Source organism: Micromonospora globosa (assembly GCF_000717585.1).
Classification (GTDB): domain Bacteria; phylum Actinomycetota; class Actinomycetes; order Mycobacteriales; family Micromonosporaceae; genus Micromonospora; species Micromonospora aurantiaca.
In genome coordinates this window covers 111,550-167,524 of record NZ_JNZR01000008.1, presented here as the reverse complement: position 1 = coordinate 167,524, position 55,975 = coordinate 111,550, and the positions used below count along the sequence as shown (strand labels likewise).

Annotated in this window: 53 protein-coding genes (1 of these 53 cut by a window edge); 23 read left to right on the top strand and 30 right to left on the bottom strand. The window is 72.2% G+C overall.

Annotated elements, in window-relative coordinates; all coding sequences use genetic code 11:
• Positions 1-71 precede the first annotated feature (71 nt).
• The 3 genes from IF06_RS0111110 to mfd form a co-directional block, all read right to left on the bottom strand.
• A complete protein-coding gene (locus IF06_RS0111110) occupies positions 72-1,061 on the bottom strand; it encodes a nucleoside triphosphate pyrophosphohydrolase (RefSeq protein WP_030270760.1) in 990 nt (329 codons plus the stop codon).
• Positions 1,058-1,828 carry a hypothetical protein gene (locus IF06_RS0111105; RefSeq protein WP_013284088.1) on the bottom strand — a complete coding sequence of 257 codons (771 nt, stop codon included), beginning with the start codon at positions 1,826-1,828 and terminating at the stop codon, positions 1,058-1,060. The genes IF06_RS0111110 and IF06_RS0111105 overlap by 4 nt, the downstream gene beginning before the upstream one ends.
• A gap of 104 nt (positions 1,829-1,932) precedes the next feature.
• Positions 1,933-5,589, bottom strand: coding sequence for a transcription-repair coupling factor (mfd, locus tag IF06_RS0111100; protein WP_030270758.1), 3,657 nt, complete (start codon positions 5,587-5,589; stop codon positions 1,933-1,935).
• A gap of 155 nt (positions 5,590-5,744) precedes the next feature.
• Between mfd and IF06_RS0111095 the strand changes: the two genes are divergently transcribed.
• The gene (locus IF06_RS0111095; RefSeq protein WP_030270756.1) at positions 5,745-6,656 is read left to right on the top strand and encodes a cyclase family protein; all 912 of its coding nucleotides are present in this window, start codon (positions 5,745-5,747) and stop codon (positions 6,654-6,656) included.
• Positions 6,657-6,683: 27 nt separating this feature from the next.
• On the opposite strand, the gene IF06_RS0111090 is transcribed toward IF06_RS0111095, so the two are convergent.
• Positions 6,684-7,724, bottom strand: a complete 1,041-nt coding sequence (locus tag IF06_RS0111090; protein WP_030270753.1) for a S66 family peptidase — start codon at positions 7,722-7,724, stop codon at positions 6,684-6,686.
• Positions 7,725-7,808: 84 nt separating this feature from the next.
• On the opposite strand from IF06_RS0111090, the gene IF06_RS0111085 reads away from it, so the two are divergent.
• Together IF06_RS0111085 and ppc are read left to right on the top strand one after the other, a co-directional pair.
• Entirely contained in the window at positions 7,809-8,837 is a 1,029-nt protein-coding gene (locus tag IF06_RS0111085; protein WP_030270751.1) for a membrane protein, read from the top strand.
• A gap of 123 nt (positions 8,838-8,960) precedes the next feature.
• Positions 8,961-11,747 carry a phosphoenolpyruvate carboxylase gene (ppc, locus tag IF06_RS0111080; protein ID WP_013284083.1) on the top strand — a complete coding sequence of 929 codons (2,787 nt, stop codon included), beginning with the start codon at positions 8,961-8,963 and terminating at the stop codon, positions 11,745-11,747.
• 134 nt (positions 11,748-11,881) lie between these two features.
• Here ppc and IF06_RS0111075 read toward each other — a convergent pair whose 3' ends face one another.
• Positions 11,882-12,691, bottom strand: a complete 810-nt coding sequence (locus IF06_RS0111075; RefSeq protein ID WP_030270749.1) for a hypothetical protein — start codon at positions 12,689-12,691, stop codon at positions 11,882-11,884.
• 54 nt (positions 12,692-12,745) lie between these two features.
• On the opposite strand from IF06_RS0111075, the gene IF06_RS0111070 reads away from it, so the two are divergent.
• Positions 12,746-13,924 (top strand): DNA recombination protein RmuC, encoded by a 1,179-nt coding sequence (locus IF06_RS0111070; protein ID WP_013284081.1) that lies wholly within the window; start codon positions 12,746-12,748, stop codon positions 13,922-13,924.
• Positions 13,925-14,072: 148 nt separating this feature from the next.
• A complete protein-coding gene (locus IF06_RS0111065; protein WP_030270747.1) occupies positions 14,073-17,363 on the top strand; it encodes a S8 family serine peptidase in 3,291 nt (1,096 codons plus the stop codon).
• Between the two features lie 58 nt (positions 17,364-17,421).
• Here the strand turns inward: IF06_RS0111065 and IF06_RS0111060 are convergent, their stop codons facing one another.
• Together IF06_RS0111060 and IF06_RS0111055 are read right to left on the bottom strand one after the other, a co-directional pair.
• On the bottom strand, positions 17,422-17,832 hold the full coding sequence (locus IF06_RS0111060; RefSeq protein WP_030270744.1) for a hypothetical protein: 411 nt from the start codon (positions 17,830-17,832) through the stop codon (positions 17,422-17,424).
• A gap of 38 nt (positions 17,833-17,870) precedes the next feature.
• Positions 17,871-18,860: a 4-hydroxy-3-methylbut-2-enyl diphosphate reductase gene (locus tag IF06_RS0111055; RefSeq protein ID WP_030270742.1), complete on the bottom strand. Its 990-nt coding sequence runs from the start codon at positions 18,858-18,860 to the stop codon at positions 17,871-17,873.
• An 87-nt stretch (positions 18,861-18,947) separates the two neighbouring features.
• On the opposite strand from IF06_RS0111055, the gene xseA reads away from it, so the two are divergent.
• Positions 18,948-20,204 (top strand): exodeoxyribonuclease VII large subunit, encoded by a 1,257-nt coding sequence (xseA, locus tag IF06_RS0111050; RefSeq protein ID WP_084588805.1) that lies wholly within the window; start codon positions 18,948-18,950, stop codon positions 20,202-20,204.
• Positions 20,205-20,217: 13 nt separating this feature from the next.
• The gene (locus tag IF06_RS0111045) at positions 20,218-20,430 is read left to right on the top strand and encodes an exodeoxyribonuclease VII small subunit (RefSeq protein ID WP_013284076.1); all 213 of its coding nucleotides are present in this window, start codon (positions 20,218-20,220) and stop codon (positions 20,428-20,430) included.
• 40 nt (positions 20,431-20,470) lie between these two features.
• Here the strand turns inward: IF06_RS0111045 and IF06_RS0111040 are convergent, their stop codons facing one another.
• Together IF06_RS0111040 and IF06_RS0111035 are read right to left on the bottom strand one after the other, a co-directional pair.
• A complete protein-coding gene (locus IF06_RS0111040; protein ID WP_013284075.1) occupies positions 20,471-21,310 on the bottom strand; it encodes a hypothetical protein in 840 nt (279 codons plus the stop codon).
• 92 nt (positions 21,311-21,402) lie between these two features.
• Entirely contained in the window at positions 21,403-22,092 is a 690-nt protein-coding gene (locus IF06_RS0111035) for a DUF4245 domain-containing protein (RefSeq protein WP_030270737.1), read from the bottom strand.
• A 147-nt stretch (positions 22,093-22,239) separates the two neighbouring features.
• On the opposite strand from IF06_RS0111035, the gene glpX reads away from it, so the two are divergent.
• Both glpX and IF06_RS0111025 read left to right on the top strand, forming a co-directional pair.
• A complete protein-coding gene (glpX, locus tag IF06_RS0111030) occupies positions 22,240-23,271 on the top strand; it encodes a class II fructose-bisphosphatase (protein WP_030270735.1) in 1,032 nt (343 codons plus the stop codon).
• On the top strand, positions 23,268-24,248 hold the full coding sequence (locus tag IF06_RS0111025) for a DMT family transporter (protein WP_052166157.1): 981 nt from the start codon (positions 23,268-23,270) through the stop codon (positions 24,246-24,248). Before glpX ends, IF06_RS0111025 begins: the two co-directional genes overlap by 4 nt.
• On the opposite strand, the gene IF06_RS0111020 is transcribed toward IF06_RS0111025, so the two are convergent.
• The gene (locus IF06_RS0111020) at positions 24,245-25,183 is read right to left on the bottom strand and encodes an NAD-dependent epimerase/dehydratase family protein (RefSeq protein ID WP_030270731.1); all 939 of its coding nucleotides are present in this window, start codon (positions 25,181-25,183) and stop codon (positions 24,245-24,247) included. The genes IF06_RS0111025 and IF06_RS0111020 overlap by 4 nt on opposite strands.
• 139 nt (positions 25,184-25,322) lie before the next feature.
• Here IF06_RS0111020 and IF06_RS0111015 point away from each other — a divergent pair, with 139 nt between their 5' ends.
• On the top strand, positions 25,323-26,009 hold the full coding sequence (locus tag IF06_RS0111015; RefSeq protein ID WP_013474022.1) for a TetR/AcrR family transcriptional regulator: 687 nt from the start codon (positions 25,323-25,325) through the stop codon (positions 26,007-26,009).
• A gap of 12 nt (positions 26,010-26,021) precedes the next feature.
• On the opposite strand, the gene IF06_RS0111010 is transcribed toward IF06_RS0111015, so the two are convergent.
• From IF06_RS0111010 to IF06_RS0110985, 6 genes are all read right to left on the bottom strand, one after another.
• Positions 26,022-26,990 carry an NAD(P)/FAD-dependent oxidoreductase gene (locus IF06_RS0111010; RefSeq protein WP_013284069.1) on the bottom strand — a complete coding sequence of 323 codons (969 nt, stop codon included), beginning with the start codon at positions 26,988-26,990 and terminating at the stop codon, positions 26,022-26,024.
• Between the two features lie 106 nt (positions 26,991-27,096).
• A complete protein-coding gene (locus tag IF06_RS0111005; protein ID WP_013284068.1) occupies positions 27,097-27,753 on the bottom strand; it encodes a rhomboid family intramembrane serine protease in 657 nt (218 codons plus the stop codon).
• Positions 27,754-27,856: 103 nt separating this feature from the next.
• A complete protein-coding gene (locus IF06_RS0111000) occupies positions 27,857-28,546 on the bottom strand; it encodes a transglycosylase SLT domain-containing protein (RefSeq protein WP_030270729.1) in 690 nt (229 codons plus the stop codon).
• Positions 28,547-28,779: 233 nt separating this feature from the next.
• Positions 28,780-30,189 (bottom strand): PhoH family protein, encoded by a 1,410-nt coding sequence (locus IF06_RS0110995; protein ID WP_013284066.1) that lies wholly within the window; start codon positions 30,187-30,189, stop codon positions 28,780-28,782.
• Between the two features lie 317 nt (positions 30,190-30,506).
• Positions 30,507-30,932, bottom strand: coding sequence for a hypothetical protein (locus tag IF06_RS0110990; protein ID WP_013474019.1), 426 nt, complete (start codon positions 30,930-30,932; stop codon positions 30,507-30,509).
• A complete protein-coding gene (locus tag IF06_RS0110985) occupies positions 30,929-31,270 on the bottom strand; it encodes a hypothetical protein (protein WP_013284064.1) in 342 nt (113 codons plus the stop codon). Before IF06_RS0110985 ends, IF06_RS0110990 begins: the two co-directional genes overlap by 4 nt.
• Positions 31,271-31,534: 264 nt before the next feature.
• On the opposite strand from IF06_RS0110985, the gene IF06_RS0110980 reads away from it, so the two are divergent.
• The 3 genes from IF06_RS0110980 (at position 31,535) to otsB (ending at position 33,386) form a co-directional block, all read left to right on the top strand.
• Entirely contained in the window at positions 31,535-31,975 is a 441-nt protein-coding gene (locus tag IF06_RS0110980) for an XRE family transcriptional regulator (protein ID WP_030270727.1), read from the top strand.
• A gap of 163 nt (positions 31,976-32,138) precedes the next feature.
• Positions 32,139-32,492 carry a hypothetical protein gene (locus tag IF06_RS0110975; RefSeq protein ID WP_013284062.1) on the top strand — a complete coding sequence of 118 codons (354 nt, stop codon included), beginning with the start codon at positions 32,139-32,141 and terminating at the stop codon, positions 32,490-32,492.
• Between the two features lie 69 nt (positions 32,493-32,561).
• Entirely contained in the window at positions 32,562-33,386 is an 825-nt protein-coding gene (otsB, locus tag IF06_RS0110970) for a trehalose-phosphatase (RefSeq protein WP_013284061.1), read from the top strand.
• A 145-nt stretch (positions 33,387-33,531) separates the two neighbouring features.
• On the opposite strand, the gene IF06_RS0110965 is transcribed toward otsB, so the two are convergent.
• The 4 genes from IF06_RS0110965 to IF06_RS0110950 form a co-directional block, all read right to left on the bottom strand.
• Complete coding sequence (locus IF06_RS0110965) at positions 33,532-34,302, bottom strand: isoprenyl transferase (RefSeq protein ID WP_013284060.1); 771 nt, start codon at positions 34,300-34,302, stop codon at positions 33,532-33,534.
• Between the two features lie 31 nt (positions 34,303-34,333).
• Positions 34,334-35,494 (bottom strand): geranylgeranyl reductase family protein, encoded by a 1,161-nt coding sequence (locus IF06_RS0110960; protein WP_030270724.1) that lies wholly within the window; start codon positions 35,492-35,494, stop codon positions 34,334-34,336.
• A gap of 91 nt (positions 35,495-35,585) precedes the next feature.
• Positions 35,586-36,443 (bottom strand): hypothetical protein, encoded by an 858-nt coding sequence (locus IF06_RS0110955; RefSeq protein WP_013474016.1) that lies wholly within the window; start codon positions 36,441-36,443, stop codon positions 35,586-35,588.
• A 40-nt stretch (positions 36,444-36,483) separates the two neighbouring features.
• Positions 36,484-38,325 (bottom strand): phosphoenolpyruvate carboxykinase (GTP), encoded by a 1,842-nt coding sequence (locus IF06_RS0110950; protein ID WP_013284057.1) that lies wholly within the window; start codon positions 38,323-38,325, stop codon positions 36,484-36,486.
• A gap of 490 nt (positions 38,326-38,815) precedes the next feature.
• Here IF06_RS0110950 and IF06_RS0110945 point away from each other — a divergent pair, with 490 nt between their 5' ends.
• Together IF06_RS0110945 and IF06_RS0110940 are read left to right on the top strand one after the other, a co-directional pair.
• A complete protein-coding gene (locus tag IF06_RS0110945) occupies positions 38,816-39,352 on the top strand; it encodes a GtrA family protein (protein ID WP_013284056.1) in 537 nt (178 codons plus the stop codon).
• A 62-nt stretch (positions 39,353-39,414) separates the two neighbouring features.
• Positions 39,415-40,110 carry a GtrA family protein gene (locus IF06_RS0110940; protein WP_030270720.1) on the top strand — a complete coding sequence of 232 codons (696 nt, stop codon included), beginning with the start codon at positions 39,415-39,417 and terminating at the stop codon, positions 40,108-40,110.
• Between the two features lie 56 nt (positions 40,111-40,166).
• Here IF06_RS0110940 and IF06_RS0110935 read toward each other — a convergent pair whose 3' ends face one another.
• Both IF06_RS0110935 and IF06_RS0110930 read right to left on the bottom strand, forming a co-directional pair.
• Positions 40,167-40,736, bottom strand: coding sequence for a PH domain-containing protein (locus IF06_RS0110935; protein ID WP_013284054.1), 570 nt, complete (start codon positions 40,734-40,736; stop codon positions 40,167-40,169).
• Between the two features lie 142 nt (positions 40,737-40,878).
• Complete coding sequence (locus IF06_RS0110930; protein ID WP_030270718.1) at positions 40,879-41,751, bottom strand: biotin--[acetyl-CoA-carboxylase] ligase; 873 nt, start codon at positions 41,749-41,751, stop codon at positions 40,879-40,881.
• A gap of 96 nt (positions 41,752-41,847) precedes the next feature.
• On the opposite strand from IF06_RS0110930, the gene IF06_RS0110925 reads away from it, so the two are divergent.
• Positions 41,848-43,431 carry an acyl-CoA carboxylase subunit beta gene (locus tag IF06_RS0110925; RefSeq protein WP_030270716.1) on the top strand — a complete coding sequence of 528 codons (1,584 nt, stop codon included), beginning with the start codon at positions 41,848-41,850 and terminating at the stop codon, positions 43,429-43,431.
• 43 nt (positions 43,432-43,474) lie between these two features.
• Here IF06_RS0110925 and IF06_RS0110920 read toward each other — a convergent pair whose 3' ends face one another.
• From IF06_RS0110920 to IF06_RS0110905, 4 genes are all read right to left on the bottom strand, one after another.
• Positions 43,475-44,359: a hypothetical protein gene (locus IF06_RS0110920; RefSeq protein ID WP_030270714.1), complete on the bottom strand. Its 885-nt coding sequence runs from the start codon at positions 44,357-44,359 to the stop codon at positions 43,475-43,477.
• Positions 44,352-44,855, bottom strand: coding sequence for a SigE family RNA polymerase sigma factor (locus tag IF06_RS0110915; protein ID WP_030270712.1), 504 nt, complete (start codon positions 44,853-44,855; stop codon positions 44,352-44,354). Before IF06_RS0110915 ends, IF06_RS0110920 begins: the two co-directional genes overlap by 8 nt.
• Before the next feature lie 59 nt (positions 44,856-44,914).
• Complete coding sequence (locus IF06_RS0110910; protein WP_030270710.1) at positions 44,915-45,898, bottom strand: ketopantoate reductase family protein; 984 nt, start codon at positions 45,896-45,898, stop codon at positions 44,915-44,917.
• Between the two features lie 102 nt (positions 45,899-46,000).
• On the bottom strand, positions 46,001-46,744 hold the full coding sequence (locus IF06_RS0110905; protein WP_013284048.1) for a M50 family metallopeptidase: 744 nt from the start codon (positions 46,742-46,744) through the stop codon (positions 46,001-46,003).
• Between the two features lie 100 nt (positions 46,745-46,844).
• Between IF06_RS0110905 and IF06_RS0110900 the strand changes: the two genes are divergently transcribed.
• On the top strand, positions 46,845-47,393 hold the full coding sequence (locus IF06_RS0110900; protein WP_013474008.1) for a Uma2 family endonuclease: 549 nt from the start codon (positions 46,845-46,847) through the stop codon (positions 47,391-47,393).
• A gap of 128 nt (positions 47,394-47,521) precedes the next feature.
• Entirely contained in the window at positions 47,522-48,274 is a 753-nt protein-coding gene (locus IF06_RS0110895; protein WP_013284046.1) for a GH25 family lysozyme, read from the top strand.
• Between the two features lie 64 nt (positions 48,275-48,338).
• On the opposite strand, the gene IF06_RS0110890 is transcribed toward IF06_RS0110895, so the two are convergent.
• Together IF06_RS0110890 and IF06_RS0110885 are read right to left on the bottom strand one after the other, a co-directional pair.
• Positions 48,339-48,551 (bottom strand): hypothetical protein, encoded by a 213-nt coding sequence (locus IF06_RS0110890; protein WP_013284045.1) that lies wholly within the window; start codon positions 48,549-48,551, stop codon positions 48,339-48,341.
• Between the two features lie 87 nt (positions 48,552-48,638).
• On the bottom strand, positions 48,639-50,618 hold the full coding sequence (locus tag IF06_RS0110885) for a serine/threonine-protein kinase (RefSeq protein ID WP_013284044.1): 1,980 nt from the start codon (positions 50,616-50,618) through the stop codon (positions 48,639-48,641).
• Positions 50,619-50,709: 91 nt separating this feature from the next.
• Between IF06_RS0110885 and IF06_RS0110880 the strand changes: the two genes are divergently transcribed.
• A complete protein-coding gene (locus IF06_RS0110880; protein WP_030270707.1) occupies positions 50,710-50,922 on the top strand; it encodes an acyl-CoA carboxylase subunit epsilon in 213 nt (70 codons plus the stop codon).
• A 101-nt stretch (positions 50,923-51,023) separates the two neighbouring features.
• Complete coding sequence (locus IF06_RS0110875; protein ID WP_013284042.1) at positions 51,024-51,476, top strand: hypothetical protein; 453 nt, start codon at positions 51,024-51,026, stop codon at positions 51,474-51,476.
• 292 nt (positions 51,477-51,768) lie between these two features.
• Here the strand turns inward: IF06_RS0110875 and IF06_RS34840 are convergent, their stop codons facing one another.
• On the bottom strand, positions 51,769-52,023 hold the full coding sequence (locus IF06_RS34840) for a hypothetical protein (protein ID WP_030270705.1): 255 nt from the start codon (positions 52,021-52,023) through the stop codon (positions 51,769-51,771).
• 813 nt (positions 52,024-52,836) lie between these two features.
• Here IF06_RS34840 and mycP point away from each other — a divergent pair.
• The 3 genes from mycP to IF06_RS0110855 are packed head-to-tail and all read left to right on the top strand — an operon-like array spanning position 52,837 to position 55,282.
• On the top strand, positions 52,837-53,952 hold the full coding sequence (mycP, locus tag IF06_RS0110865) for a type VII secretion-associated serine protease mycosin (RefSeq protein WP_052166156.1): 1,116 nt from the start codon (positions 52,837-52,839) through the stop codon (positions 53,950-53,952).
• Positions 53,953-53,962: 10 nt separating this feature from the next.
• Positions 53,963-54,619, top strand: a complete 657-nt coding sequence (locus IF06_RS0110860) for a Maf family protein (protein WP_013284039.1) — start codon at positions 53,963-53,965, stop codon at positions 54,617-54,619.
• A gap of 9 nt (positions 54,620-54,628) precedes the next feature.
• Entirely contained in the window at positions 54,629-55,282 is a 654-nt protein-coding gene (locus IF06_RS0110855) for an O-methyltransferase (RefSeq protein ID WP_013284038.1), read from the top strand.
• Positions 55,283-55,519: 237 nt separating this feature from the next.
• Here IF06_RS0110855 and IF06_RS0110850 read toward each other — a convergent pair whose 3' ends face one another.
• A protein-coding gene (locus tag IF06_RS0110850; protein WP_030270700.1) for an MFS transporter crosses the window boundary here: on the bottom strand, positions 55,520-55,975 show its 3' portion. The gene runs 1,065 nt beyond the window's last position; only the last 456 of its 1,521 coding nucleotides appear in the window; its start codon lies off the right edge, out of view; its stop codon occupies positions 55,520-55,522.

Below are 55,975 nucleotides of genomic sequence, written 5' to 3'. Positions count from 1 at the left end.
CTGCCCCCGCGGGGCCAAAAGGGGAAATAGGGGGGGGAGAGGGCGGGGCAGGGTGAGGCGCGGGGGGGGGGTTAGGCGGGGTTGGTGGGGGTGGGGCGTTCGGCGGCTCGGATCGCCTCGGCGTACGCCAAGGTGGCCCGGCGCAGCGCGGCCTCCGGGTCGATGCCGGCCTGCCGGGCGGCGGCGACAGTGGCCAGCAGGCTCGCGCCGAGCCGGGCCTCCGGATCCACCTGCGACTCGGCCAGTGGCGGCGGTACGGCGAGGCCCACCCGGCCGGCCCGGTCCAGGATCTTCGCGGCCAGAGAGAGCGCGGGCTGGCTCAGCGCGATGCCGTCCAGCACCGAGTCGCGGGTCTTCTCGGCCCGCTTGATCCGTTCCCAGCTCGCCTCGATCTCCTCGATCGAACCGGCCGGCTCACCGGAGAACACGTGCGGGTTGCGCCGCACCATCTTGTCGACCAGGGTGCCCGCGACGTCGTCGACGGTCCAGCTCTTGCCCTCCGGCAGGTTCTCCGCCAGCCGGGCGTGCAGCAGCACCTGGAGCAGCACGTCGCCCAGTTCCTCGCGGAGCGCGTCGGTGTCGTCGGCGCTGATCGCGTCGTACGCCTCGTAGCACTCCTCCAGCAGGAAACCGGCCAGGCTGCGGTGGGTCTGCGCCCGCTTCCACGGATCGCCGCCCGGGGAGGCCAGCCGGTCCATCACCTCGACCGCGTCGAGCAGCCGGGCGCCGGGCGGATCCCACGAGCCGTACATCAGCTCCAGCTCGGCCAGGCCGGGCTCGCGCGCCAGCCGCAGCCCCAGCTCACGGGCCAGCGTCTCGTCGCCGGCCGGACCGGCCAGCCACACCGCCCCGCCGTGCGCGGCGGCGGCGTCGAGCAGCGCCTGGGTCGCACCCTCGGTCACCACGCTCACGTGGGCGCCGGCCATTCGGACCGCACGGGTCAGCTCGCTCTCCGCACCGGCGAGGACCGGGGCGGAGCGTACGGCGTCCCAGGCGGCCGAAGTCAGCAGGCCGGCGGGCAGCCGGGGTGAGGTGACGAGCAGGACGATCCGCGCGGTCATGCGGCTCCGGGAGCCGGGGAGCCGGAGGCCGGCGCCTCCGGAGTCGAGATGTCGGTGACCGGGCCGTCCTGGTCGACGTACGGCAGGGAGTAGAAGACGAACGACTGGCCGGTGTTGACCAGCGACGGCACGCCCGTCACGCCGAACCGGGGGTTGACGCGGACGTCCGACTTCTCGGCCTGCTCCTGCAGCGCGCTGCTGAGCGCGGTGGCGGTGCGGACGAACCCGGCCTCGCCGAACGCCTGCCGCACCTGGTCGATGCTCAGGCCCGGCTGGATCGCCCCGGTCTTCTCGAGGGCGTGGTAGACGGCCATCAGGGACTCGTCGCTGAGGTCGGCCGGGGGCAGGCTCTGCTGGAGCGTGCCGGAGAGGTCGACCCACTCGCCCCACAGCTTCGTGTACTCGGTGGTCGCCGGCATGCGGAGCGCCTGCTGGATCTGCTCCGGGGAGATCTGGTCGGTGACCTGGAGGCCCTTGTCGGCCGCCACACGCTTGCCCAGGTCGATCGCCACCAGCAGGTTCAGCACGTCCTGCCGGGTCACCGAGGACCGCAGCTCCGCCGGCGACGGCGTCTGCGGGGACTGGCTACGGACGGCCTCCGCGTACTGCCGCTGCGCGTCCTCGTAGATCGCGTCGACCCGGTCGACGGAGTACCGGCTGTCGCCGACGTAGGCGGCGACGTCCGGGGCGGAGCGGCCACAGGCGGCGAGAGAGAGCGCGGCAAGGGCCGCGACGCTGACGGCGACGAGGGAACGGCGAGCACGCATGAGGGTCACTCTCTCACGCCGAGTGCCGGCCTGTGACTCCGCCCACCTCATCGCGCACCCGCCCCGGACCGGGCGGCACCGGCCAGCTCCTCGGGCTTGCTGTGTCATCGTCCGCTCGCCACTGCGGGGCTGGCAACACCGGCCAGCTCCTCGGGCTTGCCGAGGACGTCGGCCAGGAGCTGCCCGCACCACTCCAGCAGCGCCTGGTCGCGCAGCGGCTCGCCGCCGATCCGCCGGGTGCTCGGCCGGGGCACGCTGACCTGGTCGAGCGCCTGCTTGTAGACCGAGTCCGGGTGGTAGCGCTTGAGCCGCATCTGCTTCGAGTCGGGCAGCGGCAGCGGACCGAACCGGATGTGCTTGCCCTGCATCGACACGTCGGTCAGCCCGTAGCGGCGGGCGAGCAGCCGGAACCGCGCCACCGCGACCAGGTTCTGCACCGGCGCGGGCGGCTCGCCGTACCGGTCGGTCATCTCGGCGACCACCTCGCGCAGACGCTCGGAGTCGCGGGCCTCGGCGAGCTTGCGGTACATCTCCAGGCGCAGCCGCTCCACCGCCACGTAGTCGTGCGGCAGGTGCGCGTCGATCGGCAGGTCGACCTTGACCTCCGCCTCCTCCTCCTGCTGCTCGCCCTTGAAGGCGGACACCGCCTCGCCGACCATCCGGACGTACAGGTCGAAGCCGACGCCCTCGATGTGGCCGGACTGCTCGCCGCCGAGCAGGTTGCCGGCGCCGCGGATCTCCAGGTCCTTCATCGCCACGTACATGCCGGCGCCGAGTTCGGTGTGCTGGGCGATGGTCGCCAGCCGCTCGTGCGCGTTCTCGGTGAGCGGCTTCTCCGGCGGGTAGAGGAAGTACGCGTACGCCCGTTCCCGGCCACGGCCGACCCGGCCGCGGATCTGGTGCAGCTGGGCCAGGCCGAGCAGGTCGGCGCGCTCGACGATGAGGGTGTTGGCGTTCGGGATGTCGATGCCTGATTCGACGATCGTGGTGCAGACCAGGACGTCGAACTCCTTCTCCCAGAAGCCGACCATCACCTTCTCCAGCGCCTCCTCGCCCATCTGGCCGTGCGCCACCGCCACCCGCGCCTCGGGGACCAGCTCCCGCAGCCTGCGGGCCGTCTTCTCGATCGACTCGACCCGGTTATGCAGGTAGAAGACCTGACCGTCGCGCAGCAGCTCACGGTGGATGGAGGCGGCCACCTGACGGTCGTCGTACGCCCCGACGAACGTGAGCACCGGGTGCCGCTCCTCCGGCGGGGTGGCGATCGTGGACATCTCCCGGATGCCGGTGATCGCCATCTCCAGCGTGCGCGGGATCGGGGTGGCCGACATGGCGAGCACGTCGACCGAGGCGCGCAGCGTCTTCAGGTGCTCCTTGTGCTCGACGCCGAACCGCTGCTCCTCGTCGATGATGACCAGCCCGAGAGACTTGAACCGGGTGGCCGCCTGGAGCAGCCGGTGGGTGCCGATGACGATGTCGACGGTGCCGGCGGCGACCATCTCCAGCGTCTGCTCGGACTCCTTCGGCGTCTGGAACCGGGACAGCTGCCGGATCGACACCGGGAACTGGCTCATCCGCTCGGCGAACGTGTTGTAGTGCTGCTGCACCAGCAGCGTGGTCGGCACCAGCACGGCCACCTGCTTGCCGTCCTGCACCGCCTTGAACGCCGCCCGTACCGCGATCTCGGTCTTGCCGTAGCCGACGTCGCCGCAGATCAGCCGGTCCATCGGGACGGTCTGCTCCATGTCCCGCTTGACCTCCTCGATGGCGGCCAGCTGGTCGGGCGTCTCCTGCCAGGGGAAGGCGTCCTCCAGCTCCCGCTGCCACGGGGTGTCGGGGCCGAAGTTGTGCCCCTTGGACGCCTTGCGCGCGGCGTAGAGCTGGATGAGCTGCGCGGCGATCTCGCGTACCGCCTTGCGGGCCCGGGCCTTGGACTTCTGCCAGTCCGAGCCGCCCATCTTGTGCAGCGTGGGCTGCTCACCGCCGACGTAACGGGAGAGCTGGTCGAGCTGGTCGGTGGGGACGAACAGGCGGTCGCCGGGCTGGCCGCGCTTGCTCGGCGCGTACTCGATGACCAGGTATTCGCGGCTGGCGCCGTTCACCGTGCGCTGCACCAGCTCGACGTACCGGCCGATGCCGTGCTGCTCGTGCACCACGAAGTCGCCGGCCTTCAGCTCCAGCGGATCGATGGTGTTGCGCCGCCGGCTGGGCATCTTGCGCATGTCGCGGGTCGAGGTGCCCCGGCCACCGGTGACGTCGTTGCCGGTGAGCAACACGAACTTCGACGCCTCGTCGACGAAGCCGGCGGTCAGACAGCCGCAGGACACGAGCAGTTCGCCCGGTGCCGGCGCGGCGGGCACCTCCTCGGTGAGCCGGGCGCCGAGACCGGCGTCGCGGAGCACCTCGACGGCCCGCTGGGCGGGGCCGTGCCCCTCGAACACGAGCGCGATCGACCAGCCCTCACCGGCCCAGCGCTTCAGGTCGTCGACCACCCGGGCGGTCTCGCCGTGGTAGAGCGGGGCCGGCTGGGCGGCCAGGCTCACCGCGATGGCGTCGTCGGGGGTGACGTCGACAGCGGCCGGCTCGTCCTCCCAGGGCTGCCGGGCCGGCGCCGCGTCCGCCTCGACCAGGCCGAACGGCGCGAGCGTCCACCAGGGCTGGCGCAGGGCGCGGGCTGCCGTGCGTACCTCGGCCAGGGTCTTGAAGGCGGCGGCGCCGAGGTCGACCGGGGCCTGGCCGCCGACGGCGGCCGCGGCCCAGCTGGCCTGGAGGAACTCCTCCGAGGTACGGACCAGGTCGTGTGCGCGGGTGCGGATGCGCTCGGGGTCGCAGAGGAGTACGTGGGTGCCGGCCGGCATGCAGTCGACGAGCAGTTCCAGCGCGTCGGCGCCGATCAGGGCCGGAGCGAGCGACTCCATGCCCTCGACCGGGATGCCCTCGGCCAGCTTGTCCAGGATCTCGGCCAGCTCGGGGTGCTCGGCGGCGAGCGCGGCGGCCCGCTCCCGCACCGCCGGGGTCAGCAGCAGCTCCCGGCACGGCGGCGCCCACATCTGCGCCACGCCCTCGATGGTGCGCTGGTCGGCCACCGCGAAGGTGCGGATCTCCTCCACCTCGTCGCCCCAGAACTCGACCCGGGACGGGTGCTCGTCGGTGGGCGGGAAGACGTCCAGGATGCCGCCGCGTACGGCGAACTCGCCGCGCTTGGTGACCAGGTCGACCCGGGCGTACGCCATGTCGGTGAGCCGGCGGGCGACCTCCTCCAGGTCGGCCTCGTCCCCGGCGGCGAGCTGCACCGGCTCCAGGTCGCCGAGGCCCTTGAGCTGCGGCTGGAGCAGCGAGCGCACCGGCGCGACGACGACCCGCAGCGGCCCGGTGCGGCCGTGCGCGTCGGCGGCGTCCGGGTGGGCCAGCCGGCGCAGCACGGCGAGGCGCCGCCCGACCGTGTCGGATCGGGGCGACAGGCGCTCGTGCGGCAGCGTCTCCCAGGACGGGAAGACCGCCACCTGCTCCGGCGGCAGCAGGCTGCCCAGCCCGGAGGCCAGGTCGTCGGCCTCGCGGGTGGTGGCGGTGACCGCGAGCACCGGGCGGCCCGCGCCTCCGGCGGGCTCGTCGGCGGCGACCGCCGCGACCGCGAACGGGCGCAGCGCGGCCGGGGCGGTGAGGTCGAGCCCGTCGACCTGGGCGGCACCGGAGCGCGCCAGGTCACGCGCCCGGGCCAGCCCCGGGTCGGCCAGGGCGGCGGAGAAGAGTCCGGTGAGCATCAGTGATCACTTCCAGCGGATCGACACACGACGACGACCCCGCGTCCAGCCGGACGGGGGGTGCACCGTTCGAGCCTATCCCCCTCCACCGACGAACCGGGCCCGCCCGATGTTGGATCTTGACCGGCTGCGACCGGGCGTGGTGCGGTGGGCGGATGGTCGAGTATCGGACGGTCTTCGACGCCGAGGTGGTTTTCTCCAACGGTGGGGGTCTGCGCACCGACGGGTTCCGGCTGGACGTGCCGCACCCCGACGTCACCGACGACGAGGTGGCCGCGCTGCTGGTCCGGCACCTGGGGCTGCTCATGGTCGGCGAGGTACGGATCACCAACCGGACCGTCGTCGAGGAGCCGCACAAGGGCGGGCGCGGGGTAACCGCCCCGGCCACGGGCGGCGGGCGGAAACTCGTCGAGCTGAGTCACGTGATCACCGACGGCCTGGTCACGCTGCCCGGCTGGCCCGCACCGGCGATCACCGAGTGGCTGACCCGGGAGGCGTCCCGGAGCCGGTACGCGCCCGGTGTCGAGTTCCAGGTCGGGCGGATCGACATGATCGCCAACACCGGCACGTACGTGGACACGCCGTCGCACCGCTTCGCCGACGGCCCGGACCTGACCGGGGTGCCGCTGGACCGCCTCGCCGACCTGCCCGGCCTGGTGGTACGCGTGCCGGCCGGTACGCGGGCGGTGGACCGGCTGATGCTCGCCCCGTACGACGTGGCCGGGTGCGCGGTGCTGCTGCACACCGGGTGGGACGCGCACTTCGGCACCGACGCGTACGCCGCACCGGACGCGCCCTACCTGACCGGTGACGGCGCCCAGTGGCTGGCCGAGTCGGGCGCGGCGCTCGTCGGCATCGACTCGATCAACATCGACGACATGACGGCGGCGGCAGCAGGTCAGCGCCCGGCGCACACCGGTCTGCTGGCCGCCGGGGTGCCGATCGTGGAACACCTGACCGGCCTGGACGCGCTGCCGCCGACCGGCTTCCGGTTCACCGCCGCTCCGCCGCGGGTCGCCGGCATGGGCACGTTCCCGGTCCGCGCCTTCGCCGTCGTCGACGCCTGACCCCGCGCCGTCGGCCCGACGCCGCCGTCAGTAGCGCACGGCGATGCGGCGCTCGGCCGCGTCCACGCGGATCTCGCCGCCGTACGGGATGATCACCTGCGGGTCGGTGTGGCCCAGGTCGACGTCGAAGACCACCACCGGGTCGCCGGCGTAGGGGGCGAGCGCCGACAGGATCGCCGCCCGCTGGTCGGCGGCCCAGGCCAGCCGCTCCGCGACCGAGTGCGGCCGGTCGAAGTCCCACGCCTTGGGGCGGCCCACCACGATCGCCGGGACGGCGGCGAGCAGACCCCGCTCGCCCATGTTGCGCACGATCCGGAAGACCTCCTGCGCGGTGGGCATCTCCTCCGACGTCTCCAGCACCAGTACCGAGCCGGCCAGGTCGGCCGCGCGCGGAACACGGTCGGCCGCCATCAGCCAGTGCAGGATCTCCAGGTTGCCGCCCCACGTCCGGCCCTGCACCACCCGGGCCGGGCCGTGCCAGCGCCAGCCCTCGGACGGGTACATCGGCGGCTCCTCTGCGAGCGTGGCCGGGTCGCGCCAGTCGCGCGGCTCGTCGCCCCACTCGGGCGCGGCGGTCAGCTCGTACCAGCCGGTGGTGAACAGCGCGGCGCGCAGCGAGTCGAGCGTGAGCGGGTGCGGCTTCCCGGAGCGCCCGAGGTGCACGAGCACGGAGCCGCCGTGGTAGCCGACGACGCCCAGCCGGTACAGGTGGTTGAGCACGTTCGTGTTGTCCGAGTAGCCGAAGTACGGCTTCGGGTTGGCCCGCAACACGTCGTCGTCCAGGTACGGGGTGACGGTGATCAGGTCGTCCCCGCCGACCGTCGCCAGCACGGCGGTGATCGTCGGGTCGGCGAACGCGGCGGTCAGGTCACGCGCCCGGTCGCGCGGGTCGGCGCCCATGACCCGGGTGGTCGGATACTCCACCGGTTCCAGCCCCAGCTCGTCGCGGAGCCGGCGCAGGCCCAGCTCGTACACGTGGGGGAAGAGACCCGGCAGGCCGGCGGAGGGTGAGACGACCGCGACCCGGTCGCCCGGCTGCGGTTTGGCGGGATAGACAGGCACCGTCATGGCCCGACGCTATCGGCAGGGACCAGCGGTTTTCGCCCGACGAAACCTCATGAGCCGGGCATATGCCCGCAATAGGCTGAGGCCGTGGACGACGAGCCGGAGCTGCGTACCCGGGACTGGCTGCCCCGCACGGCGGCGCTGATCCTCGGCACCCTGGCGCTGGCCAGCGCGTTCATCGCCGCCTACGTCGGCGCGCTGCACAAGCCGGACCCGCGCGACGTGCCGGTCGCCGTCGTCACGAGCGACCAGCAGGCCCGGGCCGTGATGTCCGCCGTCCGCGCCCGCACCGACACGATCAAACCCGTCGGGTACGACAGCCGCGACGCCGCCTCCGACGGTCTCACCGACAGATCGGTGTACGCGGTGCTCAGCTCCGCCCCCGACGGCGGCCTGACGCTCGCCACCGCCAGCGCGGGCGCGCCCGCCGCCACCGAACTCGTCACCGGCGTGTTCACCGAGGCGGCCCGGCAGGCCGGGGTGCCACTGGAGGTCACCGACGACGTGCCGGTCTCCGCCGACGACCCGCGCGGCCTGGTCCCGTTCTACCTGGCCGTCGGCGTGGTGCTCGGCGGCTACCTGGCGTCCACGGCGCTCGGCATCTCGCTCGGCACCAGCCCACGCGACCTGCGCCGGGCCGGGCTGCGGATCGCCACGCTCGCGGTGCACGCGATCCTGCTCGGCGTCATCGGGGCGATCCTGGTCGGGCCGGTGCTCGGCGTGTTCCCCGATCAGGTGGCGACGGTGGCGGTGGTCGGCGCGCTCGCCGCGTTCGCGGCCGGGATGGTCGCCGCCGCCGTGCAGGGCTGGCTCGGGCTGCTCGGTACCGGCATCGTGATCCTGCTGCTCGTCGTGCTCGGCAACCCCGGTTCCGGCGGCATCTACGCGCCCGAGTTCCTGCCGCCGTTCCTGCGCGGGATGCACCGCTGGAACGTGCCGGGCCTCGCCACCGACCTGTTCAAGTCGGCCATCTACTTCGACTGGCGCGGCGGCGGCTGGGCACTGACCGGGCTGCTGGTCTGGGTGGTCGCCGGCCTGGCCGGCCTGCTCACCGCGACCATGTTCCGGGCACGCCGCCGGCCGAAGGCGGGACGGCACGCCGTCGAGCGGGACTGACCGGCGGACCGTCCCAGAGTGCAGATCATCACGCCGTCCCCCTCCTGTCCGCCGGGGCCGCGCGGATACCATCCAGAGGAGTCGGACAGCGCTGTCCTTCGTCCTCGCGTAAGGAGCGCAACCGTGACCGACCAGCACGACCACGACGGCCCCGACGCCGCTCTCCGGGCCGACATCCGCCGCCTCGGCACGCTGCTCGGGCAGACCCTCGCCCGGCAGGAGGGCCGCCCGCTGCTCGACCTGGTCGAGGAGATCCGCGCCCAGGTCCGCTCCGACGTACCGGCCGCGGCCCAGCGCCTCGCCGGGCTCGACGTCACCACCGGCACGAAGCTGGCCCGCGCCTTCTCCACCTACTTCCACCTGGCGAACATCACCGAGCAGGTGCACCGCGCCCGGGACCTGCGCCGCCGCCGCGCCACACACGGCGGCTGGCTGGACCAGGCGGCCAAGATGATCGCCGAGCGCGGCGTACCGGCCGAGGAGATCGCCGCCGCGGCCCGCCGGCTGGCCGTACGACCGGTCTTCACCGCCCACCCCACCGAGGCGGCCCGCCGGTCCATCCTGTCCAAGCTGCGCGCCGTCGCCGACGAGCTGGACACCGAGACCGCGAACGCGATCCTGTACGGCGCCAGCGACGAGGGCCCGGCGAACCGGCGCCTGGCCGAACTGCTCGATCTCATGTGGCAGACCGACGAGCTGCGGCTGGACCGGCCGGACCCGACCGACGAGGCGCGCAACGCGATCTACTACCTGCGCGACCTGTACGCCGAGGCCGCGCCCCAGGTCCTCGACGACCTCGCCGACACGCTGCGCACGCTCGGCGTGGAGACGTCGCCGACGTCCCGCCCGCTGAGCTTCGGCACCTGGATCGGCGGTGACCGCGACGGCAACCCGTTCGTCACGCCGGTGGTCACCCGCGAGGTGCTGCGCATCCAGCACGAGCACGGCATCGCCGCCACCGAGAAGGCGATGGACGAGCTGATCACCGAGGTCAGCGTGTCCCGGCGGCTGCGTGCGGTGTCGCTCGACCTGTCCGCCAGCCTCGCCAAGGACCTGGACGCGCTGCCCGAGGTGGCGCCCCGGTTCCGCCGGGTCAACGCGGAGGAGCCGTACCGGCTCAAGGCGCGGTGCGTGAAGGCGAAGCTCGCCAACACCCGGGAGCGGCTGCGTGCCGACACCCCGCACGTGCCGGGGCGGGACTACCGGGGCTCGTCCGAGCTGATCGCCGACCTGGAACTGCTGCGCGCGTCGCTGGCCCGCAACTCCGGCCAGCTCACCGCCGTCGGGCGGCTGGCCTCGGCCATCCGTACGGTGTCCGCGTTCGGCCTGCACCTGGCCACCATGGACATCCGGGAGCACGCGGAGAAGCACCACGAGGTGCTGGCCCAGCTCTACGAGGCGGTCGGCGAGGTCTCCGACTACCCGGCGCTGTCCCGGCTGGAGCGCACCAAGCTGCTCGCCGACGAGCTGACCGGCCGGCGGCCGCTCTCCACCCAGGACAGCCCGCTCACCGAGTCGGCCCGCAAGACGTTCGACGTGTTCGCGGCGATCCGCGAGGCGCAGGACCGGTTCGGCCCCGAGGTCATCGAGTCGTACATCATCTCGATGACGCTCGGCGTCGACGACGTGCTGGCCGCCGTGGTGCTGGCCCGCGAGGCCGGCCTGGTGGACGTGCACTCCGGGCGGGCCCGCATCGGCATCGTGCCGCTGCTGGAGACCCCGGCCGAGCTGAACGCCGGTGGTGAGCTGCTGGACGAGCTGCTGTCGCTGCCCGCGTACCGGGCGCTCGTGGCGGCCCGGGGCGACGTGCAGGAGGTGATGCTCGGCTACTCCGACTCCAACAAGGAGGCGGGCATCACCACCAGCCAGTGGTCCATCCACCGGGCGCAGCGCTCGCTGCGGGACGTGGCCGCGCGGCACGGCGTACACCTGCGGTTGTTCCACGGCCGCGGCGGCACCGTCGGCCGTGGTGGCGGCCCCACCCACGACGCGATCCTGGCTCAGCCGTACGGCACGCTCGACGGCGCGATCAAGGTGACCGAGCAGGGCGAGGTCATCTCCGACAAGTACACGCTGCCGGCGCTGGCCCGGGAGAACCTCGAACTGACGGTGGCGGCGGTGCTCCAGGCCACGCTGCTGCACACCGCGCCCCGGCAGCCGGCCGAGATGCTGGAGCGCTGGGACGCGGCGATGGACGTGGTGTCCGAGTCCGCGTTCCGGTCGTACCGGTCGCTGGTCGAGGACCCGGACCTGCCCGCGTACTTCTGGGCCTCCACCCCGACCGAGCTGCTGGGCGCGCTGAACATCGGCTCCCGGCCGGCGAAGCGCCCGAACACCGGCGCCGGCCTGTCCGGCCTGCGCGCCATCCCGTGGGTGTTCGGCTGGACGCAGACCCGGCAGATCGTGCCGGGCTGGTTCGGCGTGGGTTCCGGTCTGGCCGCCGCGCGGGCGGCCGGGCTGGCCGACGTGCTCGCCGAGATGAACCGGAACTGGCACTTCTTCCGCACGTTCCTGTCGAACGTCGAGATGATGCTGACCAAGACCGACCTGACCATCGCCCGGCGCTACGTCGAGACGCTGGTGCCGAAGAAGCTGCACCCGATCTTCGACAAGATCGAGCAGGAGTACGAGCTGACCAAGCAGGAGGTGCTCGCGGTCACCGCCGCACCGGCGCTGCTGGACAACTCGCCGGTGCTCCAGCGCACGCTCGCCGTGCGGGACACCTACCTGGAGCCGCTGCACCACCTCCAGGTGGCGTTGCTGCGGCAGTACCGCGAATCCGGCGCCGCCGGGCGTGCGGTGGTGACCGCGCCGGGTGGGCGGCGGGCCCCGAACGACGGTACGGCGCTGGAGCGGGCGCTGCTGACCACCGTCAACGGCATCGCCGCCGGCATGCGCAACACCGGCTGAGATGTAAGGAAGGGCCCCCTCTTAACGCCTCGTGCATAAGAGGGGGCCCTTCTTAACGCCTGCGCCCGGCGCGCCGCGAGCGGTGCCCGACGCGAGCGGCGCCCGACGCGCGGCGCCTGGGGCGGCGGCGTCGACTAGAAGTCGCCGCCGCCGAAGTCACCACCGAAGTCCCCGCCGCCGAAGCCACCGAAGTCGCCGCCGCCGTAGTCGCCGCCGCCGAAGTCGCCACCGGCGTAGTCACCACCGCCGCCCGTGTCGCCGCCGCCCATGTCGCCGCCCTGGTCGCCGAAGTCCTGGCCGTCGCCGAAGCCCTCCTGGTAGCCGGCGTCGTACCCGGGGTCGGCGAACGCGGGTGAGAACAGCGCGTCCGCGATCAGGAGACCGCCGACCACACCGACGCCTGCGCCGAGCGCGGTCTTCCACCACGGCGTGGAGTACCAGCCGGCCGGCACCGGCCGCCCCTGGAACCGGCCACCCGGGTAGTAGTAGGGCGTCGCGTTTCCCGGCTGCGGGCCGGCCCGGAACGTCTGCCCCTGCACGTCGACCTGGCGCTCCTTGGTGATCGCGCCGGCGCCCTGGGCAGCGGCGAGCGGCGGCAGCTCCGGGCCCGGGTCGATGCCCATCGCGGTCCGCGCCGCCCGGATGTACGCCAGCCCTTCCAGCGCGGTCTCCCGGGCCAGCCCGAACTGGCGCGGCGTGGTCGCCTGCTCCAGCTGCGAACCGGCCGCGTTGTACCGCTCACCGGCGTCGGCGAGCGCCTGCCGGACCGCGGGAGCGTCGCCGTGCAGGTTCATCAGCTGGCCGCCGAGCCGCTCGTACCAGCGCTGCGCCTCGGCGCGGGCGTCGGCCAGCTCGTTCGCCCGGCGCGATCTGCTCCCCCTCCGCCAGAACACGAACGCACCTCCGAGCAGCAGGATCAGGACCAGCCACAACGCGAACTCCATGACTCGAACGTACCCACCGGGCGCTCGTCGTACCCGTTTGGCAAGCTCTTGGCCATGAGCTTTGCGACGCTGGCCGTGGTGGTGCTCTGCCTCGCCGCGGGCGGCGCGGTGGGCTGGCTGGCCGCGCGGGCGCGCGCCGCGGCCGACATCGCCCGCCTGGAGGCGACACTCGCCGCCACCCAGGCCGGCGAGGGCCGGCTGGAGCAGTCCATGCGGGCGCTCAGCTACGAGGCGACGGCGCAGTCCCAGGAGGCGGTGGCCCGCGCGGTCGCGCCGCTGCACGACACGCTGCGCCGCTACGAGCAGCGGGTGGCGGAGCTGGAGCGGGACCGCGTCGACGCGTACGCCGAACTGCGCGAGCAGGTGCGGTCCATGAGCGCCGTCTCCGGCGAGCTGCGCACCGAGACCAAGCAGCTGGTCGCCGCGCTGCGCGCGCCGCAGGTGCGGGGCCGCTGGGGCGAGCACCAGCTCCGCCGGATCGTCGAGGCCGCCGGCATGCTCGAACACTGCGACTTCAGCGAGCAGGTCACCGCCGCGACCGACCACCAGGGGGTACGCCCCGACCTGGTGGTGCGGCTGCACGGCGGCCGGACGGTGGTGGTGGACGCGAAGGCGCCGTTCGACGCGTACCTGACCGCGATGGAGGCGCGCGACGAGCGGGGGCGCGACACCCACCTGGACGCGCACGCCCGGCACCTGCGCGCGCACGTGGACGGCCTGGCGGCCAAGTCCTACTGGTCGGCGTTCGACCAGACGCCCGAGTTCGTGGTGCTGTTCGTGCCGGCGGACCCGTTCCTCGACGTGGCACTGCAACGCGACCCGTCCCTGCTGGAGCACGCGTTCGCCCGCAACGTGGTGCTCGCCACGCCGGCCACGCTGGTGGCGCTGCTGCGCACTGTGGCCTACTCGTGGCGGCAGGAGGCGCTGGCGCGTAACGCCGCCACCGTCCACTCGCTGGCCCGCGAGCTGTACGGGCGGCTGTCCACACTGGGCGACCACGTGGGCAAGCTCGGCAGTTCGCTGAGCGGTGCGGTGACGGCGTACAACCGGGCGGTGGGGTCGCTGGAGGCGCGGGTGCTCGTCAGCGCCCGCAAGCTGGCCGAGCTGGGCGTCTCCGACGACGAGCTGGCCGCGCCGGCGCAGGTCGAGCTGGCGCCGAGGCAGCCGCAGGCACCCGAGTTGCTGGGCACGCCGTCCACATCGGCCGAAAGGTCGACGGACGTCGACGCCTAACACGGCACGCGCGGTGACGTAGACCGATCCGTGTCACGGACTGATCACAAACCGAGGCCGGGTAGTGACACATGTCGTCGTGACACGCAGGATCACCGTCACACGTGCCCTGCCCCTCGAGGGCCCTGTTCTCTGGAGGAAGAGAACGTTGAGTAAACCCCGCACGCGCAGCCGGCGACCGTCCGCCGCGCTTCTGGCCTCGGTCCTCGCGGCCAGCGCCCTGACCGTGGGAGGTGGCGCCGGTACCGCGAGCGCCGCCCCCGCCGCCGACCCCTCGCTGCCGGCCGCCGCGAAGGCACTGGGCGCACACGACGCCAAGCTGCTCGACGAGGCCGAGGCGAAGAACGCGCCGACCGTCACGATGATCATCGCGGCGAAGAAGGGCTCGGCCGAGAAGGTCGTCGACGGCCTGACCGGCCTCGGCGCCACTGTCAGCCAGCGGTACGACCAGATCGGCTACGTGCTGGCGAAGGTCCCCACCGCGAAGGCGCTCAAGGCCGCCACGCTGCCCGGTGTCGCCGCCGTCGACCTGGACGAGACCATCAAGCTCCCCGACCCGGCGCCCGAGGCGGCACCGAAGGGCGCCAAGTCCGCCACCCAGGCTCAGGCGCTGGCCGGGCCGGGCGGTGACACCGGTGCGGTGAACCCGTACATGCCGACCAACGAGACCGGCGCGGAGGCCTTCAAGGCCGCGCACCCGGAGTGGGACGGCCGCGGCGTCACCATCGGCATCATGGACTCCGGTGTGGACCTCGACCAGCCGGCACTCCAGACGACCACCACCGGCGAGCGCAAGATCGTCGACTGGGTCACCGCCACCGACCCGCTGGAGGACGCCTCCTGGCGGCCGATGCTGACCGAGGTCAGTGGCCCGGCGTTCACCACCTCGCTCGGCACGTGGACCGCACCGGCCGGCAACTACCGGTTCAACGTCTTCCGCGAAAACATCACCGCGAACAGCGACGCGCGCGGTGACCTCAACCGCGACGGCGACACCACCGACTTCTGGGGCGTGCTCTACAACCCCGCCAACGGTGACGTGCGCGTCGACGCGAACCAGAACAACGACTTCACCGACGACGAGGTGATGCGGCCGTACAAGGAGCGGTTCCAGGTCGGCCGCTTCGGCACCGACAACCCCGCCACCGCGGTACGCGAGCAGATCCCGTTCGTCGTCGAGTACCGGCGCAACGTGAACACCGCCCCGGTCGGCGGCCCCGGTCTGGTCGACTACGTCAACATCGGCATCATCGAGAGCACCCACGGCACCCACGTCGCCGGCATCACCGCCGCCAACGACATGCTGGGTAACAGCGCCTTCGACGGCGCCGCCCCGGGCGCCAAGCTGGTCTCCGCCCGCGCCTGCTCGTGGGGTGGCGGCTGCACCGCGGCGGCACTCACCACCGGCATGGCCGACCTGGTGATCAACCGCAAGGTCGACGTGGTGAACATGTCGATCGGCGGTCTGCCCGCGCTCAACGACGGCTCGAACGCCCGCGCGGTCCTCTACAACGACCTGATCAACACCTACGGTGTGCAGCTGTTCATCTCGGCCGGCAACTCCGGTCCGGGCGTGAACACGGTCGGTGACCCGTCGGTCGCCACCGACGTGGTGAGCGTCGCGGCGAGCGTCAGCAAGGACACCTGGCTGGCCAACTACGGTTCGGTGGTCCGCAAGGACAACGCGCTGTTCAACTTCTCCTCGCGCGGCCCGCGTGAGGACGGCGGCTTCAAGCCGAACATCACCGCCCCCGGCTCGGCCATCTCCACCGCGCCGACCTGGCAGGCGGGCAACCCGGTGCCGGAGGCGGGCTACCCGCTGCCCCCGGGCTACCAGATGCTCAACGGCACCTCGATGGCCGCCCCGCAGGCCACCGGCGCCGCCGCGCTGCTGCTGTCGGCCGCCAAGGCGACCGGCAAGGGCGTCACCCCGGCCGCGCTGCGCCGGGCCGTCTACACCTCGGGCCAGCCGATCACCGGCGTCCCGACGTACGCGCAGGGCTACGGCATGTTCAACGTGCCGGGCGCGTGGAGCCTGCTCGCCAAGGGCGTGCAGACCCGCACCTACACCTCCGAGGCGCCGGTCTGCACCGAGCTGTCGCCGAACCTGACCCGCTACGACCGGGCCTCCGGCACGTTCGTGCCGAACCCGAACGTCGGCACCGGCCTCTACAACCGCTGCGCCGCCGACCGTGGTGGCCAGAAGGTCAAGGAGAGCCGCCACTACGAGGTGAAGCTGACCCGTACCAGCGGCCCGAACAAGGGCGTCAAGCACGAGGTCGCCTTCCGCGGCAACGACGGCACCTACAGCGCCCCCAAGGTGGTCTGGCTGCCGCTGAACAAGACCGTCACCGTCAAGGTGAAGGCCAAGCCGATGACCGCCGGCGCGCACGGCGCCATCATGACCGTCGACGACCCGGCCACCTCCGTCGTCGACTTCGAGGTCGCCACCATCGTGATCGCCTCGAACCCGGTCGCCGCTCCGGCGTTCTCGTTCTCGGCCGACGGCTCGGTCGAGCGCAACGGCTTCCGGTCGTACTTCGTGACCGTCCCGCCGGGTGCGGGCGCGCTCCAGGTCAACCTGTCCGGCATCGCGACCGGCTCGCAGACCCGGTTCATCGCCATCAACCCGTACGGCGTGCCGGTCGAGAGCACCGCCAGCACCGCCTGCTACACCAACTTCTCCGACGCCGCGGTCTGCAAGCCGCAGGAGCGGGACTACCAGAACCCGCTGCCGGGCGTGTGGGAGATCGAGGTGGAGGCGCGTCGCACCTCGCCGGCGCTGGACAACCCGTTCCGGCTCCAGGCCCGCGTGCAGGGCGTCAAGGTGGAGCCGGCCGTCGTCCAGCTCCCGTCGGTCACCGCCGGCACCCCGTCCCCGGTGAGCTGGAGCCTGACCAACACCTTCGGCCCGGTCCAGGTGACCGGCGTCGGCGGCCCGCTGGCCAGCGTCCGGACCGAGCGGCCGAGCATCACCGAGGGCGCCAGCCAGGAGTACGTGGTGGAGGTGCCCGCGGGCGCCACCTCGTTCACCGCCCGGATCGGCAACCCGTCCGACCTGAGCGCCGACCTGGACCTGACGGTGTTCCGCGGCACCACTCAGGTGGGGCAGGCAGCCGACGGTGACTCGGAGGAGGCCGTCACGCTGACCAACCCGGCGCCCGGCACCTACCGGGTCGTGGTCGACGGTTACTCGATGAGCGACCCGAGCACCGCGTACGACTACCGGGACTCGTTCGCGTCCCCGGCGCTGGGCACGCTCTCCGCCCCGTCCACGCCGCTGTCCCTGGCCAACGGCGCCACCGCCACCCTCACCGGTGCGGTGACCGCCCTGTCCACCCCGGCCGCCGGCCGGGAGCTGTACGGCGACATGGCCGTCACCACCACCGAGGGCGCGGTCGTCGGCCGCGGTTCGGTGGAGGTCGTCTCGGTCGGCTGATCCGCTGACACGAAGGAGCCCCGTCCCCTCTCGCAGGGGGCGGGGCTCCTTCGTGTCGTCAGGCGGGGCGGGCGGACTCGACCACGAACGGGGTGCCCTGCTGGCAGGTGGTCATCATGCCCGGCTCGGGGCGGCCGGTGACCTCGACCTTGGCGCCGGCCTTGAGCACGTCGCGCGGGCCACCGACGAGCAGGTGGCCGTCGAGCAGCAGACAGTTCGGCTCGACGCCGGCCTGCACCGTGCCGCTGATGACGGTGCCGCCGACACCCGGCGGGGTCGACGGCCCGCCCTTCCAGGAGGGGTCCGGACGGCTCGGGCTGGTGCCGGGGTCGGGCTGGCTGGTCACCGGGGCGGCTCCCGTCGTACTCGGGCTCGGGTCGGAATCGGCGGACCCGTCGCCGGGTGCGGCGCAGGCGGTCAGCGCGAGACCGGCGAGCAGTGCGACGAGCACCGTACGAGGAGTCTTCATGGTTGGTTGGACGCGGCCGACGGCCGATCCGTTCCCGGTCAGCCGCGGGCCGCGGCGGCGGCCTTCATGTCGCGCTTGAGCTCCTGCGGCAGCGAGAACGTCAGCCGCTCGTCGGCGGTGGTGATCTCCTCGACGTCGCCGAAGCCGCGCTCGGCGAGGTGCGCGAGCACCTGCTGGACCAGTTCGTCCGGCACGCTCGCGCCGGAGGTCACGCCCACGGTCCGGGCGCCGGTCAGCCAGGCGTCCTCGATCTCGTGCGCGAAGTCGACCAGGTAGCCGGCGCGGGCCCCGGCGTCGAGCGCCACCTCGACCAGCCGGACCGAGTTCGAGGAGTTGCGCGAACCGACCACGATCACCACGTCGCACTCGGGGGCGATCTCCTTGACCACGTGCTGGCGGTTGGAGGTCGCGTAGCAGATGTCGTCGCTGGGCGGCGACTGGAGCAGCGGCAGCCGCTTCTTGAGCCGGGCCACGGTCTCCAGCGTCTCGTCCACCGACAGCGTGGTCTGGGAGAGCCAGACCACCTTCTCCGGGTCGCGCACGGTGACCTTGTCGACCCCGTCCGGGCCGTCGACGAGCTGGATGTGGGCGGGCGCCTCACCGGCGGTGCCGATGACCTCCTCGTGCCCCTCGTGCCCGATGAGCAGGATGTCGTAGTCCTGCGCGGCGAACCGGCGGGCCTCGTGGTGGACCTTCGTGACCAGCGGGCAGGTGGCATCGATCGCCCGCAGCGAGCGCTGCTTGGCCTGCTCGTAGACCTCGGGGGCGACGCCGTGGGCGGAGAAGATGACTGTGGCGCCCTCCGGCACCTCCTCGTTCTCCTCCACGAAGATCGCGCCCTGGGCCTCCAGCGTGCGCACCACGTGCTTGTTGTGCACGATCTGCTTGCGCACGTAGATCGGCGCGCCGTAGAGCTTCAGCGCCTCCTCGACGGTCTGCACCGCCCGGTCCACACCCGCGCAGTAGCCGCGGGGGTTGGCCAGGAGCACGCGCTTGCCGGTCCGGGGAGTCGTCTCAGCGTCAGTCACCCGCCCATCGTACGTGCCGCCCTCCCGCGCGGCAGCGGCCGCGAGGCGCACGCGGGTGCTGTCGGTCCCGGGCCGTAGGGTGGGCGGGTGAGCGCGGGCGAGGAGGGGCGGAGCACGTCTGACGGGCGGAGCACGTCGGACGGGCGCAGCACGGCCGAGGAGCCGTGGCCGGTCCGGGTGGTCAGCCAGAAGGTGGGCGCCTGGATCGCCCGCCTGGGCTGGGTCTGGGTCGACGGCCAGGTGGCGCAGATCAGCCGCCGCCCCGGCGCGAGCACCGTCTTCCTCACGCTGCGCGACCCGTCGGCCGATCTCAGCCTGACCGTCACCACCAACCGCGACGTGCTGGACGCGGGCGCGCCGGAGCTGCGCGAGGGCGCCCGGGTGGTGCTGCACGCCAAACCCGAGTTCTACGCCGCGCGGGGCACGCTCAGCCTGCGGGCCGACGAGATCCGCCAGGTCGGCCTCGGTGAGCTGCTGGCCCGGCTGGAGAAGCTCAAGAAGCTGCTCGCCGCCGAGGGCCTGTTCGACCGGTCCCGCAAGCGGCGGCTGCCGTTCCTGCCGGGCCGGGTGGGCCTGATCACCGGCCGAGCCTCGGCGGCCGAGCGGGACGTGCTGACCAACGCCCGCCGCCGCTGGCCCGCCGTCGACTTCCGCACGATCAACGTGGCGGTGCAGGGGCCGAGCGCGGTGCCGGACATCGTCGGGGCGCTCAAGGTGCTCGACGCCGACCCGGCCGTCGACGTGATCGTCATCGCCCGGGGCGGCGGGGGCATCGAGGATCTGCTTCCCTTCTCCGACGAGGCGCTGTGCCGGGCGGTCTTCGCCTGCCGCACGCCGGTGGTCAGCGCGATCGGCCACGAGACGGACGCGCCGCTGCTCGACTACGTGGCCGACGTCCGCGCCTCCACCCCGACCGACGCGGCGAAGCGCGTCGTGCCGGATCTGACCGAGGAGACCCGGCTGATCGGCCAGGCCCGGTCCCGGCTGGAACGGGCCGTTCGTCACCTGGTCGACCGGGAGCAGCACCGGATCGACCTGCTGCGCTCCCGCCCGGTGCTGGCCCGGCCGCAGGTGATGGTCGAGCAGCGGGCGGTGGACGTGTCCGCGCTGCGCGACCGCGCCGGCCGGTCCCTGGAGCATCGGCTGCGGGGTGCCACCGACGACCTGCGGCACACGCTGGCTCGGCTGCGCGCGCTGTCCCCGGCCGCGACGCTGGAGCGCGGCTACGCGATCGTGCAGCGCGTCGACGGCCACGTCGTCCGCGCGGCCTCCGAGGTGGCCAAGGGCGATCCACTGCGGGTACGCCTCGCCGAGGGCGAGCTGACCGCCACCGTCGACGGCTGAGGGAAGAGAGACGATGACCGGGACGAAGCAGGACGAACAGCTCAGCTACGAGCAGGCCCGCGCCGAGCTGGCCTCGGTGGTGGAGAAGCTGGAGGCGGGCGGCACCTCGCTGGAGGAGTCCCTCGCCCTCTGGGAGCGCGGCGAGCAGCTCGCCGGGGTGTGCCAGCGCTGGCTGGACGGCGCCCGCGCCCGCATCGACGCCGCCCGCCAGCGCGCCGAGGAGTGACGGTGGGATTCGGCGCGATCGCCGAACCCCACCGCAGACCTCAGTTGAACAGGTTGTACAGCTCGGCGGGGGCCTCGACGACCTGGTCGGCCGAGGGCTTCTGGGCCGGCGCCGCGTTGCCGTAGTCGGTGTAGGTGATCTTCAGGTCCTGCGCGGCGCTCTGCCCGGCAGCCGGGATCTTGAGCACCATCTCGCTGAGCCGGCCCTGGGTGTCGACCTTGGCGGTGAACGGCACCGACTGGGCCTGCGCCCCGAGCGCGGTGATCACGGCCGGGTCGAGCGAGCCCGCCTCGGCGGCCTTCGACACGTCGACGGTGCCCTCGTACGCGCCCTCGCCGGTCTGCCGTACCTCGGTGATGCCCTGGGTGAGCACGGCGCTGCCGGCCGGGTCGAGCTTCTCGAAGTCGAAGCCCAGCGCCCGGTTGCCCTTGACCCGGTTCTGGTCGAGGTGGTGGTACTTGCCGGTGTTGAGGTTCTTCACGCCGGGGATCTGCGCCGCAGCGGTGCCGCCGAGTTCCAGCTTGACCCAGCTGTCCGGCTTGGCGTGGATCAGGTCCAGCTTCATCATCAGGTCCGACGACGGGTCGCCGATGGTCATCCGCATGTCGGCGCTCTGGCTCGGCTCGTGCACCTGCCCTTCGGCGGTGGAGCCCGCGCCGGTCATGGAGAACTTGAAGTTCCCCTCACGGATCGCGTTCGTGGAGTCGAGCAGAGCCTGCTTGGCCGCGCTGCTGGACGCCGTGGCGCTCGGTGCGACGCTGCCGGAGGCGCTCGGGGTCGCGGAGGCGTCGGACGTCGTCCCGTTGCCGTTGCAGGCCGCCAGGCCGGGAATGAGCAGCGCCGCGGCGAACGCGGTGGCGCTGAAGCGTCGAATCTTCACGTCAACCTCTCCAGGTGGGTCGTCCGGGCTCGATGTCCCTTCTGTTCCCGGAAGCGGGGTTCCGCAATCCCGCGTCACCCGGAGGGAGGACGTCAGCGCAGCGACGTGGCGAGCTTGCGCAGCTCCGTCTCCCCCGCGTCACCGACAACGATCACCGTACGGTTCGGCTCCAGCAGGACGAGCGCCTGCTCGTTGCCGCGTGCCGTGTAGCGCTGCCAGCTCAGCCCGCCGGGCAGGTCGGCCGCGCCCTGCGGCTGCCCCTCGGTCAGCTCGGCCGGCAGCAGCTTCTCCGCCGGGACGTTGCTCTCCACGAGCTGCGCGCCCCGGCCCTCCGGGGTCACGTACCCGATCCGCAGCGTCGAGCCGTCCGCCTCGGTCCGGAAGCGGGCGTTGACCGTACGCCAGTCGTCGCCCAGCCCGGTCGGCTCGCTGACCGGGAAGGCGTTCGCGGAGCGGGCCTGCTCCAGCGCGGGCGCCGGGTCGACTGTGACCGGCGAGTCGCCGCCGAGGAAGCCCCGGTAGAAGGCGAGCAGCAGCGCGATCGGGACCAGCAGGATCAGCAGGGACAGCGCCATGTCCTTCGGCGACCGCTCGGAGCGGGCCTTCTCCTTGCCCGCCGGCGGCGCGGGGGTGTCCACCGCGGGGGCCGGCTCGCCCCGGTCCGCGACGAGCGCGGGCTGACCCTCGGACGGGGCCGGGGCGCCATCCGGTCGGACCGGCGGCTGGCCCTCCGGCGGGGTGGCGTCGGTCGGTGTGCGGTCGGCAGGCTGTGCGGCTTCCACCCGGCCATTGTCGCAGCCCACCGGGTGACGTGATCCTGGCCTCCTCCGCCCCGCCGGGACGGCGAACCTGAGATCGTGTGAGGATCAGCGACAAAACCGGCGGCGGTGGCCGCCGGTCCCACCCCGCAACGTCGCGAGGAGGCCGCCATGACAACCACCAGGACGCGGACGCCCCAGAATCTCGACCGCAACCTCGCCCTCGATCTGGTCCGGGTCACCGAGGCCGCGGCGATGGCCGCCGGCCGCTGGGTCGGCCGGGGCGACAAGGAAGGCGGCGACGGCGCAGCAGTCGACGCCATGCGAAAGCTGATCAACTCGATCCCGATGCGCGGCGTCGTGGTGATCGGCGAGGGCGAGAAGGACAACGCCCCCATGCTGTTCAACGGCGAGGAGGTCGGCGACGGGACCGGCCCCGAGGTGGACGTGGCGGTCGACCCGATCGACGGCACCACGCTGATGAGCAAGGGCATGCCGAACGCGCTGGCGGTGCTCGCGGTCGCCGAGCGCGGCGCGATGTTCGACCCGAGCGCCGTCTTCTACATGGAGAAGCTGGCGGTCGGCCCGACGTACGCCGACGTGGTGGACATCAACGCCGGGGTGGCCGAGAACATCAACCGGATCGCCAAGGTCAAGGGCACCGACGCCGCCGAGGTGACCGTGTGCGTGCTGGACCGGTCGCGCCACGACGACCTGATCAAGCAGATCCGGCGTACCGGTGCCGGGATCCGGCTCATCTCCGACGGGGACATCGCGGGCGCCATCGCGGCGGCCCGCGGCGAGTCGGACGTGGACGTGCTGATGGGCATCGGCGGCACCCCGGAGGGCATCACCGCCGCGTGCGCGCTCAAGTGCATGGGCGGCATGATGCAGGCCAAGCTCTGGCCGAAGGACTCCGACGAGCGTCGCAAGGCGCTGGACGCCGGGCACGACCTGGACCGGGTGCTGTTCACCGACGACCTGGTCACCGGCGACAACTGCTTCTTCGTGGCCACCGGTGTCACCTCCGGCGACCTGCTGCGCGGTGTGCGCTACCGCTCCGGCGGCGCGTACACGCAGTCGATCGTGATGCGCTCCAAGAGCGGCACCATCCGGGTGATCGACTCGTACCACCGCCTGGAGAAGCTCGCCCTCTACTCGGCTGTCGACTTCGACGGACGCCCGCTGGCCGAGCAGGAGTGAGCAGAGCCGGGACGGTGGCACCACCGGCACCGCCGACGCTGTCGACCGGGCGACGTGTCGCCGGTGTCGGGTTGGCCACCGCCTCGGGCGTGATGGTCGCCGTGCAGTCCCGGATCAACGGTGAGCTGGGCGTACGCCTGGCCGACGGGATCGACGCCGCGGTGGTCTCGTTCGGTGTGGGCCTGCTGATCCTGCTGGTGCTGGTCCCCGCCACCCCCGGTGGCCGGCGGGGACTGGCCGCCCTGCGCGGCGCGCTGCGCTCCGGCGCGCTGCGGCCCTGGCAGTGCCTGGGCGGCGTCTGCGGCGCGTTCCTGGTGGCGACGCAGGGGCTGACCATCGGCGCGCTCGGCGTCGCGGTCTTCACCGTCGCGGTGGTGGCCGGGCAGTCCGGCAGCAGCCTGCTCGTCGACCGGGCCGGCATCGGCCCGGCCGGCCGGCAGCCGGTCACCCCGAATCGGCTGATCGGCGCGGTGCTCACAGTGCTCGCCGTCCTGCTGGCGGTGGGCGACCGGCTCGGCGACCCGCACGCGCTGGCGCTGGCGCTGCTGCCGCTGGCGGCGGGGGTGGGCATCGCCTGGCAGCAGGCGGTCAACGGTCGGGTCCGGGCGGCGGCGGGCAGTGCCATGACCGCCACGCTCGTGAACTTCACAGTCGGTACGGCGGCGCTGCTCGTCACCTTCGCGGTGGACCTGGCGGTACGCGGACGGCCGGCAGGCGCGTTCCCGGACGAGCCGTGGCTCTATCTCGGCGGCCCGCTCGGGATCGTGTTCATCGCGCTGGCCGCCGCCCTCGTCCGGTTCACCGGGGTGCTGCTGCTCGGCCTGGCCACGATCGCCGGGCAGATCGTCGGTGCGGTGCTGCTGGACCTGCTGCTGCCCACCGCCGCCTCGCACCCCGGGCTGGACACGCTGCTCGGCGCGGCGCTGACCATGGTCGCCGTGCTCGTCGCCGCCTTCGGCCCGACCCGCCGCCCTTAGCGGGCGGCGGCGGGCGCGGCGGCGCGCAGGCCGGTCACCATCTCGTCGACGACCCGGTCCAGCGGCGTCCCCTCGATCCCGAACGTCTCGCTGGCCGCGGTGGAGTCCATCACGAACGGCCCGGCGAACTGGTGCGCGGTCTCCCGCATCTCCCGGGCGAACGGGTCGGCCAGACCACCGAGCCAGAGCACCGGGTAGGGCATCCGGGTCAGCCGGGGCGCCGGCGCCCCGGCCCGCTTCGCCGCCCGGTCGGCGAGCGCCCGCATGGACATCGGGGGCGCGCTGGGCACGTGCCAGGCCCGTCCCCAGGCGCGCGGGTCGGTGGCGGCGGCGACGAGGGTACGGGCCACGTCCCCCACGTACGTCCAGGTGTGCGGCGCGTCCCAGGCGACCGGCAGGAACACCCGCTGCCCGGCGAGCACCTTGGGCAGCACCATCATGGGCAGCGAGGTGCCGCCGAGGCCGATGTAGTCGGAGCCGCGTACCTCGGTGACCCGGGCCCGGCCGGCGCGGTGGGCGGCCAGCGCGTCGGCCCACATCCGGTTGCGGACGCGGCCCTTGACGCCGGTGGCGGCGAGCGGGGTCGCCTCGGTCATCGGGGCGTCGACCGGGCCGTACCCGTAGAGGTTGCCGACTGTGGCGAGCACGGCGCCGCTGCGCTCGGCGGCGGTGAGCAGGGCGGCGGCCAGCGGCGGCCAGTCCGTCGGCCACGTGTGGTACTGCGGGTTGGCGCAGTTGTGGAGCGCGTCCGCGCCCTCGGTCAGCGCGGCGAGCCGGTCCGCGTCGGCGGCGTCGGCGGCCACCCGCTCGATCGCCGGATGCTCGGGGCCGGTACCGCGCCGGGTGACCACCCGCACCCGCTCGCCGCGCTCGGCGAGGAGGCGGGCGGTGGCGGTGCCGACGGGGCCGGCGCCGACGATCACGTGCAGTGCCATGACAGGTCCACCTTCACTGAAGCAGTAATTCGAATCGAGAGCACCGCTCTCGGAACAGAGCATGACTCACGGAAGCGGCGCAAGTCAAGAGCAGTGCTCTCTCTTTTGATTGCTGCTCTCGTCGTGACAGAGTGGGGGCATGGTCGCTCCCTCGCTCCGCGCCCGGGTCCGCGCCGGGATGATCGAAGAGATCAAGACGGTCGCCCGCCGCCACCTGGACACCGACGGCGCGAACCTCTCCCTGCGCGCGGTCGCCCGCGACCTCGGCATGGTCTCCTCGGCGATCTACCGCTACTTCCCCAGCCGCGACGACCTGCTCACCGCGCTGATCCTGGAGGCGTACGACGCGCTCGGCGACGCGGTGGAGGCGGCCGACGCCGCCGCCGACCAGGCCGACCTGCGCGGACGCTGGCTCGCCGCCTGCCGGGCCGCCCGCGCGTGGGCGCTCGACCACCCCGCCGAGTACGCGCTGCTCTACGGCAGCCCGGTGCCCGGGTACGCGGCCCCGGACGACACCGTCGTGCCGGCCCAGCGCCCTCCGGTGACCCTGGTCGGCATCCTGCGCGACGGCCTGGCCTCCGGCCGGCTCGCCCCGCCCGACGAGGATCTGCCCGAGCCGCTGCGCGGCGACGTGGCCGAACTGGTCGAGCTGATCGGGATGGACGTGCCGCCCGCGCTGCTGGCCCGCGGCATGGCCGGCTGGACCCAGTTGTTCGGGCTGATCAGCTTCGAGCTGTTCGGCCGGATCAACCGGGCGCTGCCGCACCGCGACGAGTACTTCGACCACCAGATCGGCCTGATGGCCGACCTGGTCGGCCTGCCCTGACGCCGGTCGGCGTCAGGTGCCGTCGGAGGAGTGACCCGGGAACAGGTGCGCGGTCGGGTCGATGACGACAGCCGCGTTGTTGACGGCGGTGGCGGCCTCACCGAAGCCGGTGGCGATCAGGCGGACCTTGCCCGGGTACTCGGTGATGTCCCCGGCCGCGAACACACGGGGCAGGTTGGTGGCCATCGCGCTGTCCACCACGATGTGCCGGCGGTCGAGGTTCAGCCCCCACTCGGCGAGCGGACCGAGGTCGGCGGTGAAGCCGAGCGCGGCCACCACGGTGTCCACCGGCAGCGTCTCCACCTCGCCGCCGCGTACGGTCAGCTCGGCGCCGGTGACCGTCTCCTCGCCGTAGAGCCGGCTCACCTCGGCGTTGACCACGATCCGCACCGGCAGCGCGCGGACACGCTCGATGGTGGCCGCGTGCGCCCGGAAGCGGTCCCGCCGGTGCACAAGCGTCACCGACCGGGCCAGCGGCGCGAGCGTGGCCGCCCAGTCGAACGCCGAGTCGCCGCCGCCGACGATGAGCACGTGCCGGTCGGTCAACTCGGTGGGCTGCGGCACGAAGTAGACGATCCCACCGCCGGTGAAGCTCTCCGCGACCGGCAGCGGCCGGGGCGTGAAGCTGCCGAGCCCGCCGGTGACCAGCACCGCGCCGCAGCTGAGCTGCTCGCCGCCGGCCAGGCCGAGCACCGGCCGGCCGTCCAGGTAGGACAGCTTCTCCGCGCGTACGCCGAGCCGGTAGTCGGGACGGAACGGCGCGGCCTGGGCGACCAGGTTCGTGACCAGCTCGCGGCCCTTGATCGCGGGGAAGCCGGCGACGTCGAGGATCAGCTTCTCCGGGTACATCGCGGTGACCTGACCGCCCGGCTCGGGCAGCGCGTCGATCACCGACACGGAGAGTCCACGGAAACCGGCGTAGTAGGCGGCGAAGAGTCCGGCGGGACCGGCCCCGATCACGGCGACATCGACCTCGCGCATGGCGTACCGTCACTTTCCGCTTCGGGATCACCCCGTGCTGATGCGGAAACGGTAGGCGGGCAGGTGGCCGCGGGCAAGGACGTCCCGCGGTTCGATCAACGCGCCGTCAGGGCAGCGTCATCCTCGGTGAGCCGAGGCGGTCGGACTCGCCGGTGTCGTTGCGGCGGCGGAACAGGATCGCCGCGACCACGCCGCCGAGCAGCCCGAACAGGTGGCCCTGCCAGGAGATGCGCTCGTCGGTCGGCAGGATGCCGAGCAGTTGCCAGCCGTAGAGCAACCCGACCAGCAGGCCGACGGCGAAGTTCCACCAGCTCCGCTCCACCACGCCCCGGGTGAGCAGGATGCCGAGGTAGCCGAAGATCACGCCGCTGGCACCGACCACCACCGAGTTGGGTGAGCCGGTGAACCAGACGCCCAGACCGCTGACCAGGATGATGACGGCGGTGGACCAGAGGAACCGGCGGGTGCCCGCGGCGAGCACGAACGTGCCGAGCAGGATCAGCGGGATGCTGTTGCTGTAGAGGTGGTTCCAGCCGGCGTGCAGGAACGGCGAGAAGAAGACGCCGTCCAGGCCCTGGAGCCGCTGCGGGATGATGCCGGCGGTGTAGTCCAGGCCGAGTCGCAGGCCGACGTCGAGCGCCTCGATGAGGAACAGCACCGGGACGACCGCGCACATGGCGACGAAGGCCCGGCCGAGCGCCGCATAGAACGCGTCGGTGCCGAACCGGTAGGGGTCGCCACTGGGGCCGCCGTGCCAGGTCACCTACCAAGAGCTATCAGCAAATGCGGCAGGCCGCCAGTCGGACGGCGGTACGACGACGGCGGGACACCCGGGTCTGTCCGCGTGTCCCGCCGTCGTGGTGATGTCAGTACCAGCCCGAACTCTGCGACTTCTGCCAGGCGCCGCAGGGGGTGTCGTACCGGCCCTTGATGTAGCCGAGACCCCAGGTGATCTGGGTCGCCGGGTTGGTCTTCCAGTCGTCGGCGACCGAGGCCATCTTGCTGCCCGGCACCGCCTGCGGGATCCCGTACGCCCCGGAGGAGCTGTTGGAGGCCTTCGGGTTCCAGCCGCTCTCCTTGGTCCAGAGCTTGTCCAGACAGGGGAACTGGTCGATGCCGAAGCCCTTGTCGAGCATGATGGCGCAACCGATCTTCCGGTTGCCGCTGTACTCCGCGCACGAGGACGGGATCGGGCCGTCGTACGGCTTGGCCTTCGCCTCCGCCTCCTCCTCGGCCGCGGCCCGCTCCTTCTTGCGGGTGGCGGCGGCCGCCTCGGCCTTTCTGGCCCGCTCGGCGGCCTCCTTCGCCGCCGCGGCGGCACGCAGCTTCGCCTGGTACTCGGCGGCACGCTGCCGGGACGAGTCCACGCGGTGGTCGGACAGCCGGTCGCGCTGGTACGCGTACTCCGTCTGGTCGACCTTCAGGCCGACCTGCGCGGTCAGGCCCTGCTGCTGGGTCTGTCGATCCTCGCCCAGATAGAAGCCGCCGGCGACGCCCACGGAGAGCAGCGCGACAGCGGCCGTACGGGCGCCGAACCGGCTCCACAGCCGACTCACGAAGTTTCCCTTCGTCGGGGGCAGGGACACGGCACGCGCATGGCCGGGTCGGGTCACGCCGGGTGCCGTGAGCGCACCGGTACCGGTGTGACTCCGGGCCGTGTCCGGCTCCCGAGTGGTAGGTGACGCTCGATGGACACCATTGCGCACAGTGAGGCCAGTGGGAAATGGCCGGGCTTAAAAGTGATCTGCGTCACCCTAAAAATGCGGACAAAGTAGGGCAAAAGCGGCGCTCAGCCGGGGATGTCCTCCAGCAGGTCGGTGACCATGGCGGCGATCGGAGAACGCTCCGATCGGCTGAGCGTGACGTGCGCGAAGAGGGGATGCCCCTTCAGCGCCTCGATCACCGCCGTCACCCCGTCGTGCCGGCCGACCCGCAGATTGTCCCGCTGGGCCACGTCGTGGGTGAGCACCACCCGCGACCCCTGGCCGATGCGCGACAGCACGGTGAGCAGTACGCCCCGCTCCAGCGACTGCGCCTCGTCCACGATGACGAACGCGTCGTGCAGGCTCCGGCCGCGGATGTGGGTCAGCGGCAGCACCTCCAGCAGCCCGCGCGAGGTGACCTCCTCCAGCACGTTCTCGTGCACCACCGAGCCGAGCGTGTCGAAGACCGCCTGCGCCCAGGGCGACATCTTCTCCGACTCCGACCCGGGCAGGTAACCGAGTTCCTGGCCGCCGACCGCGTACAGGGGGCGGAACACGATCACCTTCTTGTGCCGGCGCCGCTCCATCACCGCCTCCAGGCCGGCGCAGAGCGCCAGCGCGGACTTGCCGGTGCCGGCCCGTCCACCGAGCGACACGATGCCGATGGACTCGTCCAGCAGCAGGTCGAGCGCGACCCGCTGCTCCGCCGAGCGCCCGTGCACACCGAACGCCTCCCGGTCGCCCCGGACCAGCCGGATCGTCTTGTCCGGCAGCACCCGGCCCAGTGCCGAGCCCCGCCCGGAGTGCAGCACCAGGCCGGTGTGGCAGGGCAGGCCCGCGGCAGCGTCGACGTCGAGCGTCTCGCCCGCGTACAGCCGGCCGATCTCCTCCTCGGCCAGGTCCAGCTCGGCCATCCCGGTCCAGGTCGGGTCGCTGGCCTGACCGTGCCGGTACTCGTCGGCGCGCAGGCCCACCGAGGCTGCCTTCACCCGCAGCGGCATGTCCTTGCTGACGAGCGTGACCTCACGCCCCTCGGCGGCCAGGTTGAGCGCCACGGACAGGATGCGCGCGTCGTTCGACTCGTTGCGGAAGCCGGGCGGCAGCACCCCGTCGTCGGTGTGGTTCAGCTCCACCCGCAGCGTGCCGCCCTGGTCGTTGGCGGGCACCGGGCGGTCCAGCCGGCCGTGCCGCACCCGCAGCTCGTCCAGCATGCGCAGCGACTGGCGGGCGAACCAGCCCAGCTCGGGGTGGTGTCGCTTGCCCTCCAGCTCGGAGATCACCACCAGCGGCAGCACCACCTCGTGCTCGGCGAAGCGGTGGAAGGCCGCCGGGTCGGACAGCAGGACCGAGGTGTCCAGGACGAAGGCCGGGCCGGCTGGTCGGGGCTCCTCGGCCTCCGCGGCGGCGGCGCCGCGGCGGCTGCGGGTGGTCCGGCGGGTCGGGGCGGTCGAGGCCGGGGTCTGCTCGGCTCCGGCGGGGGTACGGCGAGTGGTCACAGGCCTGCTCCGCGGATGGGCACCCGGCCACCCGAGTTCCGCCTCTTCCGGTGCCCGGAGGACACGGGGTCGGATGCGGGCCCCGTGCGCGAGGACGCAGGTCCGGGCTGTCCGGCTGGCCCGGGAAAACCCCGTGCCATGCCTAGACGCTAATCGCACCGGGGCCGCGGGGCTAGAGGTGCGCGTGGATCATCGTTCGGTCTTCGCCGGACGTACACCCGTTCGAGTGACCGGCGTACCGGAACCGGCCGGGATGCATGCCCCCTGCGCGCACCCCGGCCGGTCGTCCACTGCGGCGCCGCGACGCGGCGCGGGCCTCAGCCCTGGCGGCGCACCAGCGTGCCGGCCCGCGGTCCGGCGCCGGCCGCGCCGAACGACGATCCGGTGTACGTGGTGCCCACCCGGCCGACGGCGCCGAGCTGGGCCGTGGCGGTGACGCGGACGGCCGGGGCCGAGCCGGGCCGGGCGGCGACCGCTGCGGGTACGGAGGTGCCGGCGAACGGCACGGCCGAGCGCCCGGCCGAGGTCACCACGGTCGGGCCGGGACCGGACAGCGCCGAGGCGATCGCCGCCTGGGCATCACGCCGACGGCGGTTCCAGGCGCCCCGGTCACCGTCGAAGTAGCCCTGGCGGTAACCGAACCGGTAGCCGATGCGGTAGCTGAGCTGACCGTGCAGGCGCCCGGCCGCGTAGCAGGTGGAGCCGAGGAGGAGAACGAGCACCACGGCGAGAAAGGGGGTCATCGCTCGTCCGCCCCGGGCAGCGGGTCGACCACCAGCAGGCGCTCCAGATCGTCGGTGCTGACCTCCTCGACCAGCTCCACGCTGATCCGGCAGCCGTCGAGGATCACCTCGGCCACCGACGCCCGGCGGATCTCCCCGCCGGAGTCGTAGACCCGCACGCTCAGCTCCGGGCAGCCGAGGTGGGTCCGCCAGGCGTCCCACTCCCCCCGGTCGCCGACGCTGAGTGAGAGATACCGGCACCCGCGGGCGAGATAGAGACGCCAGGGGGCGCTCAGCCCGGCGGACACTCCGTCCGCGATCAGCCCGAAAGCCTGGGCACGTGTCGCGAGCTCGGTCACGAAACCCCCTCGGCACCCGCGGAGTGACGCATGTGAGCACTCGTCGTCTCAAGCACGTGACACACCGTAAGTTGTCTCATGAGCGTGACAGTATCAGCTTTTCAGGCCTTTGCCGCCGTACTCGTGTCCATCTATTCTGCCCGGGTGACACCCCTCAGGAGCAGCACTGAATCGTTTACCGGAAATCCCGGATCATCGTCACGTCGGCGTGACAGCAGCGCGCCGAGCCGTCCTCTAGGGACCGACTGGCCGTACCGTCACGGGGTGACCGAGACGACCAACGCACGGAAGATCGCGTTCGCCACCTTCGTCCGGCGCGCGCTCGACGACGCCCGCGCACTGCGGGCCTGGAGCGGCACCGAGGTCTCCCGGCGCACCGGCGTCTCCCGCCAGACCATCAACCGATGGGTACGCGGCGACTGGGCCAGCGACCCGGAGGCGGAACGGGTCGTCGCCTTCTGCGAAGGGCTGGGGCTCGACCCCGCCGCCGCGTTCATCGCGCTCGGCTGGGACCGGGCCGCCGGACCGCGTACCGCGCCGACCCCGCCCCCGATGGACCCGGACGTGGAGGCGCTGCTGCGCCGGCTGGTCGATCCGAACGTCTCCGACGCGGAGAAGTTCCACATTCGAGAAACCATTCGTTACCTCGCATATCGCCCGACTCTGCCGAGCGGTGTCCGAAATAGGGGCAAACAAGCCGGGTAGTTCCTCAGATGGCGAAAGAACGGAAGGTCGGACCCGATCGTTTCGCCTCGGGGACGGATCGGACCCGCTAGCGTCCACGTTTGTACTGCTAGGGGCTCGTCATCGGCGGGGGGACGGGACACAGCCGAACCCAGCCCTGCGGGACAGAAGGAGGGGTCTGTCCATGACCCTGAAATGGTTGGCAGTCGTGGTCGCGGTGGTGTCGCTGACATCGTGCGTGACCGGCAACGTGGTGGTCGGCGTACTGGACGGCGGGCAGCTTCCCCTGGTCGTCAACCTCTTCGCGCTCACCACGGCCGGCACCGCGGTGATCCTCGCCGTCGTCGCCGAGCTGCACGATCGGCTCAACGACCGGGTCAGCGCGCTCACCGAGTTCCTGGTGGCGCGGCTCAACGAGATCGAGGCACACACCGGCGACCGCAACACCGGCTTCGTGGAGGGCTACCTGCTCAGCCACGGGCAGGAGGCGGCCGTGGTGCCGTTCGGTCGCCGGGGACGAGGAGCCGCCGAACGCTGATCCCCACGTCGTTCCGACGTCACATCTCGGCCACGAATACGCCGCCCGGCGCGGGGTACGCTGACGCGCGTGCCGCCGTTGAATCTGGGCAACCAGCAGCCGAAGACCCCGTTGAACGCGGAGCACGCATGGCGTGCGACCGCTGACCGCGCGGGTGACGTCGTCCTCTTCTTCGACTTCGACGGCACACTGGCGCCCGTCGACGACGACCCCACGGCCGTACGGCCCGCGCCCAACGTGCTCACCGCGCTGGAGGCGCTCGCCCCGCACGTCCGCCGGATCGCCATCGTCTCCGCCCGCCCGGTGGACTTCCTGCGTGACCACCTCGGCGGCCTCGCCGGCATCGACCTGTACGGGCTCTACGGCCTGGAGCACAGCCACTCCGGCGGCGAGACGGTCACCGAGCCGGCCGCCCTGCCGTGGGTGCCGACCATGTCGGAGCTGGCCGAGCAGGCCCGCGCCGAACTGCCGCCCGGCGCGCTCGTCGAGTTCAAGCGGCTCTCCGTGGCGCTGCACTGGCGTACCGCCCCGCAGCTCGGCGACCTGGTGCAGGAGTGGGGCCGGGCCCAGGCCGAGCGGCTGGGCCTGCGCGCCCAGCCGGGCCGGATGGTGCTGGAACTGAAGCCCCCTGTCGACCGGGACAAGGGCATGGTGATCGGCGAGACGGTCCGGGACGCCGGTGGCGCCTGGTACTTCGGCGACGACGTCTCCGACATCAAGGCGTTCGCCGCGCTGCGCGCCCGCGCCGCCGCCGATCCCGACTTCCTCGGTGTCTGCGTCGCCGTCGCCAACCCGGAGACCGGTCACGAGGTGGCCGATGCCGCCGACCTGACCCTGGACTCCCCGGCCGCCCTGGCCGACTTCCTCACCGCCGCCCTGCCCCACCTCCGCTGACGCCCCCGCCCCCGCCCCCGCGGTTTCTCCCCCGCGATCTTGCACTTGCCGCCCCGGCAAAGCAGGGCAAAAGCCCCGCCCTCGGGGCCGAAAGTGCAAGATCGCCGGGGCGAGAGTGCGGCGAGGGCGGTGGGGGCGCCGGGGGTCAGGTGCCGAAGCGGCGCTGGCGGGTGGCGTAGGAGCGCAGGGCCCGCAGGAAGTCGACCTTGCGGAAGTCGGGCCAGTTCAGCTCGCAGAAGTAGAACTCCGAGTGCGCGCTCTGCCAGAGCATGAAGCCGGAGAGCCGCTGCTCGCCACTGGTCCGGATGATCAGATCCGGGTCCGGCAGCCCCTTCGTGTAGAGGTGCTCGGAGATGTGGTCGACGTTGATCGAGGTGGCCAGCTCCTCGATCGTGCCGCCGTTCGCCGCGTGCTCCACCAGCAGCGAGCGGACCGCGTCGGCGATCTCGCGCCGCCCGCCGTACCCGACTGCGATGTTGACCTGAGCCCCGCCGTCGCGGTCGCGGGTGCGTTCCTCGGCGGCCTTGAGCGCGGCGGCGTGCTGCGCCGGCAGCACGTCGAGCGCGCCGACCATCCGCAGCCGCCAGGGGTTGCCCTCCTCCGCCAGCTCGGTGGTGAGGTCCTCGATGATCTGGAGCAGCGGGTCCAGCTCGGCGGCCGGGCGGGACAGGTTGTCGGTGGAGAGCAGCCAGAGTGTGACGTGCCCGACGCCTGCCGCGTCGCACCAGCGGAGCAGCTCCTTGATCCGCTCGGCGCCCATCCGGTGGCCGTCGTTCGGGTCGACGAAGCCCATCTCCCGGGCCCATCTGCGGTTGCCGTCGCACATCACGCCGACGTGTGCGGGTACGGGCTTGCCCGCGAGCTTCGCCGTCAGCCGGCGCTCGTACACGGAGTAGAGGAGTTTCCGCAGAGTCATCACCTTGCAGGGTAGCGACCCGCGGGAGAGATCAGTGTCTCGGTGGCATATCACCTGACTGTGCGCCGGTCCGGCGTGGTCGCGGCAGGTCCGCCCCGATCGCCATCAGGGTGCGCGCGTCCAGCCGGCCGTCGCCGAGTCCCAGCTCCACCACGGTGCGGTAGACGCGTTCGTCCCGCCGGGCCGCGCCGACCACCGCGTCGACCACCCGGCGCCGCCGGGCCAGCCACGCCGCCACCGAGCTGTGCCGCAGGTGGGTGCCGAGCCGGGCGCGCAGCGCGGCGGCGTACGCCCGGGCGGCTCCGGCCGGGGAGCCGGCCGCCGCCGCGCCGGCGAGCGCTCCGGAGCGCAGCGCGTAGAAGATGCCCTCGCCGGTGAACGGGTTGATCAGCGACAGCGCGTCCCCGGCCAGCACCACCCGTCCGCGGCCGGGAGCGGGCCGGTGGGTGGAGAGCGGCAGGTGGTGCGCCCGCAACCCGGTCACCGTGGCCGGGTCGACGTCCGGGAGCAGCGCGGCCATCCGGTCCAGCAGGTGCGCGCGGGTCAGTGGCTCGCCGCGCAGCACCTCCCCGTACCCGACGTTCGCGCGACCGTCGCCGATCGGAAAGGCCCAGGCGTACGCGGGCCAGCGCGCCGCCGAGGTGACGATGAGCTGTTCGGGCGGCCCGGCCGGTGTGGGCGCGTAGCCCCGGATGGCGAGCGCCAGGTGCCGGTCCGGGTTGACCGGGTGGCCGAGCGCCCGCCGTACCACCGATCCGGCGCCGTCAGCGCCGACCACCGCCCGCGCGGACAGCTCTCCGTCGAGCAGCACCCGGTCGGCGGCGATGTCCACCCGGCGTACGGTGTGTCGCCGCAACTCCGCGCCCGCCGCCACCGCCGCTGCCACCAGGCGCGCGTCGAACACCTGGCGGGGCACCGTGTACGCGGGCCGGGGCAGCGTCCGGGCGACGGTGCCGCCACCGGGGCCGACCAGGCGCAGCGCGGGCAGTGGCGCGTAGCCGTCGACCGCGCCGGTCACGCCCAGCTCGGCGAGGACGTCCAGCGCGTGCGCGGCGATGCCGTCTCCGCACGCCTTGTCGCGGGGGAAGTCGGACCGGTCGAGCAGCAGCACCCGCGCCGCCCCGGCCCGCCGCGCGCCGAGCGCTGCGGCGGCCCCAGCCGGCCCCGCCCCCACCACCACGACGTCCCACACCCCCTCATCCTGCCCCGCCGCACCCCGCCCCGGGCGACGATCATGAGGTTGACGGCAGGGAAGGAGATCGAATAAGCCGCCAACTTCATGGTCATCCGAGTGAGGGTGGGGTGCGGGTGGCGCGGTGCAGGGAGTAGAAGGTGAGGGCCGCCGCCGTGACCAGGGGGGCGCCGTCGCGGATCAGGCCGTCGGTGCCGAGCAGCCACCAGCACAGCGGCAGGTCGATCGCCAGGACGCCGAGTGTGACCACTACCAGCGCTCGGCGCGCCCATGCCCGGTCGCGCAGCAGGAAGGCGGTGCAGAACAGCACGGCGTAGCTGACCGCGATGCCGGCGCCGAACCAGAAGATCAATGCCGGTACGGCGGCCAGCCGCCCGTCCAGTACGGCGCCGGTCGCGACGAGCGCCGGCACGAGCATCAGCGGGCTGTAGGTGAACGCCGCGACCCGGGCGGTGAGCAGCCAGCCGTTCGCCTGCGGGCGCTTCGGCGCCATCTCCCGCCAGGCGATCGTCCCGCCCTCGACGACCAGGCCCTTACGGTGCCGGACCAGGTGCGCGCGGATCGCCTCGGAGCGGTAGAGCAGCACCACCACGGCGACGCAGAGCGCGGTGAGCACGGCGAACCCGACCAGGCCCGGCAGCGCGGGCACCCCCTGCCGGGGCACGATCAGCCGCCCGACCGCGAAGATCGTGGTCACGGCCAGGATCAGCCCGAACGGCCGCGCACCCACCCGGCCCTTGTTCACCTGCCCGATCAGCAGCAGGAAGCCGAGCGACCGGAGCATCGCCCAGCCGGTGCGTACGGCCAGACCGAACTCCTGCTCCGGGGCGTACCAGTAGTTGAGCAGCTCGACCACGACGGTGGCCGCCGCGGTCACGGCGAGCAGCGTGGTGAGCGCCCGGACGGCGGACGGCCGCCGGACCTCGACAGGTTCAGCGGCCGTCCTCATGGCATCCGATGTTGCCCGGCGGGGGCAACAGGCACACCTGTTACTTCTGCGGCTCCGCGTCCAGCCGGGCGCGCAGCGCGTCCAGCTCGGCCCAGAGCACGCCGGGGAGCTTGTCCCCGAACTTCTCGAACCACTCGGTGACCAGCGGCAGCTCGTTGCGCCACTCGTCCGCGTCGACCTTCAGCGCGATCCGGACGTCCTCCGGGGTCATGTCCAGACCCTCGACGTCGAGCGCGTCCTGCGCCGGGACCATGCCGATCGGCGTCTCCACGGCCTCGGCCCGGCCCTCCAGCCGCTCGATGACCCACTTGAGCACGCGGGAGTTCTCGCCGAAGCCCGGCCAGAGGAAGTTGCCCTCGGCGTCCTTGCGGAACCAGTTCACGTAGTAGATCTTGGGCAGCTTGGCCTCGTCGCCGTCCGCGCCCTTGCCCATCTCGATCCAGTGCCGGAAGTAGTCGCCGGCGTTGTAACCGATGAACGGCAGCATGGCCATCGGGTCGCGGCGGACCACGCCGACCGCGCCGGAGGCCGCGGCGGTCGTCTCCGAGGAGAGCGTGGCGCCCATGTAGACGCCGTGCACCCAGTCGCGGGCCTCGGTGACCAGCGGGATGGTGTCCCGGCGGCGGCCACCGAACAGGATCGCGTCGATCGGCACGCCGTTCGGGTCGTAGTAGTCGTCGGCCAGGATCGGGCACTGCGTGATCGGCGTGCAGAAACGGCTGTTCGCGTGCGAGGAGAGGCTCTCGCTCTCCGGCGTCCAGTCGTTGCCCTTCCAGTCGATCAGGTGCGCCGGCGGCTCACCCATGCCCTCCCACCAGATGTCGCCGTCGTCGGTGAGCGCCACGTTGGTGAAGATGGAGTTGCCCCGGTCCAGCGTCCGCATGGCGTTGGCGTTGGTCTTCCAGTCGGTGCCGGGTGCGACGCCGAACAGGCCGTACTCGGGGTTGATCGCGTAGAGGCGGCCGTCCGCGCCGAACCGCATCCAGGCGATGTCGTCGCCGATGGTCTCGACCTTCCAGCCCGGGATGGTCGGCTCCAGCATGGCGAGGTTGGTCTTGCCGCAGGCCGACGGGAAGGCGCCGGCGATGTGGTAGACCTTGCCCTCCGGCGAGGTGATCTTGAGGATCAGCATGTGCTCGGCGAGCCAGCCCTCGTCGCGCCCCATCACGCTGGCGATACGCAGCGAGTAGCACTTCTTGCCGAGCAGCGAGTTGCCGCCGTAGCCGGAGCCGTACGACCAGATCTCCCGGGTCTCCGGGAAGTGCGAGATGTACTTGGTCTCGTTGCACGGCCACGCCACGTCCTGCGCACCCGGCGCGAGCGGGGCGCCGATGGAGTGCAGCGCGTGCACGAAGTCGGCGTCGTCGCCCATCGCCTCCAGGATCGACGACCCCATCCGGGTCATGATCCGCATCGAGGCGACGACGTACGGGCTGTCGGTGATCTCCACGCCGAACATGGGGTTCTCGGCCTCGACCGGGCCCATGCAGAACGGGATGACGTACATGGTGCGCCCGCGCATGCTGCCGCGGTACAGCTCCGTCATCGTCCGCTTCATCTCGGCCGGCGCCATCCAGTTGTTGGTGGGGCCGGCGTCCGCCTCGTCGACGGAGCAGATGAAGGTGCGCTCCTCCACCCGGGCGACGTCCGTGGGGTCGGTACGCGCGTAGAACGAGTTGGGCTTCTTCTCGGGATTGAGGCGGATCAGGGTGCCGTTCTCGACGAGTTCGTCGGTGAGGCGGCGCCACTCCTCATCAGACCCGTCCACCCAGACCACACGGTCCGGGGTGGTCAGTTCCGCGACCTCACGTACCCAGGCGAGCAGCTTGGGGTTGGACGTCGGGGCCTGATCGATACCCCGAACAGCAGCCGGAGCAACCATGTCACTTCTCCTTGTGGTCGACGCTGACCGATCTATGGGGTGCACGAGTTCCGGCGGGCTGGTACGCCGCCTCGTGGAAACCTGGGATTGGGCTCAGCGTAAACCGGACTGCCTCGTCAGTCAGTGGGACTGGTTGTGAAGAACTGCACAAGGTACGGCCACGCTGCGGCATCACGATCTGATACCCGCTTTCGCGCGCAGTTTCACGCAAATCCTGCGGTGAACCTTCGACGGCCGGGTCCGGCACCGAGTGACCGCGACGCCCGATCAAGTTGAAGCGTACGAACATGTCGCGAAAGACGATTCCGTGATGCGCTCCACAGATTCGCACAGCGCGTTACGCTCTGCTCACGGACATCGAGAACGGGCGACGCCTCTCCGACCCCGGCAGCCCGAGCGCGACGGCCGCGGCGAAGCCGTCGTGGCCGACTCGCCGTTGCAGTCCGCCCGGTTACCGCGCAACCGGTACTCTCGGCGGGTGGCCGCGACGATGACCGGAGACCAACCGGGGGCTCCGCAGACCCGCCGGGGTCCGATCGGAGCACTGCTCGACCGTTTCGGTCACCTCATCCACGAGCTGAGCAAGTTCGCCACCGTCGGCGGCCTGGCCTTCGTCGTGGACTTCATCCTCTTCAACTACCTGTCCAGCGGCCGGGACATGGCGCCGCTGGCCGCGAAGACCATCTCCACGGTGATCGCCGCGACCGTCGCCTTCCTCGGCAACCGGTTCTGGACGTGGCGGCACCGGCAGCGGTCGAACCCGGCCCGCGAGTACGCGCTGTTCTTCTTCTTCAACGCGGTCGGCCTCGGCATCGCGGTGGCCTGCCTGGCGATCAGCCACTACGGGCTGGGCGCGATCTGGCCCGCGGTGTTCCAGACGCCCCTGGCCGACAACATCGCCAGCTTCGTCGTCGGCACCGGCCTGGGGACACTCTTCCGGTTCTGGTCGTACCGACGGTTCGTCTTCGTCGAGGCGGGAACACCTCCCGTTCCGGCAACGAGCCACGACCGAGAGTCCGGGGCGTGACGAACCGCCCATCCCGACCCGCCGGGCCCAGCCGGCCCAGCCAACTGCCTAAGGTGTTCCGCATGCCTGGAGTCCGTCTGCTGCCCGAGCGCTGGCAGAAGTTCATCCACGAGGCGCTCAAATTCGGCATCGTCGGCGGCATCAACACCGTCATCAATTACGCGGTGTTCAATGCGCTGGCACTCACGGTTTTCCGTGACGGTCAGCTGAAGGCGACAGTGATCGCGACGATTGTCGCCACGATCACGTCGTATCTGATGAATCGTCACTGGACGTACCGTGATCGACCGAAATCGGCACTCCGGCGCGAATACGTCCTGTTCTTCCTCTTCAACGGCGCGGGTCTGCTCATCGAACTCGGCGTCCTGGCCCTGGCCAAGTACGGCCTCGGCGTACACGGCCTGCTCGCGCTGAACGTCGCCAAGACCATCGGTGTCCTGCTGGCCACGCTGTTCCGCTTCTGGTCGTACCGCACGTTCGTCTTCCAGCCGGTACCCAAGCACGCCGAGGAGACCTGGCACTCGGTGCCGCGTGACGAGTGGGACAACGTCGCCGAGATGGACCCGGTGGCCGAGCTGGCCGAGTCGGTCAGCGAGCTGGAGGAGGAGGAACCAGCTCCGGGCGCCGGCCGGGTGGCCGACTTCCCGCCACCGCGTGGCCGCCCCGCACCCGCGGACGCCGGACTGGGTGGCGCGCTCGGCACCGACCTGGACGCCGAACTCGCCGCGGAACTCGAGCCCCGCCGCGCCCGCCGCTGAACGACGAAAGGCCGGCACCCCTGACACGGGGTGCCGGCCTTTTCCGTCGGTCAACGTCAGGGCTGGTCGCGCAGGGCCTTGCCCTCGGTCATGTCGGCCAGGATCTCGCGCATCTCGCCGTCACCCAGGCTGTGCTTGTCGTGGTGCGCCTCGACCAGCTCGTAGAGCTTCGTCTGAACCTTGTCCACGCCCGGCACGTCGTGCAGCACCGACTGGCCGCGCTCACCCGCCGACTCGATGGTCAGCGTGCCGCAGCCGAGCAGCCGCTCCACGAAACGCTGGTGCATGGCGTGGTCGTTGATCCGGGTCAGCGGCAGGTCCCGCCGGTTACGCGACAGCACCCCCTGCTGGAGCAGCACCCGCTCGTTGGTGAACAGGTAGTGCGTGGTGCGCCAGACCAGGAACGGCCACAGACCCAGCCACAGCACCAGCGCCAGGCCGACCACCGCGATCGCGTAGAGCGCGATCGTGCCGCCGCTGCCGTCGGGCAGCAGGAGCCACCCGGCGACGACCGCCGCGACGGCGAGCACGAGCACCAGGACCGGCCGGATCAGGGCCTTCCAGTGCGGGTGCAGGTGCAACACGACGTGCTCGTCCTCGGTGAGCACGTCTTCGGGGAACGCCACGGCTGAACCTCCTCGCAGAACCGGACGCGCTGACCGTAACCGGTCGGCGCATCCGGCCGGCATCGGCCGCGCGGACGGCTACCCGTGGTTGTTAACAGGGGGCCCTTCCTCTACCGGAGGCGTTAAGAGGGTGCCCTTCCTTTCACCGCAGGTGCAGCACGTCGCCTGCGGCCAGCCGCAACGTCTCGGCGCCCGTCTCGACCAGGAGCTGCCCGTCGGTGTCCACGCCGGTGGCGGTGCCGTGCGCCTCGCTGCCGTCGGGCAGCAGCACCCGCACCCGGCGGCCGACTGTGGCGCACCCCGCCAGGTACGCCTCACGCAGCCCACTGGCCTCCGCCTCGCCTCCGGCGTCACGCCAGCGCTCGTACCAGTCGGCGAGCGAGCGCAGCAGCGCCCGCAGCAGCGGATCGCGGTCGGTGGCGGTGGCGCCGGCGAGCTGGAGCGACGTGGCGGGCAGCCCGGTCGGGTTCTCGGGCAGCTCGTCGGCGCGCAGCGTCACGTTCAGCCCGACACCGACCACGATCGCGGGGGGCCTGTCGTTCTCCCCCGGCACCGCCTCGGCCAGCACCCCGGCGCACTTCGCCCCGTCCACCAGCAGGTCGTTGGGCCACTTCAGCCGCGCGTCCAGCTCGGCCAGCAGCCGTACCGCCTCGGCCAGCGCGACACCGGCCAGCAGCGGCAGCCAGCCGTACCCGGTGGTGGGCACGGGCGACCAGCCGCGCTCCGCGACCGCCTCGCCGGGCCGCAGCAGCACGCTCGTCGCGAGACCGGCGCGCGGCGGCGACTGCCAGACGCGGCCCCGGCGGCCGCGGCCGGCGGTCTGCCGCTCGGCGACCACCACCAGGCCCTCCGGCTCGCCGGCCCGCGCCGCGGCCACCACGTCCGCGTTCGTCGAGCCGGTCTCGGCCAGCAACTCCAACCGGCGCCAGGGCCCGTGCGGCGCGACGAGCGCGCGCTGCAGCCGGGCCGCCGACAGCGGCGGTCGGTCCAGATCGGTGTACGGCGAGCCGTGCATCCCGCCAGCCTACGGCCACCGGGTCCGCCGGTCGCCGCGAAGCGGTGAGGCGCACTGCACAGCCTCAGACACCTGAACCATCGTTATATTCCACGGGTGACTACCGAGACCGGGTTCAACATCCACACGACCGCCGGCAAGCTGGCGGACCTGGAGCGACGGCTCGACGAGGCGGTGCACGCCGGGTCGGCACGCGCGGTCGAGAAGCAGCACGCGCGGGGCAAGAAGACCGCCCGCGAGCGGATCGAGATGCTCCTCGACGAGGGCTCGTTCGTCGAGCTGGACGAGTTCGCCCGGCACCGCTCGACCAACTTCGGGCTGGAGAAGACCCGCCCGTACGGGGACGGCGTGGTGACCGGCTACGGCACCGTGGACGGCCGGCAGGTCTGCGTCTTCTCGCAGGACTTCACCGTCTTCGGCGGCTCCCTCGGCGAGGTCTTCGGCGAGAAGATCGTCAAGCTGATGGACCTCGCCATGAAGATCGGCTGCCCGGTCGTCGGCATCAACGACTCCGGCGGCGCGCGGATCCAGGAGGGCGTCACCTCCCTCGGCCTCTACGGCGAGATCTTCTTCCGCAACGTCCGGGCCAGCGGCGTCATCCCGCAGATCTCGCTGATCATGGGCCCGTGCGCGGGCGGCGCCGTCTACTCCCCGGCGGTCACCGACTTCACCGTCATGGTCGACCAGACCTCGCACATGTTCATCACCGGCCCCGACGTGATCAAGACGGTCACCGGCGAGGACGTCGGCATGGAGGAACTGGGCGGCGCCCGCACCCACAACACCCGCAGCGGCAACGCGCACTACCTCGGCACCGACGAGGAGGACGCGATCGAGTACGTCAAGGCGCTGCTGTCGTACCTGCCGTCGAACAACCTGGACGAGCCGCCGGTCTTCGACGCGCCCGCGATCCTCGACGTCACCGATTCCGACCGCGAGCTGGACACGCTGATCCCGGACTCGGCGAACCAGCCGTACGACATGCACCGGGTCATCGAGCACGTGCTCGACGACGGCGAGTTCCTCGAGGTGCAGCCGCTGTACGCGCAGAACATGGTGGTCGGTTTCGGCCGCGTCGAGGGGCGCCCGGTGGGCGTGGTGGCGAACCAGCCGATGCAGTTCGCCGGCACGCTCGACATCGCCGCGTCGGAGAAGGCGGCCCGGTTCGTGCGCACCTGCGACGCGTTCAACGTGCCGGTGCTCACCTTCGTCGACGTGCCCGGCTTCCTGCCCGGCACCGGCCAGGAGTGGGACGGCATCATCCGCCGCGGCGCGAAGCTCATCTACGCGTACGCCGAGGCCACCGTCCCGAAGGTCACAGTCATCACCCGCAAGGCCTACGGCGGCGCGTACGACGTGATGGGCTCCAAGCACCTCGGCGCGGACCTGAACTTCGCCTGGCCGACCGCGCAGATCGCGGTGATGGGCGCGCAGGGCGCGGTGAACATCCTCTACCGCTCGGAGCTGGCGAACGCCGAGGACCCGGCCGCCGTCCGCGCCGAGAAGATCGCCGAGTACGAGGACACGCTCGCCAACCCGTACATCGCCGCCGAGCGCGGCTACGTCGACGGGGTGATCCCGCCGCACGAGACGCGTACCCAGATCGTGCGGGCGCTGCGGGTGCTGCGCACCAAGCGCGAGACGCTGCCGCCGAAGAAGCACGGCAACATCCCGCTGTAGCGCGTCGGGTGCCCCCGCCGGGAGATCGGCGGGGGCACCGGCGTCAGCAACCCGGGTTCGCGGCCACGCACATCCGCTCGGCCGCGACCCGGGCCATCTGCCGTACCTGTTCCTCGGTCACCCTGGCCTCGGGCACCTGGCCCTGGGGCAGGTCGGTCCGCAGCCGGCCGGACGGGATCAGCACCGTCACCAGGTCACCCACCCTTACGACCAGCCGGTCCTCGTACAACGGCGCATAGCCGGGCGGCCGGCCGGTCGCCTGGTCCGGCGGCACGCTCGCCTCGTGGCGCAGCAGCAGCGCCTGATCGCCGGCGAAGCCGCTCGCCGCGACGTACCAGCGGTGCACGACCTCGGCGCTGACCATCCCCCGCTCGGTGTAGGCCTGGCCCGTCGTCCGCCACGCGCCGCAGGCCGCGACAGTGCCCTCCAGGTCGGTGACGAACCGGCCCGCCGCCCCGGGTTCCATCCGGTAGACCTCTTGGGTGAGGACCGATCCGACGGTGGTCGCGGGCTCGGTCGGCGGTTCCATCAGGGTCTGCGACCGCGAGTAGCGCGAGCGCGGTTCCTCGGCCGGCCGCCCCTGTTCCCCGGCGCAGACCTGGAGGAGGTCGTCGACCCGGACCGGCTCGTCGAGGCCGGTCTCGCTGAGCCGCTCGCCTGTGGGAACGGGGATGTCGGCCGGTTCCAGCATCGCCTCGGCCACGATCTCCCCCGGCCCGTCGACGGCGCCGGCGGGCGGTGGCGGCGCACCACCCCGGTCCACGAGGGTCGCGGTGAGCGCCGCGACGACCACCACCGAGACCGCGGCGAGTGCGGCGGAGCGCCGGCTGCGCCGCCGGGCCGTGGCCCGGATCGCCTCCGGCTCCGGCCAGGTGACGTTGCGCAGGTCCCGGTGCAGCAACTCCACGAGCGCGACGTCGTCAGGCATCTGCCGCCTCCTCTTCCAGGTCCACCACGGCGAGCAGCCCGGCGAGCGCGTTCCGCCCCCGGGACAGCCGGGCCTTGACGGTGCCGATCGGGGCCTCGGTCTCCCGCGCCACCTCGGCGACCGGCATGCCGAGCAGGTAGTGCATGGCGATCGCGGTGCGCTGGGCCTCGGGCAGCCGGCGCAGCGCGGCGACCACGTCCAGCGTCTCGGTGCTCGGCGCCGGCACGTCCGCCACCGCGCCGTGCCGCAGGTAGGCGCGCGCCCGGCTGCGCAGGCTGCGCCAGCGGCTCACCGCGATCCGGCTCGCCACCACACGTACCCATGCCTCCGGGTCGTCGTACGCACGCACTGTGGACCACCGCTGCCAGGCCCGGATGTACGCCTCCTGCACGGCGTCCTGCGCCTCGGCGAGGTCGCCGGTGAGCACGTAGACGAAGCCGAGCAGCCGCTGCCGGCTGCCCCGGTAGAACTCGTCGAAGCCGTCGCTGTCGGGCACCTGCCACCTCCCCGTGTTCGTGAGGGGACACGCCTGGCGGCGCGGCGCGGGTTGCCCGCTCAGCCGAGCAATTTCTCCAACTCGCCGAGCGGGAAGCCGCCGGCCGGGATCCGGTCGCGGACGGCCCGGCGTACCGCGGTCTGCACCGCCGCGTTGGCCGGGGTGGGTACGCCGTGCAGTCGCCCGAGCAGCACGATCTCGCCGTTGAGGTGGTCGGTCTCGACCGAGCCCGCACCACGGGCCAGGCTCTGCCAGGTGGAGCCGCCGGAGCGCTCCGCGCCGCCCACCGGCCGGTGCGACACCAGGTCACCGCGTTCCGCGGCCTCCTCCTCGACCGAGGTGTGGGCGATGCCGGCGGCGGCGAGCGCCGCCTCGCCCTCGGCGCGTACCCGCGTCGACAGGGCTTCGGGCACGTCCCGGCCGAGCAGCGCCTGGAGGCCGTTGCCGAGGTTGGCGAGCAGCTTGCCGTACTTCCAGCGCATCACGTCGTCGCGCACCGGCGCGACGAACCCGGCGGCGGTCAGGTCGGCGGCGACCGCGCGGCTGGTGTCGTCGGCACCGCTCGGGTAGCGGCCGATGTGCAGCATGCCCGGATGCGGATGGCCGTTGGCGACCACCACGCCCGGCTCCAGGTGGGTGGCGGGCAGCCACACGCACACCGGGTGTACGCGGGCGAAGCGCCGCAGCGCGGCCGGCTCGTTCGCGACGCCGTTCTGGGCCAGCACGACCGGCAGCCGTTCGCCCGCCGTCCCGCCACCCTCGACCGGGGCGTCCGCCCAGACGTCGAGCGCCGACACGGTGTCCTGCGACTTCACGGTGAGGACCAGCACTGTGTCCGCCGGCAGCGGCGGCCCGTCCGGCCCGGCCACCGCCGGGAGCCGGCCGGTCACGTCACGGTCCGGCGTGCGCAGCGTCAGACCCCGCTCCCGCAGCGCGTCCAGGTGCGCGCCGCGGGCCACGAGCGTCACGTCGTGGCCGGCGTCGGCCAGGAGTACGCCGATGGTGCCGCCGACCGCGCCCGCTCCGATGATCACGTATCGCACGGTCCGATTCTGCCCTGCCACGTAGCGGCCCGCTCCGCGGCGCGATACGGCGTGCTGCGGCCGGCTCGGCGCGGCTCGGCGCGTTCGTGCGGCTCGGCACGGTCAGCCGGTGAGCCCCGCGTCGGCCAGGATCGGGCCGGCCAGCAGCAGCGCTCCGGCGGCGAGTGCGCCCACGCTCACCAGCAGGAACAGGCCCACCCAGAACAGCGCCGGGAACGGCGTGATCCGGGCGAGCTGGTCGGCGTCGGACTGCGGCATCCGGCCCCGGGCGCGTTGCCGGTGCAGCTCGAACACCGGCCGTACGCCGCCGATCAGCAGGAACCAGACCGACGTCCAGGCGAACGCGGCCTGCACCTCGGGCGAGGTGTACCAGGAGACGGCGAGCACCACCCCACCGGTGACAAGTAGCGACAGCACGCCGAACAGGTTGCGGATCATCACCAGCATGGCCAGCAGCAGCGCCACCGCGAGCCAGAGCAGCAGCGTGATCCGGTTCCCGGCCAGCAGCCACGCGCCGCCGAGGCCGAGCAGCGACGGCGCGACGTATCCGGCGAGCAGCGTGAGGATCATGCCGGGCCCGGTGGGACGGCCGGCGGAGAGCGTGAGCCCGGAGGTGTCCGAGTGCAGCCGGATGCCGTGCAGCCGCCGGCCGGTGAGCAACGCGACGAGCGCGTGGCCGCCCTCGTGCGCGATGGTCACCGCGTTACGGGCGATCCGCCAGGGCAGCCGGGCCACGACCACCGCGAGCGCGACCACGGCGGTGACCACCACGAGCAGCGGCGGCGGGTCCGGCTGGGCGCTGGTCAGCGTGTCCCAGAGCGTGGTGAGACCGTCGATCAGGGGCATGGGCGGGGAGCCTACCGCCCCGAGCCGTGTCGTTCGACCGGCGTGCTCCCGCAGCCGGTCAGACTTGGCCGGGCAGTTACTGGAACGGAGATGATGTCGGGTGGATTCGGTAACTGGTGCGTCCGTGACCCCGCTGACCGAGGCCGATTATCTCGCGATGGGCGACGGTCACCACCGCGTCGAACTGTTCGACCGAGGACTGGTCGTCAGCCCCGCCCCGGACCTGCGGCATCAGCGGGTGGTGCGCCGGTTGGCGAACGCCGTCGAGTCGGTGGCCGCGCCGGTCGGGTTCTGCGTCCATCACGGCGTCAACGTTCGGCTCGGCGTCGACCGGATCATGATCCCCGACCTCGTCGTCACAGATGCCGACGACGAGGGCGCGATCCTGGACGCGGAACGTGTGGCGCTGGTCGGCGAGGTCGTCTCGCCCCGGAACTCCGGAGTCGACCGGGTGTTGAAGATGCAGCTCTACGCGATCGCCCGAATTCCGTGGTACCTGCTCGTCGAGCAGGACGGCGACAGCCACTCGCTGCGACTGCACCGGCTCGACGGCGCGCACTACGTCGAGGACGCGGTGGCCAAGGCGGGCGAGACGCTGAGTGTCACCGAGCCGTTCCGCTGGGCGATGGACCCGAGCGACCTGCGCTGATCCGCAACTGTCGCGCCACCTGGGCGAACGACGACCGTCGATGAAAATTTCCTTTCCCCCTATTGCGATCTAGGGCACTAAGCTCCAAAGATGGGCGTCAATAGACGGACGTCCCTCTGGAGGCAACCATGGCCCGTACCAGACTCTCCGTACGCCGGCTTCTCGCCGCCGGCCTGGCCGCCGCCGCCACCGCGGCCGCGGCCCTCGTGGCGACCGCCGGACCGGCCGCCGCCGCGACCACGCCCGGGATCGACGTCTCCCGGTACCAGGGCAGCATCAACTGGACCAGCGTGCGCAACTCGGGCATCCAATTCGCCTTCATCAAGGCCACCGAGGGTACGAGCTACAAGGACCCGAACTTCAACGCGAACTACGTCAACGCGTACAACGCCGGGGTGATCCGCGGGGCGTACCACTTCGCCCGGCCGAACATCTCCGCCGGTTCCACCCAGGCCAACTACCTGGCCAGCAACGGTGGCGCCTGGTCGGCCGACAGCCGTACGCTTCCCGCCGCGCTGGACATCGAGGGCAACCCGTACAGCGGCGGCTACTGCTACGGCCTGAGCACCACCGGCATGCGCAACTGGATCCAGGACTTCCTGAACACCTACCGCTCCCGCACCGGCCGGTACGCGGTCATCTACACCACAACGAGCTGGTGGAACCAGTGCACCGGCAGCTGGACCGGCCCGTGGGCCAACCACCCGCTGTGGCTCGCCCGCTGGGCCAGCGCGCCGGGCACCCTGCCGGCCGGCGCCCCGTTCTGGAGCTTCTGGCAGTACACCAGCACCGGCTCCGTCTCCGGGATCAGCGGCAACGTCGACCGCAACTACTGGAACGGTGACCGCAGCCGGCTGATCGCGCTTGCCAACAACACCTGACCGGCGCGCGAAAGCAATGGGACCGCCTCGTCTCGGGGCGGTCCCGCTGTCGTCGTACCCGAGGTCAGGCTCTGCGGCGCGCGGTGGCCGGGACGGGCACCGGCGTCCGGCGCATCAGGCGCCACGCCGCCACACCGGCGACAGTGAGCGTCAGCACGCCGAGGACCGCGACCGGCGCGGACAGGCCGGCGCTGATCAGGAGCAGTACGACGTCGCCGAGCGCCACGAGCATCCACAGTGCCAGCCGCGGGCCGGTGTACCTCCGTCGGTAACCCATGTCGCGCCTCCTTCCGTCGTCGGAGGGATTCATACCCCCGACGACGGAAAGCCATGCGAGCGAGTTTCGTAACCGCGGGATTCCCGGTCAGTTCTTGCGGTCCGGCACGAAGCCCTTGGTGATGATCTCCCAGTTGGCCAGGTTGGCGTCCCAGTCCTTCGCGGGCACCTCCCAGCGCAACGCGAAGCCCCGGTTGCCGGCGGTCGCCACACCCCGGTTGCGGACGTGGAAGCGGGTGTCGCCGTTGCGCGTCTCCAGCCAGTCCCAGTCGGCGCAGGTGCGGTAGTAGCCGTCGCACTTGGTGATGCCGACCAGCTTGTAGCCCCGCACACGCGACGCGCGGTACGGCTCCTGTTTCTGCCAGTCGGTGTACGCGTCGGGCTTCGGATCGGACGTCCACTGGATGAACAGCACCCGCCGGCTGCCGCCGACCTCGTAGAGCACGACGTTGTCCCCGCCGACCCGCGCCTGGAAGTTCTCCGGGATCGGCACCTTGAAGCCGTTCGGGCCGGTGTAGAGGCGCCAGCCGGCCGGCAACGCGGCCCCGGACGCCGACGGGCTGGCCGACGGCGTGGGGCTGGCCGACGCCGCCGGGGCGCTCGGCGACGCGCTCTCGCTCGGCGCGGGCGGCGGCGCCACCGACGCCGAGGTGCCGGCCGTCGGCTCACCGCCGTCGCCGTCGTCACCGTTGTTCAGCAGCGGCACGGCCACCACCAGGCCGACGAGCAGCAGCAGGACCAGTGCGCCGATCAGCAGGTTGCGCCGGTTGGGCGCGGACTTCTCGACCGGCAGCACCGTCGCCCGGCCGGTCGACGGCGCGGGATCGGCTGAAGCCGGAGCCGGGCTGACCGGCGCGGAGCCGGACGCGGCCGGGCTCACCGGTGCCGGGGTGTCGGTGACCGGCTCGCCGTCGAGCCGCGTCTCGTCCAGCGCCGGGTCGACGCCGTCCACCCGGGCCTCGTCGTCCACAAGCGTCTCGTCGGTCGAGGGCGCCGGGTCGAGCTTCGCCGTCGGGTCGGCGGGCGGCGGGGTCACCTTCGCGGTGGGCCCGGCGTCCGAGGTGGGCGCCGGCACCTTCGCCGTCGGGTCGGCGGCTGCCGCCGTACCCCCGGTTGCGGCGACCCCGGACGCGGCGCGTTCGGCCTGGTCGGCCGGGCGCGGCGCGGGCACCAGCGGCGGGCGCGGCACGCGCGGACCGTTCGGCCCGGGCCGGCGTACGCCGTCCAGCAGCGAGATGCTCTTGGCCCGCCGGCCGGCGGCCTTGCGCAGCATGCGCTCGGCCACCTCGGCGGTGATCCGCTCGTCCGGGTCCTTGCGCAGCAGGCCCTGGAGCACCGGCTTGAGCGGCCCGGCGTTGCGCGGCGGCGGCATCGGCTCGGTGGCGAGCGCGGCGAGCGTGGCGATCGCCGACGGGCGCGCGTACGGCGACTTGCCCTCGACCGCCGCGTAGAGCGTGGCGCCGAGCGACCAGAGGTCCGCCTCCGGGCCGGCAGTGCCGTCGCGGGCGCGCTCCGGCGAGATGTACGCGGGCGAGCCCAGCACCATGCCGGTGCGCGTCACGTTCGGGTCGCCGGGGATGGTGGCCAGGCCGAAGTCGGTGAGCACCACGCGGCCGTCCTCGCCGAGCAGCACATTGCCCGGCTTGACGTCGCGGTGCATGATCCCGGCCTTGTGCGCGGCCTTCAACGCGTTCAGCACGCCGAGGCCGATCTCGACCGCCTTCGCCACCGAGACCGGGCCGTCCTCGGCGATGGTGTCCTGCAACGACTTCGACGCCACGTACTCCATGACGATCCACGGATCGCCGTCGGTGCGCAGCACGTCGAAGATGCGGACCACGTTGACGTTGTTGAGCCGGGCGATCGCCCGCGCCTCACGCAGCGAGCGCTCACGCATCTCGCGGCGCTCCTCCGGGGTGAGGCCGGGGGGCGGGACCAGTTCCTTGATGGCCACGTCCCGGTGCAGCACCTCGTCCCGCGCCTTCCAGACGCGGCCCATGCCGCCTTGACCGAGCGGCGTGAGAAGCCGGTATCGGTCGGCGACGAGTTGGGGGAGCGCGTTCGACATCGCAGAAACCGTACCCGGCCGCTGCGACGCCCACACCGTCGGCACGCCACTGTACGGCGAAGGTCGAATTCGCGACGCGTACCCTTGGGTCATGTCTGCCGAGGAGCCGCTGTTCCGGATCGTCCGTGGCGTGCCCACCGCCGAGGAGCTGGCCGCTCTGGTCGGCGCGATCGTGGTCCGCACCCGCCCGGCCCAGGCCGCCGCGCCGCCCCCCGTGTCGCAGTGGGCGCGCAGCGCACGCCCCGCCCTGGCCGGGCCCGTCGCGGGGCCCGGCGCGTGGCGGGCCTCCGGCCTCCCCCGCTGACCTCACCTCCCGCCCGCGGCGACGGGGCGGGGCTGCCGGGATCAGCGTCGAGCCATTAACCTCACTCAGGGAAACCGTGTGGTGACGGGCAGGAGGCTCCGATGATCCCGGAGGACAACCAGCCAGCCGGCTGGCTGCGCGGCTACGGCGGCATCGAGGCCGACATCCGGCAGATGCGGGAGTTCGCCGACCGCCTCCAGGACGAGGTGACGCGCAACTACTCGCCGCACCTGTCCTACATCGCCGACGACATGAAGGCGCCGGTGCCCAACCCGGCCGACGCCTTCATCGAGCTGGTCCAGTTCCTCCAGGCCCACCACGACACCCAGACCGCCGCGGTGAGCGCCGTGTGGGATCTCGCACCGGCGACCGGCCGCCTCGCCGACGCCGCCGGACGGATCGCCGCCCACTACGGCGACGCCGACGCGTTCTCCTCCGCCCGAGTGGCCGACGTCGAACGAGCGCTCGCCGGGCCGTCGAGCACCGTCGCCCGCCCGATGCCGCCACTGGCCGACCCCACCGCCCCCGAACAGAGCCGGGTGATCCTGCCGTGATCGAACGGGGCAGCGGACGCACCTCCGGGCTGACCGACTGGCGGCTGATGGACGTCCTCAGCATGTGGGCGTGCGTGCAGGACCAGGACACCGCCGGCCAGTGGAAGCAGGTGGCCGGCTGGCGCAAGGTCTGCGACCTCGCCCTGGCCCACCTGAGCCGCCTTCGGGAATACCGGCGCGGTCTGGCCGAGGCGTGGCCGCCGGAGACCAACACCGCCGCGCGGGCGTACATCGCCGAACTCGACCAGCTCATCGACCGCGTGCAGCGCACCCACGACGCCGCCGCCGCGAACTACGACGCGTTGGCGGCCGCCGCCCGCGCCATCGGCAGCGCGCGGGCCGAGCTGCAGCCGCTGCACGAGGAGTACGCGAAGAAGCTGCGGCAGAAGCAGGCGTACGAGGCGACGATCGCCGACCCGAAGGCGGTGGCGGGCAGCCGGTTGCCGGAACGGCCCCCGGTGACGGACGACGACCTGGAGCAGTTGAACGTCCGGGCACGCGGGTTGATGACGGGGTTGAGCGGCGAACTCCAGCACGCCCAGGTCATGCTTCGCCAGCCACCACCGAAGCCAAAGCTCCCGCGGCAAACTGAAGACACAGACACTTACGCCTCTACGGCACCAATAATTCCCCCTGTAGTTCCGGTGCCGACATCCGTCCCGGATAATCCTCAACACCGTGCCGGGCCCGTATCTCGTCCTGCAGCCATTTCAACCGAAGCGAACAGGGGACCTGTCCTCGGCGGTATCAGCACCGGCGTCGCCCCTCCAACGCCTAGCGCTGCACCCGGCCTACCGCCACACCCAGGCTCCGTTGGTCCTACCGGCGGCGGAGCGTTTACCCCGCCAATCGCTCCGATCACCGGTTCGACCCTCAAACCGCCGACGCCAAACACACCTGGGGGCATTCCGCCGGGACGATTCTCGGGCGGATCGCCACCCCCTCCGCCCAAGTCGGCGCCCATCGGCGGCGTCATCGGTGGAGGCCCGGCAGTTGGGCTGCCACCTACGAATGGCGGCACGAGTGGACGACGAGTCAATCCGGTGGGCGGCGTGATTGGTGGAGGAGGGGCGGGAACTGCCCCAACTGGAGGTGCCGGCTCTCGACCGGGCACGGGAAGATTGCTCTCGTCCGGCACTCCGGGCGCCATCCCTTTGGGGGGAGGCCCCGGTTCGACAGCTTTTGGCCCGGCGAGCTTCAGTACGCCCACGACAAGAGCCAAGCCTCATACCGGAACCGATGATGAGAAATCATGGGATCCTGACGATCCTTGGCAAGTCACCGAGGGCGTCGATCCTGTCATGCGCCCACCCGATGACCGCCCCCCAGATCCGGGACCTGCAATCGGCCTCGATCGATAATGAACCTCTCCCTGGTAGTTCGCTTGGCCTCCGCCTGCCTAGCCAGCTCCGTCTTGGCCGCACCAGCGGCAGCAACGGCTCCAAATGTTCGTCAGGACCAGTGGCACCTCAGATTTCTGAACGCAGCTGCAGCTCAGGCAATGAGCGAGGGCGAGGGAGTAACCGTCGCAGTCCCGGACACAGGGATCGACCCTCATCCGGACTTGAGGGAAAACCTGCTTGCAGGCACCGATCTGTCGAGCGAAGGAGATGGTCGACAAGACCGAGACGGGCACGGCACATCCATGGCTGGCCTTATTGCGGCGCACGGGCAGCGTGACAACAGCGGTGCCCTCGGCGTGGCACCAAGGGCTAAGCTGCTGCCAATCCGCACACGACTCGTCGACGGCAGAGGAAGCGCAGACGAGCTGGCAGCGAGCGTGGAATGGGCGGTGGCTAACCACGCTGACGTAATCAGCATCTCGGCAGTAGCAGGGGCAACCAGTCGCCTGCAGGGCGCTATTCGATCAGCGCTAAAAGCGGAGATCGTCGTAGTTGCTGCGGTCGGCAATCAGCCAGAGGATCCGACTGTCGGCTACCCCGCGTCTGAGCCCGGCGTTATCGGCGTGGGTGGCATCGACAGGTCCGGGCTACACGCCCCAATCTCAGCCACCGGCCCTGAGATTGATCTAGTTGCTCCTGCTGTCGATATCTACAGCACCAGCTACGACGGCAAGTACTCGAAGGGCACAGGGACTTCCAGCGCCACTGCGATCGTTGCCGGGGCTGCTGCTCTCATCCGCTCCAAGTACCCCAACCTCCCTGCCCAGGAAGTCGCCCACCGGCTGACCGCCACCGCCGTCGACAAGGGGCCACCCGGCCGCGACGACCAGTACGGCTACGGCGTCATCGACCTGGTCGCCGCGCTCACCGCCGACGTACCGCCGCTCGGCTTCGAGTCCTCCAACGTCACGCCACCGGCGTCAGCGGAGGCAGCACCCGACAAGGGTGACGACGGCAGCGCGACCGTACGCGGGCTCGCCACCCTCGGTGTGCTGGTGGCGGCGGGCGGCGGGTACCTGTTCTGGCGGCGCCGCCGACGTGCCGACGACCCGCCGCCGAGGGTCAGCCGGTAGCGTCGGCGGGGTGTCGACCTCCGTACCGGTGCGCCTCGTGCTCGCCTCGCAGTCTCCCGCCCGCCGCAAGTTGCTCCAGGCCGCCGGGATCGAGCCGGACGTGCTGGTCAGCGGCGTGGACGAGTCGCAGGTGGTGAGCGATCGGGCCGAGGATCTGTGCCTGGAGCTGGCCCGGCTGAAGGCGCAGGCGGTACGTGATCGGCTGCGGCCCTCGCCGGACGAGCGCACGCTGGTGCTCGGCTGTGACTCGGTACTCGCCTTCGACGGCGAGATCCTCGGCAAGCCCGATGACGCGGCGGACGCCACCCGGCGGTGGCAGCGGATGCGCGGGCACAGCGGTGTCCTGCACACCGGGCACTGCCTGATCGACGTGACCCACGAGTCGCGCGCCGAGGCCGTCGCCTCGACCACCGTGCACTTCGCGGATGTCAGCGACGACGAGATCGCCGCGTACGTGGCGACGGGCGAGCCGCTGGCCGTGGCGGGCGCGTTCACCATCGACGGGCTGGGCGGGGCGTTCCTGACCGGGATCGAGGGTGACCCGGGCACGGTGGTGGGGTTGTCCCTGCCGTTGCTGCGCCGGCTGCTCGCCGAGGTGGAGCTGAGCATCGTCGACCTGTGGACGAAGATCGCGCCCGGGGGCCAGGAGATCGAACATCTCGGCTAACGTCCGGACATGACCACGAAGCCGCTGCCGCTCACCCCGGAACTGCACGCCTACCTGGTGGCCCACGGGTCCGCCCCGGACGAGATCGTCCAGGAGCTGGCCGAGGAGACCCGGGCGGCCCTGCCCGCCGAGGCGGTCATGCAGGTCGCGCCCGAACAGGCCGCGTTCCTGACGTTCCTGACCCGGCTGCTCGGCGTACGGCAGGCGGTCGAGGTCGGCACGTTCACCGGCCTCTCCTCGCTGGCCATCGCCCGAGGGCTGGCCGAGAACGGCCGGTTGACCTGCTTCGACATCTCCGAGGAGTACACGGGCGTGGCCCGGCGCTACTGGCAGCGCGCCGGTGTTCAGGACCGCATCGAGCTGCGCATCGGCCCGGCCGCGGAGACGCTGCGCGAGCTGCCCCGCGAGCGTTACCTGGACTTCGCGTTCATCGACGCGGACAAGGTCGGCTACCCGATCTACTGGGACGAGCTGGTGCCCCGCATGCGTCCCGGCGCGGTGATCGCCGTCGACAACACGCTGCGCGACGGCCGGGTGCTCGCCCCACGCAACGCCGACGACCGGGCGATCGCCGCGTTCAACGACGCGGTCATCGCGGACGTCCGCGTCGAGGCGGTCATGCTGCCGATCGCCGACGGGGTCACGCTCGCCCGGGTGCTCTGAGCCGACCGAACACAACCTCCCCGAAATGGCGGCATCCCTGAGCACCGGATACCGCCACCTCGCCGACATGGAGTCGATCAAGCCACCCGCACCAAACAGGCAGCGCACGGCGGCCATGACACCCACCGCCGACGACCTCACACTCGCCCGGACGCGCTGAGCCAGCCGAACACAACCTCCCCGAAATGGCGGCATCCCTGAGCGCCGGAAGCCGCCACCTCGCCGACATGGAGTCGATCAAGCCGCGCGGACCGGCGCGGGGAGGGCACGGCCCAGCCGTACGGTCAGCAGCACCGCCACCGCGATGAACGCGGGCAGCAGCAGGAACGCCGGGTGCGGGCCGACGCCGTCGGCCACCCATCCGAGCGCCACCGGCGCGATCCCGAAACCCACACCCATCGAGTACGCGGACCAGCCCGCCGCCTTGTCCGCAGCCGGACCGGCGACGGCCAGCGCGATCGAGATCGCCAACGGGTAGTGCAGCGCGTTGCCGAGCCCGAGCACGACCAGCCCGGTGACCGCGAGCCAGCCGACGGTGCTGCCCCAGAACAGCGCGAACCCGGCCATCGAGACGGTGAGCGCGCCGAGCAGCAGCGGCACCGGCGCCCAGCGCAACGCGGCCCGGCCACCGGCGAGCCGGCCGGCGAACATGCCGCAGACGATCGCAGCGACCGCCGCCGACGCCCCGCCCGC

Bases quoted from the DNA above. Each gene is read 5' to 3' on its own strand.
- IF06_RS0111110 (WP_030270760.1), bottom strand. From the start codon at position 1,061: ATGACCGCGCGGATCGTCCTGCTCGTCACCTCACCCCGGCTGCCCGCC.
- IF06_RS0111105 (WP_013284088.1), bottom strand. From the start codon at position 1,828: ATGCGTGCTCGCCGTTCCCTCGTCGCCGTCAGCGTCGCGGCCCTTGCC.
- mfd (WP_030270758.1), bottom strand. From the start codon at position 5,589: ATGCTCACCGGACTCTTCTCCGCCGCCCTGGCCGACCCGGGGCTGGCC.
- IF06_RS0111095 (WP_030270756.1), top strand. From the start codon at position 5,745: ATGGTCGAGTATCGGACGGTCTTCGACGCCGAGGTGGTTTTCTCCAAC.
- IF06_RS0111090 (WP_030270753.1), bottom strand. From the start codon at position 7,724: ATGACGGTGCCTGTCTATCCCGCCAAACCGCAGCCGGGCGACCGGGTC.
- IF06_RS0111075 (WP_030270749.1), bottom strand. From the start codon at position 12,691: ATGGAGTTCGCGTTGTGGCTGGTCCTGATCCTGCTGCTCGGAGGTGCG.
- IF06_RS0111070 (WP_013284081.1), top strand. From the start codon at position 12,746: ATGAGCTTTGCGACGCTGGCCGTGGTGGTGCTCTGCCTCGCCGCGGGC.
- IF06_RS0111060 (WP_030270744.1), bottom strand. From the start codon at position 17,832: ATGAAGACTCCTCGTACGGTGCTCGTCGCACTGCTCGCCGGTCTCGCG.
- IF06_RS0111045 (WP_013284076.1), top strand. From the start codon at position 20,218: ATGACCGGGACGAAGCAGGACGAACAGCTCAGCTACGAGCAGGCCCGC.
- glpX (WP_030270735.1), top strand. From the start codon at position 22,240: ATGACAACCACCAGGACGCGGACGCCCCAGAATCTCGACCGCAACCTC.
- IF06_RS0111020 (WP_030270731.1), bottom strand. From the start codon at position 25,183: ATGGCACTGCACGTGATCGTCGGCGCCGGCCCCGTCGGCACCGCCACC.
- IF06_RS0111015 (WP_013474022.1), top strand. From the start codon at position 25,323: ATGGTCGCTCCCTCGCTCCGCGCCCGGGTCCGCGCCGGGATGATCGAA.
- IF06_RS0111010 (WP_013284069.1), bottom strand. From the start codon at position 26,990: ATGCGCGAGGTCGATGTCGCCGTGATCGGGGCCGGTCCCGCCGGACTC.
- IF06_RS0110990 (WP_013474019.1), bottom strand. From the start codon at position 30,932: ATGACCCCCTTTCTCGCCGTGGTGCTCGTTCTCCTCCTCGGCTCCACC.
- IF06_RS0110975 (WP_013284062.1), top strand. From the start codon at position 32,139: ATGACCCTGAAATGGTTGGCAGTCGTGGTCGCGGTGGTGTCGCTGACA.
- IF06_RS0110965 (WP_013284060.1), bottom strand. From the start codon at position 34,302: ATGACTCTGCGGAAACTCCTCTACTCCGTGTACGAGCGCCGGCTGACG.
- IF06_RS0110955 (WP_013474016.1), bottom strand. From the start codon at position 36,443: ATGAGGACGGCCGCTGAACCTGTCGAGGTCCGGCGGCCGTCCGCCGTC.
- IF06_RS0110950 (WP_013284057.1), bottom strand. From the start codon at position 38,325: ATGGTTGCTCCGGCTGCTGTTCGGGGTATCGATCAGGCCCCGACGTCC.
- IF06_RS0110945 (WP_013284056.1), top strand. From the start codon at position 38,816: ATGACCGGAGACCAACCGGGGGCTCCGCAGACCCGCCGGGGTCCGATC.
- IF06_RS0110940 (WP_030270720.1), top strand. From the start codon at position 39,415: ATGCCTGGAGTCCGTCTGCTGCCCGAGCGCTGGCAGAAGTTCATCCAC.
- IF06_RS0110930 (WP_030270718.1), bottom strand. From the start codon at position 41,751: ATGCACGGCTCGCCGTACACCGATCTGGACCGACCGCCGCTGTCGGCG.
- IF06_RS0110920 (WP_030270714.1), bottom strand. From the start codon at position 44,359: ATGCCTGACGACGTCGCGCTCGTGGAGTTGCTGCACCGGGACCTGCGC.
- IF06_RS0110905 (WP_013284048.1), bottom strand. From the start codon at position 46,744: ATGCCCCTGATCGACGGTCTCACCACGCTCTGGGACACGCTGACCAGC.
- IF06_RS0110895 (WP_013284046.1), top strand. From the start codon at position 47,522: ATGGCCCGTACCAGACTCTCCGTACGCCGGCTTCTCGCCGCCGGCCTG.
- IF06_RS0110890 (WP_013284045.1), bottom strand. From the start codon at position 48,551: ATGGGTTACCGACGGAGGTACACCGGCCCGCGGCTGGCACTGTGGATG.
- IF06_RS0110885 (WP_013284044.1), bottom strand. From the start codon at position 50,618: ATGTCGAACGCGCTCCCCCAACTCGTCGCCGACCGATACCGGCTTCTC.
- IF06_RS0110880 (WP_030270707.1), top strand. From the start codon at position 50,710: ATGTCTGCCGAGGAGCCGCTGTTCCGGATCGTCCGTGGCGTGCCCACC.
- IF06_RS0110875 (WP_013284042.1), top strand. From the start codon at position 51,024: ATGATCCCGGAGGACAACCAGCCAGCCGGCTGGCTGCGCGGCTACGGC.
- IF06_RS34840 (WP_030270705.1), bottom strand. From the start codon at position 52,023: ATGACCTGGGCGTGCTGGAGTTCGCCGCTCAACCCCGTCATCAACCCG.
- mycP (WP_052166156.1), top strand. From the start codon at position 52,837: ATGAACCTCTCCCTGGTAGTTCGCTTGGCCTCCGCCTGCCTAGCCAGC.
- IF06_RS0110855 (WP_013284038.1), top strand. From the start codon at position 54,629: ATGACCACGAAGCCGCTGCCGCTCACCCCGGAACTGCACGCCTACCTG.